This is a genomic window from Neoaquamicrobium sediminum, from assembly GCF_040970315.1.
Lineage (GTDB): Bacteria > Pseudomonadota > Alphaproteobacteria > Rhizobiales > Rhizobiaceae > Aerobium > Aerobium sediminum.
Window position 1 is genome coordinate 842,014 of the sequence record NZ_JAZHFV010000001.1, and the last position, 55,532, is coordinate 897,545.

At 66.6% G+C, this 55,532-nt stretch carries 57 protein-coding genes, 1 other RNA gene and 1 pseudogene (2 of these 59 only partly in view); 29 read left to right on the forward strand and 30 right to left on the reverse strand.

Annotated features, from left to right (window positions below):
* Both V1479_RS04215 and V1479_RS04220 read right to left on the reverse strand, forming a co-directional pair.
* A protein-coding gene (locus V1479_RS04215) for a GNAT family N-acetyltransferase (RefSeq protein WP_368801790.1) crosses the window boundary here: on the reverse strand, positions 1-148 show its 5' portion. Its footprint begins 563 nt before the window's first position; 148 of the gene's 711 nt are visible here — the first part of the coding sequence; it begins with the start codon at positions 146-148; its stop codon lies beyond the left edge, outside the window.
* 82 nt (positions 149-230) lie between these two features.
* Positions 231-941 carry a hypothetical protein gene (locus V1479_RS04220; RefSeq protein ID WP_368801791.1) on the reverse strand — a complete coding sequence of 237 codons (711 nt, stop codon included), beginning with the start codon at positions 939-941 and terminating at the stop codon, positions 231-233.
* 340 nt (positions 942-1,281) lie between these two features.
* Here V1479_RS04220 and V1479_RS04225 point away from each other — a divergent pair, with 340 nt between their 5' ends.
* The gene (locus V1479_RS04225) at positions 1,282-1,569 is read left to right on the forward strand and encodes a GIY-YIG nuclease family protein (RefSeq protein WP_368801792.1); all 288 of its coding nucleotides are present in this window, start codon (positions 1,282-1,284) and stop codon (positions 1,567-1,569) included.
* Between the two features lie 320 nt (positions 1,570-1,889).
* Here V1479_RS04225 and nudC read toward each other — a convergent pair whose 3' ends face one another.
* Entirely contained in the window at positions 1,890-2,831 is a 942-nt protein-coding gene (gene nudC / locus V1479_RS04230; protein ID WP_368801793.1) for an NAD(+) diphosphatase, read from the reverse strand.
* A gap of 15 nt (positions 2,832-2,846) precedes the next feature.
* Entirely contained in the window at positions 2,847-3,269 is a 423-nt protein-coding gene (locus V1479_RS04235; protein ID WP_368801794.1) for an HIT family protein, read from the reverse strand.
* A gap of 142 nt (positions 3,270-3,411) precedes the next feature.
* Between V1479_RS04235 and V1479_RS04240 the strand changes: the two genes are divergently transcribed.
* From V1479_RS04240 to V1479_RS04265, 6 genes and pseudogenes are all read left to right on the forward strand, one after another.
* Positions 3,412-3,747 (forward strand): ArsR/SmtB family transcription factor, encoded by a 336-nt coding sequence (locus V1479_RS04240; RefSeq protein ID WP_368801795.1) that lies wholly within the window; start codon positions 3,412-3,414, stop codon positions 3,745-3,747.
* Entirely contained in the window at positions 3,744-4,205 is a 462-nt protein-coding gene (locus V1479_RS04245) for an SRPBCC family protein (protein WP_368801796.1), read from the forward strand. Before V1479_RS04240 ends, V1479_RS04245 begins: the two co-directional genes overlap by 4 nt.
* Before the next feature lie 286 nt (positions 4,206-4,491).
* An RNA gene (ffs, locus tag V1479_RS04250) (signal recognition particle sRNA small type) lies at positions 4,492-4,589 on the forward strand.
* 124 nt (positions 4,590-4,713) lie between these two features.
* Positions 4,714-6,549: a DNA polymerase III subunit gamma/tau gene (locus V1479_RS04255; RefSeq protein ID WP_368801797.1), complete on the forward strand. Its 1,836-nt coding sequence runs from the start codon at positions 4,714-4,716 to the stop codon at positions 6,547-6,549.
* A gap of 18 nt (positions 6,550-6,567) precedes the next feature.
* Positions 6,568-6,891: a YbaB/EbfC family nucleoid-associated protein gene (locus V1479_RS04260; protein WP_368801798.1), complete on the forward strand. Its 324-nt coding sequence runs from the start codon at positions 6,568-6,570 to the stop codon at positions 6,889-6,891.
* Positions 6,892-7,199: 308 nt separating this feature from the next.
* Positions 7,200-7,559, forward strand: a pseudogene (locus V1479_RS04265) (cell wall hydrolase); the annotation flags it as partial.
* Between the two features lie 156 nt (positions 7,560-7,715).
* Here V1479_RS04265 and V1479_RS04270 read toward each other — a convergent pair.
* The gene (locus V1479_RS04270) at positions 7,716-8,225 is read right to left on the reverse strand and encodes a GNAT family N-acetyltransferase (protein ID WP_368801799.1); all 510 of its coding nucleotides are present in this window, start codon (positions 8,223-8,225) and stop codon (positions 7,716-7,718) included.
* Between the two features lie 276 nt (positions 8,226-8,501).
* Between V1479_RS04270 and recR the strand changes: the two genes are divergently transcribed.
* The 10 genes from recR to V1479_RS04320 all read left to right on the forward strand — a co-directional run bounded on the left by recR (position 8,502) and on the right by V1479_RS04320 (position 18,401).
* Positions 8,502-9,107 carry a recombination mediator RecR gene (recR, locus tag V1479_RS04275; RefSeq protein ID WP_368801800.1) on the forward strand — a complete coding sequence of 202 codons (606 nt, stop codon included), beginning with the start codon at positions 8,502-8,504 and terminating at the stop codon, positions 9,105-9,107.
* A gap of 241 nt (positions 9,108-9,348) precedes the next feature.
* Positions 9,349-10,548 (forward strand): lytic murein transglycosylase, encoded by a 1,200-nt coding sequence (locus tag V1479_RS04280; RefSeq protein WP_368801801.1) that lies wholly within the window; start codon positions 9,349-9,351, stop codon positions 10,546-10,548.
* 104 nt (positions 10,549-10,652) lie between these two features.
* Positions 10,653-11,216 carry a Kazal-type serine protease inhibitor domain-containing protein gene (locus tag V1479_RS04285; protein ID WP_368801802.1) on the forward strand — a complete coding sequence of 188 codons (564 nt, stop codon included), beginning with the start codon at positions 10,653-10,655 and terminating at the stop codon, positions 11,214-11,216.
* A 134-nt stretch (positions 11,217-11,350) separates the two neighbouring features.
* Positions 11,351-11,734, forward strand: coding sequence for a DUF6481 family protein (locus V1479_RS04290; protein WP_368801803.1), 384 nt, complete (start codon positions 11,351-11,353; stop codon positions 11,732-11,734).
* Positions 11,735-11,880: 146 nt separating this feature from the next.
* A complete protein-coding gene (locus tag V1479_RS04295; protein ID WP_368801804.1) occupies positions 11,881-12,909 on the forward strand; it encodes an ABC transporter substrate-binding protein in 1,029 nt (342 codons plus the stop codon).
* Between the two features lie 316 nt (positions 12,910-13,225).
* A complete protein-coding gene (locus tag V1479_RS04300; RefSeq protein WP_368801992.1) occupies positions 13,226-14,050 on the forward strand; it encodes an ABC transporter permease in 825 nt (274 codons plus the stop codon).
* Entirely contained in the window at positions 14,047-14,838 is a 792-nt protein-coding gene (locus tag V1479_RS04305; RefSeq protein WP_368801993.1) for an ABC transporter permease, read from the forward strand. The genes V1479_RS04300 and V1479_RS04305 overlap by 4 nt, the downstream gene beginning before the upstream one ends.
* Positions 14,839-14,847: 9 nt before the next feature.
* The gene (locus V1479_RS04310; protein ID WP_368801805.1) at positions 14,848-15,909 is read left to right on the forward strand and encodes an ABC transporter ATP-binding protein; all 1,062 of its coding nucleotides are present in this window, start codon (positions 14,848-14,850) and stop codon (positions 15,907-15,909) included.
* 240 nt (positions 15,910-16,149) lie between these two features.
* Complete coding sequence (locus V1479_RS04315) at positions 16,150-17,481, forward strand: amidohydrolase family protein (RefSeq protein WP_368801806.1); 1,332 nt, start codon at positions 16,150-16,152, stop codon at positions 17,479-17,481.
* Positions 17,481-18,401: a nucleoside hydrolase gene (locus V1479_RS04320; RefSeq protein ID WP_368801807.1), complete on the forward strand. Its 921-nt coding sequence runs from the start codon at positions 17,481-17,483 to the stop codon at positions 18,399-18,401. The genes V1479_RS04315 and V1479_RS04320 overlap by 1 nt, the downstream gene beginning before the upstream one ends.
* A gap of 354 nt (positions 18,402-18,755) precedes the next feature.
* Here V1479_RS04320 and V1479_RS04325 read toward each other — a convergent pair whose 3' ends face one another.
* Positions 18,756-19,931 (reverse strand): amidohydrolase, encoded by a 1,176-nt coding sequence (locus tag V1479_RS04325; protein WP_368801808.1) that lies wholly within the window; start codon positions 19,929-19,931, stop codon positions 18,756-18,758.
* A gap of 83 nt (positions 19,932-20,014) precedes the next feature.
* On the opposite strand from V1479_RS04325, the gene V1479_RS04330 reads away from it, so the two are divergent.
* Positions 20,015-20,725: a phosphoribosyltransferase gene (locus V1479_RS04330; protein ID WP_368801809.1), complete on the forward strand. Its 711-nt coding sequence runs from the start codon at positions 20,015-20,017 to the stop codon at positions 20,723-20,725.
* Here the strand turns inward: V1479_RS04330 and V1479_RS04335 are convergent.
* The 5 genes from V1479_RS04335 to V1479_RS04355 all read right to left on the reverse strand — a co-directional run bounded on the left by V1479_RS04335 (position 20,712) and on the right by V1479_RS04355 (position 27,917).
* Positions 20,712-21,917: an efflux RND transporter periplasmic adaptor subunit gene (locus V1479_RS04335; protein WP_368801810.1), complete on the reverse strand. Its 1,206-nt coding sequence runs from the start codon at positions 21,915-21,917 to the stop codon at positions 20,712-20,714. The two genes, V1479_RS04330 and V1479_RS04335, sit on opposite strands and share 14 nt — an antisense overlap.
* Before the next feature lie 3 nt (positions 21,918-21,920).
* The gene (locus tag V1479_RS04340; RefSeq protein WP_368801811.1) at positions 21,921-24,278 is read right to left on the reverse strand and encodes an ABC transporter permease; all 2,358 of its coding nucleotides are present in this window, start codon (positions 24,276-24,278) and stop codon (positions 21,921-21,923) included.
* A 4-nt stretch (positions 24,279-24,282) separates the two neighbouring features.
* Positions 24,283-24,996 (reverse strand): ABC transporter ATP-binding protein, encoded by a 714-nt coding sequence (locus V1479_RS04345; RefSeq protein WP_368801812.1) that lies wholly within the window; start codon positions 24,994-24,996, stop codon positions 24,283-24,285.
* Positions 24,997-25,195: 199 nt separating this feature from the next.
* The gene (locus V1479_RS04350; protein WP_368801994.1) at positions 25,196-26,206 is read right to left on the reverse strand and encodes an LLM class flavin-dependent oxidoreductase; all 1,011 of its coding nucleotides are present in this window, start codon (positions 26,204-26,206) and stop codon (positions 25,196-25,198) included.
* Between the two features lie 649 nt (positions 26,207-26,855).
* Positions 26,856-27,917: an Atu2307/SP_0267 family LLM class monooxygenase gene (locus V1479_RS04355; RefSeq protein WP_368801995.1), complete on the reverse strand. Its 1,062-nt coding sequence runs from the start codon at positions 27,915-27,917 to the stop codon at positions 26,856-26,858.
* A 155-nt stretch (positions 27,918-28,072) separates the two neighbouring features.
* On the opposite strand from V1479_RS04355, the gene V1479_RS04360 reads away from it, so the two are divergent.
* Both V1479_RS04360 and V1479_RS04365 read left to right on the forward strand, forming a co-directional pair.
* A complete protein-coding gene (locus V1479_RS04360) occupies positions 28,073-28,747 on the forward strand; it encodes a DUF1028 domain-containing protein (RefSeq protein WP_368801813.1) in 675 nt (224 codons plus the stop codon).
* Entirely contained in the window at positions 28,740-29,612 is an 873-nt protein-coding gene (locus V1479_RS04365) for an N-formylglutamate amidohydrolase (protein ID WP_368801814.1), read from the forward strand. Before V1479_RS04360 ends, V1479_RS04365 begins: the two co-directional genes overlap by 8 nt.
* Before the next feature lie 205 nt (positions 29,613-29,817).
* Here the strand turns inward: V1479_RS04365 and V1479_RS04370 are convergent, their stop codons facing one another.
* Complete coding sequence (locus V1479_RS04370) at positions 29,818-30,300, reverse strand: CAP domain-containing protein (protein WP_368801815.1); 483 nt, start codon at positions 30,298-30,300, stop codon at positions 29,818-29,820.
* Between the two features lie 62 nt (positions 30,301-30,362).
* Positions 30,363-31,643: a DNA recombination protein RmuC gene (locus V1479_RS04375; protein ID WP_438620484.1), complete on the reverse strand. Its 1,281-nt coding sequence runs from the start codon at positions 31,641-31,643 to the stop codon at positions 30,363-30,365.
* 68 nt (positions 31,644-31,711) lie between these two features.
* On the opposite strand from V1479_RS04375, the gene def reads away from it, so the two are divergent.
* Genes def through truA form a run of 4 tightly spaced genes read left to right on the forward strand, consistent with a single transcriptional unit; the run spans position 31,712 to position 34,447 of the window.
* Positions 31,712-32,239, forward strand: a complete 528-nt coding sequence (gene def / locus V1479_RS04380) for a peptide deformylase (RefSeq protein WP_368801816.1) — start codon at positions 31,712-31,714, stop codon at positions 32,237-32,239.
* 29 nt (positions 32,240-32,268) lie between these two features.
* Complete coding sequence (fmt, locus tag V1479_RS04385; protein WP_368801817.1) at positions 32,269-33,204, forward strand: methionyl-tRNA formyltransferase; 936 nt, start codon at positions 32,269-32,271, stop codon at positions 33,202-33,204.
* A complete protein-coding gene (locus V1479_RS04390) occupies positions 33,201-33,701 on the forward strand; it encodes a GNAT family N-acetyltransferase (RefSeq protein WP_368801818.1) in 501 nt (166 codons plus the stop codon). Before fmt ends, V1479_RS04390 begins: the two co-directional genes overlap by 4 nt.
* A 2-nt stretch (positions 33,702-33,703) precedes the next feature.
* Positions 33,704-34,447, forward strand: coding sequence for a tRNA pseudouridine(38-40) synthase TruA (gene truA / locus V1479_RS04395; protein ID WP_368801819.1), 744 nt, complete (start codon positions 33,704-33,706; stop codon positions 34,445-34,447).
* Here truA and V1479_RS04400 read toward each other — a convergent pair.
* A complete protein-coding gene (locus tag V1479_RS04400) occupies positions 34,428-34,991 on the reverse strand; it encodes an Lrp/AsnC family transcriptional regulator (protein ID WP_368801820.1) in 564 nt (187 codons plus the stop codon). The two genes, truA and V1479_RS04400, sit on opposite strands and share 20 nt — an antisense overlap.
* A gap of 48 nt (positions 34,992-35,039) precedes the next feature.
* Between V1479_RS04400 and V1479_RS04405 the strand changes: the two genes are divergently transcribed.
* Entirely contained in the window at positions 35,040-36,212 is a 1,173-nt protein-coding gene (locus V1479_RS04405; protein ID WP_368801821.1) for an MFS transporter, read from the forward strand.
* Positions 36,213-36,512: 300 nt separating this feature from the next.
* On the opposite strand, the gene V1479_RS04410 is transcribed toward V1479_RS04405, so the two are convergent.
* Both V1479_RS04410 and dapE read right to left on the reverse strand, forming a co-directional pair.
* On the reverse strand, positions 36,513-37,067 hold the full coding sequence (locus tag V1479_RS04410; protein WP_368801822.1) for a transporter: 555 nt from the start codon (positions 37,065-37,067) through the stop codon (positions 36,513-36,515).
* Between the two features lie 49 nt (positions 37,068-37,116).
* Positions 37,117-38,304 (reverse strand): succinyl-diaminopimelate desuccinylase, encoded by a 1,188-nt coding sequence (gene dapE, locus V1479_RS04415; protein ID WP_368801823.1) that lies wholly within the window; start codon positions 38,302-38,304, stop codon positions 37,117-37,119.
* 148 nt (positions 38,305-38,452) lie between these two features.
* On the opposite strand from dapE, the gene V1479_RS04420 reads away from it, so the two are divergent.
* Positions 38,453-39,478, forward strand: coding sequence for a 2-dehydropantoate 2-reductase (locus V1479_RS04420; RefSeq protein WP_368801824.1), 1,026 nt, complete (start codon positions 38,453-38,455; stop codon positions 39,476-39,478).
* Between the two features lie 10 nt (positions 39,479-39,488).
* Here the strand turns inward: V1479_RS04420 and V1479_RS04425 are convergent, their stop codons facing one another.
* Both V1479_RS04425 and dapD read right to left on the reverse strand, forming a co-directional pair.
* Positions 39,489-39,857: a DUF805 domain-containing protein gene (locus tag V1479_RS04425; protein WP_173187859.1), complete on the reverse strand. Its 369-nt coding sequence runs from the start codon at positions 39,855-39,857 to the stop codon at positions 39,489-39,491.
* 58 nt (positions 39,858-39,915) lie between these two features.
* Positions 39,916-40,770: a 2,3,4,5-tetrahydropyridine-2,6-dicarboxylate N-succinyltransferase gene (gene dapD / locus V1479_RS04430; RefSeq protein ID WP_368801825.1), complete on the reverse strand. Its 855-nt coding sequence runs from the start codon at positions 40,768-40,770 to the stop codon at positions 39,916-39,918.
* Between the two features lie 152 nt (positions 40,771-40,922).
* Here dapD and V1479_RS04435 point away from each other — a divergent pair, with 152 nt between their 5' ends.
* The 3 genes from V1479_RS04435 (at position 40,923) to V1479_RS04445 (ending at position 43,296) form a co-directional block, all read left to right on the forward strand.
* A complete protein-coding gene (locus V1479_RS04435) occupies positions 40,923-41,765 on the forward strand; it encodes an LOG family protein (protein ID WP_368801826.1) in 843 nt (280 codons plus the stop codon).
* A gap of 97 nt (positions 41,766-41,862) precedes the next feature.
* On the forward strand, positions 41,863-42,267 hold the full coding sequence (locus V1479_RS04440) for a DUF2946 family protein (RefSeq protein WP_368801827.1): 405 nt from the start codon (positions 41,863-41,865) through the stop codon (positions 42,265-42,267).
* 57 nt (positions 42,268-42,324) lie between these two features.
* Positions 42,325-43,296, forward strand: coding sequence for a DUF1775 domain-containing protein (locus V1479_RS04445; protein ID WP_438620485.1), 972 nt, complete (start codon positions 42,325-42,327; stop codon positions 43,294-43,296).
* A 77-nt stretch (positions 43,297-43,373) separates the two neighbouring features.
* Here V1479_RS04445 and V1479_RS04450 read toward each other — a convergent pair whose 3' ends face one another.
* The 12 genes from V1479_RS04450 to V1479_RS04505 form a co-directional block, all read right to left on the reverse strand.
* Positions 43,374-44,459 (reverse strand): ABC transporter ATP-binding protein, encoded by a 1,086-nt coding sequence (locus V1479_RS04450; RefSeq protein WP_368801828.1) that lies wholly within the window; start codon positions 44,457-44,459, stop codon positions 43,374-43,376.
* Between the two features lie 11 nt (positions 44,460-44,470).
* Positions 44,471-45,298 (reverse strand): carbohydrate ABC transporter permease, encoded by an 828-nt coding sequence (locus tag V1479_RS04455; RefSeq protein ID WP_173187849.1) that lies wholly within the window; start codon positions 45,296-45,298, stop codon positions 44,471-44,473.
* Complete coding sequence (locus V1479_RS04460) at positions 45,295-46,167, reverse strand: carbohydrate ABC transporter permease (RefSeq protein ID WP_368801829.1); 873 nt, start codon at positions 46,165-46,167, stop codon at positions 45,295-45,297. The genes V1479_RS04455 and V1479_RS04460 overlap by 4 nt, the downstream gene beginning before the upstream one ends.
* 21 nt (positions 46,168-46,188) lie before the next feature.
* On the reverse strand, positions 46,189-47,466 hold the full coding sequence (locus V1479_RS04465; RefSeq protein WP_173187845.1) for an ABC transporter substrate-binding protein: 1,278 nt from the start codon (positions 47,464-47,466) through the stop codon (positions 46,189-46,191).
* 44 nt (positions 47,467-47,510) lie between these two features.
* Positions 47,511-48,239 (reverse strand): SIS domain-containing protein, encoded by a 729-nt coding sequence (locus V1479_RS04470; protein WP_368801830.1) that lies wholly within the window; start codon positions 48,237-48,239, stop codon positions 47,511-47,513.
* The gene (locus tag V1479_RS04475) at positions 48,236-48,970 is read right to left on the reverse strand and encodes a GntR family transcriptional regulator (RefSeq protein ID WP_173187841.1); all 735 of its coding nucleotides are present in this window, start codon (positions 48,968-48,970) and stop codon (positions 48,236-48,238) included. Before V1479_RS04475 ends, V1479_RS04470 begins: the two co-directional genes overlap by 4 nt.
* 126 nt (positions 48,971-49,096) lie before the next feature.
* Entirely contained in the window at positions 49,097-50,590 is a 1,494-nt protein-coding gene (locus V1479_RS04480) for an FGGY-family carbohydrate kinase (RefSeq protein ID WP_368801831.1), read from the reverse strand.
* Positions 50,591-50,774: 184 nt separating this feature from the next.
* Positions 50,775-51,692 carry a peptidoglycan DD-metalloendopeptidase family protein gene (locus V1479_RS04485; RefSeq protein WP_368801832.1) on the reverse strand — a complete coding sequence of 306 codons (918 nt, stop codon included), beginning with the start codon at positions 51,690-51,692 and terminating at the stop codon, positions 50,775-50,777.
* Entirely contained in the window at positions 51,692-52,318 is a 627-nt protein-coding gene (locus V1479_RS04490) for an FMN-binding negative transcriptional regulator (protein WP_368801833.1), read from the reverse strand. Before V1479_RS04490 ends, V1479_RS04485 begins: the two co-directional genes overlap by 1 nt.
* A gap of 5 nt (positions 52,319-52,323) precedes the next feature.
* Positions 52,324-53,760: an amidase gene (locus V1479_RS04495; protein WP_368801834.1), complete on the reverse strand. Its 1,437-nt coding sequence runs from the start codon at positions 53,758-53,760 to the stop codon at positions 52,324-52,326.
* A gap of 20 nt (positions 53,761-53,780) precedes the next feature.
* Entirely contained in the window at positions 53,781-55,340 is a 1,560-nt protein-coding gene (locus tag V1479_RS04500; protein ID WP_368801835.1) for an ABC transporter substrate-binding protein, read from the reverse strand.
* Between the two features lie 32 nt (positions 55,341-55,372).
* Positions 55,373-55,532 carry the 3' portion of an alpha/beta hydrolase gene (locus tag V1479_RS04505; protein WP_368801836.1) on the reverse strand. It continues 710 nt past the right edge of the window, so the window shows 160 of its 870 coding nt (coding positions 711-870); the start codon falls outside the window, past its right edge — the gene reads right to left on this strand; the stop codon is at positions 55,373-55,375.

The following is a 55,532-nucleotide window of genomic DNA, read 5'->3' on the forward strand; positions in this document are numbered from 1 at the left end:
CCGCGAGGTCGCGGCGAAGCCCGTAGCGCACGGTGCGCGCGACGAGGGTCGGCTTCAGGCGACCACGGATGCGCTGCCCGAGATGATCGAGCGTATGGAGAATGTCGGTCGATTTGCCGTTCAGTGATTTGGCGGTGTCCATGCTCATGACGGTTCCTCCGGGGATCGTTTTTTTGCCCCTGTCGACGCGAAGCAACTTCCGTGCCGTCCCGTTGCGGGACGGGCGGACATCAGAGTTCCCAGCGACGGCGCGGGTCTTCGTCGGGAAAGACATCGAAGCGGTCGTCGACGAGCAGCCCGAACAGGCGAAAGCGGCGCGTGTGCAGCAGATGCGGCTCGAAACCGATGCGCCGCGCGCTCTTGAGGGACGGCCGGTTTCGGGTGCCGACGAAGCCGTGCATGTAGCGCAGACCGGCGATCGCCGCCTCGCGGGCCACCATTTCGGTCACCACAGGCATGACCCCGACACCACGATAGGGGCGCGGCGCGTAGTGCCCTTCTATGAGAATGTCGTCGGGGCAGAGATGCGGGAAGCCACCGATGCGGCGCACGAGCGCGTTGTCTGAATGCCAGAACCGCCACAACGCCGCGCACAGCCTGCCATTGCGCTCGTCCACGCCGACGATGCCGTTGGCGATGCCCGCCTTGTCGATGAACATGCGCCGCCAAACGACCTCTTGCCGGTCTTTCGGAGACAGCGCGGTCGCATCGTCGGGGAACAATATGTCCACGTCGGCGTGCGTCATGGGCCGCAGCGCGATCGGAACCCGCGTGGGGAGCATATCGCGCGGCACCGTAAGATCGCGCCTGATGCCGTAGCGCTCGATGCGGGTGAGCAGTGTCGGCTTGAACCGGCCTCGGGCGCGCTCGCGAAGCACGGCCAGATGCTGCCAGGGACGCGGTGAGGTTGCCGTGTCGCCGACGGTGGTTTGCATGCTCATGGCGATCTCCCCGAATTCTCACCCTTGGCAACCGGGTTGCAAGGATCGTGCCGTCCCAAAGGGAGACAGGAGATTAAGGTTGGGCCACGACCTCCCCGCCGTCATCCGGTAAGCCGAAGCGAAGTGCAGGCTATCCGGAAGTCATGGGCGGTGTGGCCGGTCGGCGGGTGCTTGCGGCTGCGGTTGCGCGTGTCGGGGCGAGAAGCGGGCCGTGCTTGACGATTTGCGGACCAATGGGTCCCGGCTCTCCCTCGCAAGCTCGGTCGGCCGGGATGACGGTGGAGAGGCACGGCGCCAAATCCTACTTGCCGGAAGAACAGGTTTCTGGTGCCATCCCAAGATGGAGGGCTATGTCTACATTCTTGCATCGCGAAAGCATGGAACGCTCTACACCGGCGTGACGGCTGACCTCGAACGTCGCATCTGGGAGCATCGCGAGGGGCTGATGCAGGGCTTTACCCGCAAATACAGTGTCGATCGGCTGGTCTGGTATCGCGACTATGATGACATCCGCGATGCGATCGACGACGAGAAGCGCATCAAGAAATGGCGCCGCAAATGGAAGCTGGACCTGGTCGAGGCGATGAACCCGGACTGGAACGATCTTTATGAGCCGTTGAACGGCTGAAGCGCCGCTGAACGGCTAAAGTGCTGCTACCTCTCCGCCGTCATCCCGGCCAAGGGAGCGCAGCGACCGCAGAGCCGGGACCCATTGAGCAGCGCGGCCGGGCGGCGGATTCTCGCCGGCAGCGATGACCCGCGTCACATCCTGAACGGAGCCGTGCCACACGATTTTTCGGCCAATAGGTACCGGCTCTCCCTAGCAAGCTCGGTCGGCCGGGATGACGCTTTCGGGAACGTGTTGCGACAATCACTAACGCAGAAGACGCAATCGCGGCCTTCCCATTTTCATAGGTGCTTCCCACCAATCGCCGGTTTCCCGGAAGGCTAACCGTGTTCGGCCCAGGCGCGGATGAGGTGGTTGGCGATGGCGCCGTCGGGCGGGACGCCGAGGCCGTCGGGATGGGTGCCGGCGATCATGGTCAGCACCTCGTCGCGTGCGAACCAGCGGCAATCCTCGAGTTCCTTGCCATCGAACGCGATGTCGTCATTCAGCGCCTCGCCGAAGCAGCCGATCATCAGCGAATGCGGAAACGGCCATGGCTGGCTGGCGTGGTAGGCAACGCGGCCGAGGCGGATGCCCGATTCCTCCAGCGTCTCGCGGCGGACCGCGTTCTCGATGGTTTCGCCGGGCTCGATGAAGCCGGCGAGGCAGGAATACATGCCGGGCGCGAAATGCGGGCTGCGGCCAAGCAGACACATGTCCTGCCTGACCGTCAGCATGATGGCGACGGGATCGGTGCGCGGGAAATGCTCGGCCCCGCAGGCGGCGCATGAGCGTTTGTAGCCGCCGATGCGCGCCTGCGTTTCCGCGCCGCAGCGGCCGCAGAAGCGGTGATTGCGATTCCACGCAAGAAGGGCGGCCCCCTGCGCCAGCTCGCCAAGCATGTCGGGGCCGATCAGGCCCTGCACATAGACCGAGCGATGGTCGATGGCCTTGATGCGTTCGGGCAGGTCGTCGGGCTCGACCGCGCCAGGCGCCATGACCACGGGGCCGGCCTCCGACAGGCCCAGAAGCACGCCGTCGTCGAGTTTGGCGCCCATGTCCCGCGCTTCGGCCAGGGCGAAATACGGATCGAAGCCGGAACCGTTCAGCTTGAGATAGAGCCGGCCGCCGCGCGTCTGCATGATGCGCAGGCGCGGATCGGCGAGCGCAACCTCCAGCGCTTCGTCAGTGCGGTTTTCCGACTGGCGGTCGATCCGGTTGCCCGCAAAGCCAACAAACTGGCTCGGCTCGCGCTCGGGCGCTGAAAACAGAAAAAAGCTCATTGGGGAGACGAAGTCCTATGGCGAGAGCGCCGATCTTATCGTGTCGACGAAGCGGTGCAAATCTTCGCGGCGGTAGGGCTCGCGGTCTCCGAATCCCCAGACCGGACCGGGCCAGGCGGGATCGCCTTCGTTGCGCGCGATGAGATGCACGTGGAGCTGCGGCACGAGGTTGCCGAGCGCGCCCATGTTGATTTTCTGACAGCCGGTCACGCGCTTGAGCGCCTGGCTGACCATGTTGATCTCGAAGGTGAGCATTGTCTGGTCGAGCGGCGTGAGTTCGTGCAACTCGATGACGCCTGGACGCTGCGGCACCAGCATCAGCCATGGCCAGCGGCGGTCGTCCATCAGCCGCAATTCGCACAGACCCAGCCACATCAGCGGACAGGTATCGCGCTCTATGCGCGGATCGAGTTCGAATCCGGCCGGCACGGCGGGCATGGCGTTTCCTCTTTTGTCGTTCCTGCGAAGGCTAGAGGCGCGGTCCCCCGGCTGCAAGCGAATCGTGCCGGCTTGGCCGTCCTGCGGAAAGAATGTTCGCGGGGTGTTGACTTAATATACACGATAATGCATATACACAGTCATGCAATTAGATGCTTTCCAGACACTCGCCGACCCCACCCGCCGCCGCATCGTCGAAGCGCTGCTTGGCGGCGAACGGCAGGTCAACGACATCGTCGAGGATGCGGGGGTCCACCAATCCGGCGTCTCGCGACATCTGAAAATCCTGAACGAAGCAGGCTTCGTGGTGATGCGGCCGGACGGGCAGCGCCGGCTCTATTCGTTGAAGCCGGAGCCGTTTCGCGAACTCGACCAGTGGCTGGCGCAGTATCGCAGCCTGTGGGAGGCGCGGCTCGATCGCTTCGCCGCCGCACTCGAAATTCGGCAAAAAGCCACAAGGAAGGAACCGGAAACATGAACGACAGGGCAAACATCGTCATCGAACGCACCTATGCGGCTGAGCCCGAGGAATTGTGGGGCCTGTGGACGACGAAGGCCGGTTTCGAATCGTGGTGGGGTCCGCAGGGGTTCCGCTCCGATGTCCACAAGATCGAGGCGCGCCAGGACGGCGCACTCCACTACGACATGGTGGAAGAGGCAAAGCTGGACAGGCCGCCTTCCCATGGGATCAGAGGCACCTTCAGCGAGTTCAAGCCGCACGAACGCCTCGTGCTCACCCAGATCATCGATTTTCTGCCGGGCGTGGAGCCCTACAACAGCACTATCGTCGTGGAGTTCTTTCCCGCCGGCGAGGGGCATGTCCGCATGGTCGTGACACTGTGGCCGATGCACGACACCGAGACCTCCGCCATGCAGAAGGAAGGTTTCCTGAGCCAGCTCTCCAAGCTCGACGAGCGTTATGGCTGGACGGGTTAGGCCGCGCGGCGGGCGAGGCATCATGACCGGAACGGCTGCGTTCGCTTGATGCTGCCGCGTGACGACAGGGCTCCGGACTCGGGTGAACGGAGGGAGCCTTCATCCCCTCATTCTCGGGCTTGTCCCGAGAATCTGCCGGGTTTGGTGGGTTTGCTGCCCGGGTGCGGCCACGGTCTAAAGATGTGGAATCTCCGTTCCGCGCAGATTCTCGCGACAAGCCCGAGAATGACGGGCCGTGACAACGCTCCCCTTGCATTCGCGGCGCGAATTGCCGATATGGGGATCGGGAGGTTGGTGGTGGACGAGCCACTCGCCAACCGGGTCAGGTCCGGAAGGAAGCAGCCCTAACGAGCCACGGCACGGGTCATCGTGCCAGCCTCCCACCCTTCCCCCATCCATCGGGCCCCATCCACAGGAGACCATGGAACGGAGCGGTTGACGCCGCCGGTTCGCGGGGGCGAAACTCGATACTTCGGTGCCGCCGCCGCAGGGAGCTGGTTCAAGCGTCATGGAGACAAGCGGAACAGACGGGACGAAAAGACCCGCCGCATACCGCGTGCTGGCGCGGAAATACCGGCCGCGCGACTTCACCGCGCTCATCGGCCAGGAGCCGATGGTGCGCACGCTCACCAACGCCTTCTCGACCGGCCGAATCGCACAAGCCTGGATGCTCACCGGCGTTCGCGGCGTCGGCAAGACGACGACGGCGCGCATTCTCGCGCGCGCGCTCAACTACAAGACCGACGCGATCGACCAGCCGTCGGTGGACCTGACGGTGCCTGGCGTTCACTGCGAGGCGATCATGGAAGGCCGCCATGTCGACGTGATCGAGATGGATGCGGCTTCCCACACCGGCATCGACGACATCCGCGACATCATCGAGCAGGTGCGCTACGCGCCGGTTTCCGCGCGCTACAAGGTCTACATCATCGACGAGGTCCACATGCTGTCGAACCAGGCCTTCAACGGCCTGCTGAAGACGCTGGAGGAGCCGCCGCCGCATGTGAAGTTCATCTTCGCCACCACCGAAATCCGCAAGGTCCCGATCACCATCCTGTCGCGCTGCCAGCGCTTCGACCTGCGCCGCATCGACGCCGCGTTGATCAAGCAGGACCTGGCGCGGATCGGCGGGCTGGAAGGCGTGGAGGCGGAGGACGATGCGCTGGCGATGATCGCGCGCGCGGCCGAGGGCTCGATGCGCGACGCGCAGTCGATCTTCGACCAGGCGATCGCGCATTCCTCCGGCAAAGTGACGGCCGAGACCGTGCGCGACATGCTGGGGCTGGCCGACCGTGCCCGCATCATTGACCTGTTCGAGACGCTGATGAAGGGCGACGTCGCGGCGGCGCTCGGCGAGTTCCGCGCGCAATACGACGCCGGCGCCGACCCGGCGACGGTTCTGACCGAACTGGCGGAATTCAACCATCTCGTCACGCGCATGCGCTTCGTGCCGGCAGCCGGCGACGATCCTTCGCTGTCGCAGGACGAGCGTACCCGCGGGCTGGACTTTTCCACGTCGCTGTCGGTGCGCGTCTTGTCGCGCACCTGGCAGATGCTGCTCAAGGGCATTTCGGAAGTGCAGACGGCGAACCGGCCGATCAACGCCGCCGAGATGGTGCTGATCCGCATCGCCCATGCGGCGACGCTGCCGACGCTGGACGAGGCGCTGAAGGCGATCGAAAGCGGCGCCGCGGCCGCGCCCGCAGGAGCCCCGCGCGGCAATGGCGGCGCGCCCGCGCCATCATCGTCGGGGCCTGCCGCCTCCGCCGTGGGGCAGCAATATATGCCGGCGTCCAGCAATGGCGGCGGGCAGGCGATGCGGCTGGTCTCCTCGCAGCCGGCTGCCGAAAGCGCGCCTGTCTTCGAGGCGCCTCAGGCTGCCCCCGAGCCCGAAGCCGAGCCGCAGGCGCGCATCAGGTCGCTGGCCGACATTGCAGCGCTTGCTGATGCGAACCGCGACAAGCTCTTCGAGATCAACCTCAAGAAATATGTACGGCCTGTGAGCATCCAGGACGGCCATATCGAGGTGGCCCTCACGCAGGATGCACCGAAGAGCCTGCTGAACGATCTGTCCGTGCGCCTCAAGGAATGGACGGGCCGGCGGTGGCTGATAACGACGTCCAAAGAGCCGGGCGGGCAGACGCTGTCGGAAATCGCGACGGCCAGGCGCGATGCCCAATTCACGGACGCGCGCAACGATCCGGCTGTGGCCGCAATCCTGTCGCGCTTTCCCGGCGCCAAGGTGATCGACGTGCGCATTCCCGACGCGCCGGAAGACAATGACGACGAAACGGCGGAGCCGATGCCGGACCCCGGCGTTGGTGACGAAGACGACGAACTCTAGAATAGCGCGGAGACCACGATGAAAGACCTTCTCGGCATGATGAGCAAGGCGAAGGAGATGCAGGCCAAGTTCCAGGCCATGCAGGAAGAGATCGCCAACATCGAGGCCAGCGGCCAGGCCGGCGGCGGGCTGGTGCAGGTCACGCTTTCCGGCAAGTTCGAGATGCGCTCGCTGAAGATCGACCCCTCTCTGTTCAAGGAAGACGACGTCGAGGTACTGGAGGACCTGATACTCGCCGCGCACAACGACGCCAAGTCCAAGGTCGAGGCGGTGATGCAGGAAAAGTCGCGCGAGCTCACCGCCGGCCTGCCGATCCCGCCCGGCATGAAACTGCCTTTTTAGCCGAGGCGGGATGGCTTCCTGCGGAGCGTGGCGGGGGCGCATTCGGGTCGCAATAGGCCCAAATGAGGCGCCGGTAACCATTTTGCCACGCTTTTGCCCGATTGGTCCGGCTCTGATGGACGCTCCGAAGTGGCGGGGACCGTTCGGAGAGGGTCAGTTTCGTGTACCAGAAATCCCGTAGGCTGCGGCTCGCGCCTGTGTGCGTCGTCGCGTTTTCATCCATCCTTTCTGCCTGTTCGCAAAGCGTCGAAGCGCTCGACAGCGTGACGACCTCGTCGCTTCAGGCGAAGCCGCTGGCGTATTCGATGAAGGACAAGGAGTGCCTGACGCGCGCGATGTTCTTCGAATCGCACCGGTCGAGCCGCGAAGGCATGGTCGCGGTTGGCACGGTCGTGATGAACCGGCTCGATTCGGGCAAATATGCCGATACGGTCTGCGGCGTGGTGGGCCAGAAGAACCAGTTCGCGCCGGGCGTTCTCAGCCGCAAGATGAATTCCAAGGCACTGCCGGATGTGCAGGCGGCCGCCGAAGCCGTGCTCAAGGGCGAACGGCATCCCGCCGTGAAGAAGGCCCAGTTCTTCCATCAGGCGGGCCTGAAATTCCCCTACAAGAACATGCACTACGTGCTGGAAGCCGGCGGCAACGCCTTCTACGAGAAGCGCAGCCGCAGGAGTACCCAGGTCGCCGAGGTCGAAAAGCCGGCCGAGACGGTGGTGACGGACACGACGATGATGTCCTACAGCGTCGAGCCGCAGGCCGCCGACGCGATCGGCGCCATGCTTGCGGACCAGACGCGGCCGTTGGCTGCGGAGTAACGCGCTCCTCTAGGGCAGGGCGCGTTCCATTTCGACCGCGGGCAGCATTACGCCGGTGCCCATCTCGACCTCGATCGGGCCGATGCGCCGGAAGCCGGCGGCGGCATAGAACGGCTCGGCCGGCAGCGTCGACTGGCTCTTCATGGTCTTGATGCCTGCGCTCGCTGCCTCGCGCAGGCAGTGCTGCAGCAGCGCTTGCGCCACGCCCTTGCGCAGATGGGCGGGGTGCGTGGCGAAATGGCGGATATGTGCGATCCCGTCGACCACCTCGCCGCTGCCCGGCTTCTGCCTCGTCCAGCCACCGCAGCCGGCCGCCTCGCCATCGATCTCCGCGACGAAATAAGTGCCGCTGGCGAGCAGCACCGGGTTGGCCTTCGACATCGCAGGCAGGGCGGCCGCGATCCGCTCCGGCTCGTAGGAGCCGTCGTCCAGCCCCGCATAGGATGCGGCGATGAGCCGCCCGAGCATGTCGAGGTCGTCCGGGGTGGCGACGCGGATGGTGATTTCGGCGCGAGGCATAGGGGGCTCCGTGTTCAGGTGCGTCCTTCGAGGCTCCCCTTCGACAAGCTCAGGATCGCACCTCAGGATGAGGACCTTTGTGCGTCACGCTGGCAAGCTCCTGGGCTCGAGGATCGTTCTGTCGACGTAAATCGAGGCCACTACATTGTAGGGCAAGTCAAACTACCGTCCTCATCCCGAGGTGCGAGCGCAGCGAGCCTCGAAGGACGCATCAATTTAATGCGCCGTGCCATTCCTGCGCTACCCAATTTCGCCGTTCCCCGCTAAACCGGCGTCATGTCGAAACGAATCGCAGGCCCGGAGATCGAACGCCTGATCCAGCTTCTGGCCAAGGTGCCGGGGCTGGGGCCGCGTTCGGCGCGCCGCGCCGCGCTGCACCTCATCAAGAAGAAGGAACAGCTCCTCGTCCCGCTGGCCGCCTCCATGGGCGAGGCGGTCGAGAAGGTGCGGGTGTGCTCGACCTGCGGGAATGTCGATACAAGCGACCCTTGCACGATCTGCACCGATCCGCGCCGCGACGGCGCGACGATCATCGTGGTGGAGGACGTGGCGGATCTGTGGGCGCTGGAACGCGCCTCGGCGATGAACGTGCGCTACCACGTGCTGGGCGGCACGCTGTCGCCGCTCGACGGGGTGCGGCCGGAGGATTTGAACATCCGCTCGCTGATCGCGCGCGTGGCCGAAGACGGGGTGCAGGAGGTGATCCTCGCCGTCAACGCCACTGTCGAGGGCCAGACCACCGCCCACTACATCACCGACCAGCTCTCCGGCATGGAGGTGAAGGTGACGCGGCTCGCCCACGGTGTGCCGGTGGGCGGCGAGCTCGACTATCTCGACGAGGGAACGCTTGCCGCTGCGCTGCGGTCGCGGACGGCGTTTTGAGGATTTCGCTAACAAGGAGCACGTGATGAGAGGTTTCACCCTACGTCGCCCCCCTCTGTCCTGCCGGACATCTCCCCCACGCGGGGGGAGATCAGCCTCCGTCTTGGCTTTTGCCAATCGCTGGCGTTGCAGAAGGAACGGTGAGCGTGAAGCTTCCGATCTCCCCCCTTGTGGGGGAGATGGCTGGCAAGCCAGAGGGGGGCGACGTAGGGCGCCTCTGCTCGCAGGCGTCCTGCTTTTCATGTCGTTCCTTGCGGCACTTCCGGCATCCGCGCAAAACGTGACGTCGCAGTTCCAGACATGGCTGCAGAACGATCTGTGGCCCGATGCGCGCGCCCGCGGCGTGTCGCAGGAGACTTTCAACGCGGCGTTCGGGGGCGTGAGCCCGAACCTCAAGCTGCCGGACCTCGTGATGCCCGGGCAGTCGTCGCAGACGCCGAAGGTGCAGCATCAGGCCGAGTTCGGTGCGCCGGGCAATTATTTCGCCGAGAACATCGTCTCGGGCGTGACCGGCGGCGGGCGCAGCCGCGCCGGACAGCTTGGCCAGGCGCTCGGGGCCATCGAGGGACGCTTCGGCGTTCCGTCCGGCATATTGCTGGCGATCTGGGGACGCGAATCCGGCTTCGGCAACGCCAACATCCCGCACAATGCTTTCGAGGTGCTGGGCACCAAGGCGTTCATGGCGACGCGCAAGGACATGTTCCGCGAGGAGGTGCTGGCCGCGCTCGAAATGGTCCAGCGCGGCCATGTTTCCGTGGCGGCGATGAAGTCGTCCTGGGCCGGCGCGCTGGGGCAGCCGCAGTTCCTGCCGACCTCCTACCTGAAATACGCCGTCGATGCCGATGGAAACGGTCGCGCCGACATATGGGGCTCACAGGTCGATACGCTCGCCTCGATCGCCAACTATCTGGCGAGCCACGGCTGGGTGAAGGGCCGCGACTGGGGCTTCGAGGTCACCGTGCCGGAAAGCGTGTCCTGCGCGCTGGAAGGTCCCGACCGGGGCAAGCGGATTTCCGACTGGGCGGCGATGGGTGTCACACGCGTCAGCGGGCGGCCGTTTCCCGACCATGAGGCGCGGCAGGAGGGTTTCCTGCTGATGCCGGCCGGACGCTCGGGGCCGGCCTTCATCGTCACACCCAATTTTTATGTGCTGAAGGACTATAACGAGAGCGATCTCTATGCGCTGTTCGTCGGACACGCGGCTGATCGCATCACCTATGGCGACCGGCGTTTCGCGGGGTCCTGGGGGCAGGTGGCGAAGCTCTATCGCTCCGACATCGCCGCCATGCAGCGCGGACTGGAGCGTCTCGGCTACGATGTCGGCGGCGCCGACGGGCTGCCCGGTTTCCGCACGCGCCGCTCGATCGGCGAGTGGCAGGCGAGGAACGGGCGGGCGCCGACCTGCTTTCCCGATGCCGAGCTGGTGCGGGCTCTCGGCTGATCGGCGGGCTCGCGCGATATGCGGGCTTGCAATTTGCCCGCATATGGGGATCGAATGCGGTACTGACGCATTGTGATGATCGAGGGACATCTGGAGGACCGGGAATGCGTTTCCTTTCAATTGCGAAGATTGCGGCCGGGCTGGCCGTCGTTGCCACCGTGCTGGCAGCCTGTGTCGTGGTGGAGGAGGGTCCCGGACCGGGACCGGGTCCACGCCCGCCGCGTCCTGACAGGCCGCCGGAGATGTGTACCCGCGAATACGCGCCCGTCTGCGGCGAGCGTCGCGGTCAGCGTGAAACCTTCTCGAACGCCTGTCTGGCGCGGTCGGACGGCTATCGTGTCGTCTATGGCGGCGAATGCCGTCGCGAGCGCCCGCCGCAGCGGCCTCCGGAAGTCGGCTGCACGATGCAGTTCGACCCGGTCTGCGCCGTGCGCGGCCGTGAGCGCCGCACCTTCGGCAATGCCTGCTCGGCCCAGGTCGAGGGCTATCGCGTGGTCAGCCAGGGCGAATGCCGTGGCGGCGGAGGCGGTGGCGGCCGCGAAGAGCGGGCCTGCACGCGTGAATACGCACCTGTCTGCGGCTCCCGCCGTGGCGAGCGCCGCACCTTCGGCAATGCCTGCGAGGCGGAGAACGCTCGCTACCGCGTCGAGCGTCCCGGCCCCTGCTAAGGCACTGGCCTGACCGAAAAACACCTGAGGCCCTCTCCGTTTTGTGCGGAGAGGGCCTTTTTCATCTTGAATTGCGGCCGGAGAGCCATCAATAAGGCCCCTCGAAGAAAACCCCGCAACCGAGAAGGCGAAGAGTGGCAATTTACAAGGAACAGGGTTTCGCGGAACGCAGACAGGCTGCGATGGACGCGCGCAAGGCGCTGCTGGAAAAGGCGAAGGCCCAGATGCCGTCTGCCGACGACCCGGCGGTGCAAGCAAGGCGGGCCGAGCGAAAGGCCGCTGCCGAGGCGCGTGCGCAGCGTCAGGCCGAGCGCGAGCGCGAGAAGCGCGAGAAGGCCGAACGTGAAGCCCGCGAGCGCGCCGAGCGCGAGGCGGCAGCGGAAGCCGCGGCAAAAGCCGAGGCCGAAGCCAAGGAAAATGCCGAGAAGGACATGATCTCGCGGCTGCTGGCCGACGAGGCCGAGCGCAAGGCCAAGCGCGACGCGCGCTATGCCGCACGCAAGGCGCGCAAGCGCTAGGCCGGGATTGCCGGCGGCGCCGGTGCCCTTAATTGTGCGCTGCACATTCTTTGGGCTTGCGGGGCTTTGGCGGTCAAAATAAGCTTTTGCTGAACATCGAGTCCGGGATGAACCCGGTACCGACCTATCCAGAAGAGGCGCGAAAAATGACCACTCCCCGTAAGACGATGCTGGCCGCGGCATCCGTGCTTGCCATGACGGCCGGTGCGGCGCAGGCCGAAACCCTGACCATCTCGTGGTGGGGCTTCAACGGCGAGAAACTCGACCAGTACATCGTCCAGCCGTTCCAGGAAAAATGCGGCTGCGAGCTGGTGTTCGAGACCGGCAACAACGCCGACCGCCTCAACAAGGTGAAGATCCGTGGCGGCGCAGGCGTCGACGTCATCTACCTGACCGATTCGTTCTCGCAGCTCGGCGTCGAGGAAGGTCTCTTCCAGAAGATCGACCGCTCGAAGATCCCGAACATCGACGGGCTCTACGAGCTGGCGCAGGACCCGCAGGGCGGCTACGGCCCGGCCTATACGATCGGTCGCGTGGGCATCGTCTACGATTCGGAAAAGGTGAACCCGCCGATCACGAGCTGGGCCGACCTGTGGCGCGAGGACCTTGCCAGCCAGGTGTCGCTGCCGGGCATCACCACCACCGCCGGTCCGATGGTCGTCATGATCGCCGGCGAGAAGGCGGGCACGAACGCCTTCGACGACGCCGACCCGGCCTTTGCCGAGATCGAGAAGATCAAGCCCAACGTGGTGAAGAACTACAACACCGGCTCGGAGATGATAAACCTGTTCTCGACCGGCGAAATCACCGTGTCGCTGGCGCAGGACTTTGCACTGGGCCAGCTCCAGGCCGCCGTGCCGAGCGTGGTGTGGGCCGATCTCGAGGATGGCGCAATCGCGACGCTGAACACGGTCAACATCCCGAAGGGCGCGGCCAATGTCGAGCTGGCGCACGAGTTCATCAACTTCATCCTCGATCCCGAGCTGCAGAAGACGCTGGCGCAGAACGGCGTCGACGCCCCGGTTGCCGCTTCTGTCGAGCTGACGGAGGAGGAAGCCGCGCAGTGGACCTACGGCAAGGAGATGATCGACGGCCTCAAGCGCGTCGACTACTCCAAGATGAACCAGGCCAAGAACGCCTGGGTGGATCGCTGGAACGAGATTTTCGGGATGTGACATCGACGGCTGGCGAGGGGTGTGCCTTGCCAGCCATGGTTTTTTGGTGCGTCCTTCGAGGCTCGCTGCGCTCGCACCCCAGGATGAGGGATGTTGTGCATCGAGCCGACAATGCAGCGGGTTCGACAAACCGCCATCTTCATCTGGAAGTGCCAGCGGATCGAACCCACGGCGTCATGGATTTGACAGACCACCTCCCTCATCCTGAGGTGCGAGCCCACGGGTCTTGCCCTTGGCAAGCCCGAGGACAGGCTCCGCGAGCCTCGAAGGACGCACCCATGACATACGCGATGACGCGAAGGGAAAGACCGCAGTGCTGAAACGCTTCGCCGGATGGACGCTTTCCGCGCCGGCCACGACCCTCGTCTTGGTGTTCCTGGTGCTGCCGGTGGCTGCCACCATTACCGCGACCTTCGTCGAGCCCGCCGGCATCATCGCGCCCTATATGGAATTCTTCTCCAGCGGCTTCCGCCGCACCGTTCTTTGGCGCACGCTGGAGATTTCGCTGATCACCACGATCATCTCCGTGGCGGTGGGCTTTCTCACCGCCTATGTGGTCGCCCGCTCGCCGGGTCGCATCAAGAGCCTGCTCATCATCGCGGCCGTCTTCCCGCTGCTGACCGGCGTGGTGGTGCGGTCCTTCGCGTGGCTCATCATCCTCGGGCGCAACGGTATCCTGAACAACTTCCTCATCGGGATGGGCATCACCGACGAGCCGTTCTCCATGCTCTACACGCAGGGCTCGGTGATTGTCGCCATGGTGTATCTCTTCGTGCCGCTGATGGTGCTGACCCTCGTCGGCGTTTTGGAAAACATCCCTGACGACGTTGTGCAGGCGGCAGCCTCGCTGGGCGCCTCGCCGGCCGCGACGTTCCGGCAGGTAATCTTCCCGCTGGCGGTGCCCGGCCTGATCGTCGGCGCGGTGCTGGTCTTCACCGGCTCGTTCACCGCCTATGCGACGCCGCAGCTTCTCGGCGGCGAAAGCCAGATGGTGATGGGCACGCTGATGTACCAGCGCGCCATGGTCGCCTTCGACTGGGTCAGCGCCTCCACTATCGCCGCCATCATGGTGGTGGTGACGGTGGCCGTGGTGCTCTTCATGACGCGGGCCGCCCGCCGTCTCAACCCGATGGCGACCTGATGCCCAACCGTCTTCATCCTGCCCTGATCGGCTTCGCCATCCTCGTCTACCTGTTCCTGATGGGGCCGCTGGTGATCGTCTTCGGCGCGGCACTCTCGGACACGACCTTCCTGACCTTCCCGCCGCAGGGTCTGACGCTGCGCTGGTTCGAGCGCATCTTCGAGATCGGCGCGTTCCGGCGCACCATCGTCACGAGCGTCGAGATCGCATTCCTGGCGACCGCGCTGGCGCTGCTGATCGGCATTCCGGCGGCCTATGCGCTGAACCGCTATCGCATCCAGCTTCCGGCCTGGCTGTCGACGCTGTTCGTGCTGCCGATCCTGGTGCCTGAAATCGTGCTCGGCTTCTCGCTGCTGCGCTCGGTCGCCGTGGGCCAGTCCGCTCCGATCTTCCTGACGCTGCTGATCGGTCACACCCTGATCGTGCTGCCCTATTGCGTGCGGGTCATCTCGGCGAGCCTCGCCTCCTTCGACTTCTCCATCGAGGAAGCGGCGATCAGCCTCGGCAGCCGTCCGATCAAGACCTTCTTCACGATCGTGCTGCCGAACGTGCGCTCCGGCGTGATCGCCGCCTTCATCCTCGCCTTCATCACCTCGATCAACGACGTCTCGGTGTCGCTGTTCCTGACCGGACCCGGCATCTCGACGCTGCCGATCCAGATCCTCGCCCATGTCGAGCAGTTCTTCGATCCCGTCATCGCATCTGTCTCCGTGCTGCTCATGCTTCTGACCGTCGCCGTGATGGCGATTGTCGAGCGCACGCTGGGCCTGACCTTCCTCGCCAAGTAGAAACAGCCAATGACCCATCCCCTCGCCGTCGAACACCTGACCGCCCATTACGGGACGACCAAGGTTCTGGACGACCTCTCACTCAGCGTCGGCGCGGGCGAGCTCGTCTCGCTGCTGGGCGCTTCCGGCTGCGGCAAGACGACGACGCTGCGCCTGATCGCCGGCTTCCTGGAGCCGACGGCAGGCACCATTACGCTGGGCGGCGAAGACCTGACGCGGCTTCCCGCCTACAAGCGCCATATCGGCCTCGTCTTCCAGAACTACGCGCTGTTTCCGCACCTGTCGGTGTTGGACAATGTCGCCTTCGGCCTGAAGCAGCGCGGCATCGCGACGGCCGAGCGCAACAAGCGGGCACGCGCGATGCTGGAGCGCGTCGGCCTCGACCAGCTCGCCGACCGGCTTCCCGGCGCGCTCTCTGGGGGCCAGAAGCAGCGCGTCGCGCTTGCCCGCGCTCTGGTGATCGAGCCGCCGCTGCTGATGTTCGACGAGCCGCTGTCCAACCTCGACGCCAAGCTGCGCGTCGACATGCGCGTGGAAATCCGCCAGCTCCAGCGTGCCAACAACACCACCGCCGTCTACGTGACCCACGATCAGGAGGAGGCATTCTCGATCTCCGACCGGGTGGCGATCATGCATCAGGGCCGCATCATGCAGCTCGATACGCCCGAGGTGCTCTACCAGCGGCCGGCCAACGCGTTCGTGGCGCGCTTCGTCGGCTTCGAGAACCTGATCCCGATGAAGGTCACGGCGCGCGACGGCGACGACGTGACGGCGCAGGCGCCGGGCGGCGTGGCGCTTGCGCTGCCCAAGGCGCGCTTCGGCGACATCCCGGACGATTTCGTGCTTGCGGCGCGCGCCGACGGGCTGGCCGTGACGGCCGATCCCGACGCCAAGGGCCTGCCCGCGACGCTCGGCCTGCGCACCTATCTGGGCCGCGCCTACCAGTACCAGTGCGAGACGGAGGCCGGCCCGCTGATCGCCAACGGCCCGCTGTCCTCGCCGCTGGAGCCCGGCTCGACGGCGCGGTTGGTGCCGGTTCCAGACCAGTGCTGCGTGCTGGGGGTGGAATAGAGACGTGGATATTGTACTGAGCCGTCGCGCTCCTTCGCGCCCCCCTCTGTCCTGCCGGACATCTCCCCCACGAGGGGGGAGATCAGTCGGCCGACCGGCCTTCGCTGACCGCGAGCGTGGCAGAACAAGTGGTGTGCACGAAGCTGTCGATCTCCCCCCTCGTGGGGGAGATGGCTGGCAAGCCAGAGCGGGGCAACGTAGGGCATTGCCTTTGCGATCAGCGATCTGGCGGCGATCCGAATGACCACCATCATAACCAATGCCACGCTGATCCCCTGCACGCCGGACATGCCGGTGATCGAGGGCGGGTTCGTTCATGTCGACGGTGAGCGCATCGTCGCGGCCGGTGCCGGTCCGGCGCCGCGGGTCGAGGGCGCCGAGGTGGTTGACGTCGGCGGCGACATCGTCATGCCCGGCATGGTCAATCCGCATTGCCATATGGCGATGACGCTGTTTCGCGGGCTGGGGGAGGATGTCGACGACCGGCTTTACCGTTACGTGCTGCCGATGGAGCGCAAGTTCGTGACGCCGCAGATGGTGCGCGCGGGAACGGCGCTGGCAGCACTCGAGCTGATCGAGGGCGGCGTCACCACCGTCGCCGACATGTATTACTTCGAGACCGAAGTCGGTCGGGTGGTGGATCAGGCGGGCATTCGCGGCGTGGTCGGCCAGACCATCGCCGATTTCAACCCGCCCGATCACAAGACGATCGACGAGGGCTTCGCGCTGACGGAAGCGCTGGTGGATGAATTCGCCGGCCATCCGCGCGTGACCGCGTCGATCGCGCCGCATGCGCCTTATTCGACCGACATCGCGGTGATTAACCGCGTCGCGCGCTGGGCCGACGATCACCCAGACGTGCCGGTGCAGATCCATCTGGCCGAGATGGATTCGGAGATGGAGTGGTGCGCGAAGAACCACAACATGCGCCCGGTCGAGGTGGTGGAGAAGGCGGGGCTGCTGCGCAAGGGACTGATCTGCGCGCATTGCCTGCATGTCAGCGACAGCGACATCGAGAAGATGGCCCACGCGCAGGTCTGCGTCGCGCACAATGCGCGCTCCAACGCCAAGGCGGGGCGCGGCATCGCGCCGGTGGAGGCGATGCGCGCGGCGGGCATTCCGGTCGGCGTCGCGACGGACGGGCCGATGAGCGGCAACACGCTCGACCTGTTCTCGCAGTTCGCGCCGGTGACGATGTTCCAGAAGCTGCTGGGCCACAGCCGCAGGCCGATGCCGGCGAAGGAAGTGATCCGTATGGCCACCATCGAGGGCGCGAAGGTGCTGGGCATGGATGCCCGCATCGGCTCACTGGAGCCCGGCAAACAGGCCGATCTGATACGCATCGACGTGTCGACGACGCGCATGCAGCCGATCTACGATCACTATGCGACGCTGGTGTTCTCGGCGATGCCGGTGGACGTGCGCGACGTGATGGTGGCGGGTGCGTGGCTGATGCGCGACCGCGACGTGAAGACGCTGGAGCGCCGGAAGGTGATGCGCGACGCGCTGCAGGTCGCAGGTGAATTCAAGGCGGAGATGGCGCGCATCGACGCCGCCGATGGGCAGGCGTGATGACGGATACGACCATCCGCGCCGTGATCGACACCGATCCCGGCATCGACGACGCGGTCGCGATTCTGCATGCGCTGTCGTCGCCCGTCTTCGACATCCTCGGCGTCACGACCGTGGCCGGCAATATCGGCATCGAGACGACCACCCGCAATGCGGGCCGTATCCTGGCGCTGGCCGGGCGCGGCGACATCCCGGTAATCGCGGGCGCGCCGGCGCCGCTGTCACGCAAGGGCTTTGACGTCGCCGACATCCACGGCAATGACGGCCTCGGCGGGGTGCGGTTTCCCGAGCCGGCCGTGCCGCCGCTGTCCGACGCGGTCGAATGGCTGGCGGGCCTGCTGATGCGCGAGCCGGAAGGCGGCATCGACATACTGGCGCTCGGTCCGCTGACAAACATCGCGCGGCTGGTGGGCGAGCACCCGGAAGCGGCGGGGCGCATCCGGCGGCTTATCGCCATGGGAGGCGCCGTGGACGAGCCCGGCAACGTCGGCCCCCGCGCCGAGTTCAACATCGCCGCCGACCCCGAGGCCGCCGACATCGTCTTCCGCGCCGGGCTCGAGACGGTGCTGGTGCCGCTCGACGTGACGCGCAAGGTGCGCGCGACCCGCGCCTATACGGCTGCCTTGCGCGAGACGGGTGTGGCCGCCGCCGCCGCTTCGGCCGACCTGATCGACGCCTATTTCCTGTCGACCTCCGGTGGCGAGAGCCGGCCGCTGCATGATCCTTGCGTCATGCTGTTTGCCGAACGGAAGGACCTGTTCAGGCTGGAGACGCTGCCGATCGCCGTCGACCTCGGCGAGGCGCCCGACGCAGGTGCGCTCGACGTCGACCGGAAAGCCGGCACCGCAATTGCAGTGGCGATGAAGGTCGATAGCGCAAAAGCGCTTGAGCTTCTGGCCGCACGGCTTTCAGGTGGGTAGGTGCGTCCTTCGAGGCTCGCTTTGCTCGCACCTCAGGATGAGGGACGTGGATTGATCGAACCAGCCGCCTGTGGGCTCGATGCCGGGAAGCCCTCACGCTGTGGTGCGAATGTGTTGATCCCGCTGCGTCATGGGCTTGGGTACCGATCTCCCTCGTCCTTCGAGGCTGGGGCTTTGCCCTCGCACCTCAGGATGAGGGACGTGGATTGATCGAGCCAACCCTCGGTGGGCTCGCTGCACCACAGCCCTTACCTAAAGATGCGAATGTGTCGAGCCCGCTGCGCCGTGGGTTCGAGCACCGGCGTCCCTCATCCTGAGGTGCGAGCAAAGCGAGCCTCGAAGGACGCACCACCTTCACCCCGCCTGCAGTTCCTGCTCCACCAGTGTGGTCCAGAAGCGGACGCCGGGCTCGATGGCGGCGTCGTTGAAATCGTAGCGGGTGTTGTGGTGCAGGGCGCCGTCTTGCGCCGGGCCGTTGCCGAGCCAGACATAGGCGCCGGGAACCTGCCCTGAGAAGATGGCGAAATCGTCGCCCGCTGTCGATGGCGGATAGGCGGTCGCCACGTTTGCGGTGCCGAGCGCGGCCTGCGCGGCCGCCAGCGCGCGCTGCGTTGCGTCCGCCTCGTTGATGACGGGCGGCATGCCGCGGCGGTAGTCGTAGGCAGCGCCGATACCGGCAGCCGCAGCTATGCCGGCGGCAATGCTGCCGATCTCCGCTTCGATCAGATCGCGCACCGCGTGGCTGTAGGCGCGCGCCGTGCCGCCGATGCGCACGTCGTCGGGGATGACGTTGAGCGCCTCGAAATCGCCCGCCTGGATGGCGCAAGCGCTGACGACGGCCGCCTCCACCGGATCGACCTTGCGCGAAACGATGGTGTGGATCGCGCTGAGGAACTGGCCGGCGGCGACCGTAGGGTCGAGGCCGAGATGCGGCTTGCCGCCATGGGTGCCAACGCCCTTGAAGGTGACTTCCCAGCGGTCGGACGAGGCGAGCTGGGGGCCGGGCACGACCGCCATCTCGCCGATAGGGATGCCCGGCATGTTGTGCAGGCCGTAGAAACGGTCGATCGAAAAGCGCTCGAACAGGCCGTCGTCGACCATCGCCTGCGCGCCGCCACGGCCTTCCTCCGCCGGCTGGAACACGAAATGCACGGTGCCGGAAAAGGAGCGGCTGTGCGCCAGCTTGCGGGCCGCGCCCAGCAGCATCACCGTGTGGCCGTCATGCCCGCAGGCGTGCATCTTGCCGGGAAATTTTGAGCGATAAGGCCGCTCCTTTGCGGTTTCAGGCATGGCGAGCGCATCCATGTCGGCGCGCAGCGCGATCGTCGTGGTGCCGTTGCCCCGCTTGAGCGTGCCGACCACGCCGGTCTTGCCGATGCCTTCCTCGACCGCGATGCCGCAATCGGCAAGGAAGGTCTTGACGATGGCGCTGGTGCGCTCTTCCTCGAAGCCGAGCTCCGGATGGGCGTGCAGGTCGCGGCGCAGCGCAACCAGTTCTTCGAGGTCCTGCGGGTCGAGGAAATCGCTCATCTCTGGACACGTCCCGTGATGCGGTTAGAAGGTGGTGCTCGCCTTTGCAGGTCGCCCTTTTTATTCCGGAAAGCAAGTCGCCGATGCTCGCTCCACACCAGTTCTGGCAGGAAATCCACGCGCCGGGCACCTTTGCCGACGGCATCGCGGAAGGGTTCGCCGATCTTTATCCGGCTACGCTGCCGGACGGGCGGCAGGTGTCGCTGCCGATCCGGATTCTACCCGGCGGGACCGAACGCGCCGTCGCCTCGCTGATCGTCAACCAGGCAAGCTTCGCCGTCGAGGATGCGCTGGCCGAAGCGATGACGGAGGCGGCGCGGCACTATCATCCGGCGGTGGTGGTCGGCGTGCCAACGCTGGGTCTGCCGCTGGCAGCCAACGTGGCGCGGCGGCTTGGCCACCCGCGCATGGTCGCGCTCGGTACCTCGCGCAAGTTCTGGTACGATGAGGCGCTGTCCGAGCCGCTGCGCTCTATCACCAGTCCCGGCGGTGAGAAGCGCATCTATGTCGACCCGCGCATGCTGCCGGTGCTGGAGGGGCGACCCTTCGTGCTGATGGACGACGTGGTGAGCACCGGGGCATCGCTGGTTTCGGTCCTGCGGCTTCTGCAGCGCGCCGGGCTGCGGCCCGCTGCGGCGATCTTCGCGATGCTGCAGGGCGAACGCTGGCGCGATGCGCTCGCCGAAGCCGGCATGGGCGACCTGCCCATCCATGGCGCGACGGCGACGCCGCTGCTGGCGCGCGGGCCGGACGGGCGATGGCGTCCGCAGGGCGGCGACGTCAGCGCCGCGTGATCTCTACGCCGTCGGTGATCCTGTCGCTGGGGTGCATGATGACCTGTTCGCCTTCCGAAAGGCCGGACAGGGCGACGGCGTTGCGGGCGTCGCGTGCCCCGACCTCGACCGTGCGCAGCGCTGCCTTGTTTTCCGCGCCCGCGACAAAGACCGCCCAGTCAGCGCCTTGCCGGAAGAGCGCGCCAAGCGGCACCAGCAGCGCGTCCTCGTGGCGCTCGATGGTGATCCGCGACGTCACCCGGTAGCCGTGGCCGAGCCCCGGGCGATCCTCCGGCGGGGCGAGAAGGTCGAGGATCGTGCGCACCCGCTGTTCCTCGATGCCGAGCGCGGAGACCTTTGTGAAGCCGGTCGGCTCGACGCGGCGCACCCGCGCCTCCAGCGGCGGCCCGCCCCAGCCTTCGATCCGGGCGTCGGCCTCGGGCGGCACGCGCACGGCATCCGCCGACAGAAGCTCGGCCACCACTTCCAGTTCGGTCGGGTCACCGATCTCGACGAGCGGCGTGCCGGCGGCCACCACCGCCTCGCTCTCATGGTGGATGGTCAGGATTTCGCCATTCACCGGCGACTCGACGGTGATGCAGCAGCCGCCATTGCCGTTGCTGGTGACACTTTCGGGGTCGTCCAGCCGCGCCTGTGCGCTTTCGCGTTCGCGCCGGCGCATCTCGACGCTCGCGGCGGCACTGGCAAGCCGGGCCTCTGCCTGGGTGACGGCTCCCCGCGCCTCCTGCAGCGAGCGATCGGAGACGATGCTGCGGCGGCTGAGTTCCTCGTTGCGGGCAGCTTCCGCCCTTGCCAGCTCCAGCGCGGTTTCCGCCTCGCGGTACTGGGCTTCGGCAAGCCGCACCGCCGCGCCGGCCGCCGCAAGGGCGGCTTGCGCCTCGCGTCGCGAACGGGTGTCGAGCAGAGCCGGCGCGGCCGGGCGAACCACGCCGACGATGGTTTCGCCAGCGACTACCTGGTCGCCGACATGGCCCGGCGTACGCTGCACCGTGCCGGCCACGGGTGCCGACACCGTGTAGACGTCGCGGATGCGCGTGCGTGCGTCATCGCTGACGGTCACCTCCAGCGTGCCGCGCTCGACCGCGGCCATGTCGACCGCCACCGGCTGCGCACGGAACGCCCACCACGCCGCCGCTCCTGCCAGCACCAGGCCGGCCACGATCCAGGCAGATTTTCGAAGCGGAATCGCCATCGGTCACTCTCTCGTCTTCAGGACTTCTATCAGGTCGAGCCGGTCGATGCGCCGGCGCACGATCAGCGCCGACAGCGCCGAGGCCACCAGCACCACAACGCTCGCCCAGGCATAGGTGGAGCGCTCGATCACCAGCGGCAGGCGGAACATCTCGGTGGCCAGCCCCTCGGCGGTCGAATAGGCCATGCCGTAACCGAGCAGCCAGCCGAGCGGCAGGGCGGCGAGCGTCAGAATCGCGAATTCGCCGAGCAGGATCCACGACACCTCGGCGCGGGTGAAGCCAAGCACCCGCAGGCTCGCAAGCTCGCGCCCCTGCTCGGAGAGCTGGATGCGCGCGCCGTTGTAGACGACGCCGAAGGCGATGATGCCGGCAAGCCCGACATAGATGGTCACCATCATGGTGAGGTTTTCGGCCATGGTCTCGCGGAACTTGGCCACCGAGGCGCGCTGCAGGGCGATGGAGTTCACCATCGGCAGGTTCTTCACCGCCTCGTAGAGCGCTGCGATCTGCGAGCCGTCGGTGGTGACGTGCACGGCCGAGATGGACGGCCCCTCGCGCATCAGCCGGTTGAGCGCTTCGAGCTCCATGAAGGCGCCGAGGCCGATATAGCTTTCGACGATGGCCGAGACGGGTAGCTGCACGGTCTCGCGGTGCTCCTCCATCAGCTCGATCTCGATCGTCTCGCCGCGGCCGATTTTCAGGATATTGGCGAGCGCCGTGGTCAGCACGACGCCCTCGCGCGGCATGGTCACCTCCTGACGGTCGACGTCGAGCAGGCGCGACAGGTTCGAGCCGGCCGGCTTGCCGGTGATCGAGAGGCGGCGTTCGAGATGGCCGTTGCGGAACCGCGCCGCCACCATCCGCGCCGGCTCGGCCGCCATCACACCGGGCAGGCGCTCGACCTCGTAGAGCGCGTCGGCAGGCAGCTTGTGTACGAAGCTGATCGTCGCATGCTGCCGCTCGGCGCTGAAGAAGGTGACGTCGATCATCTCCTCGACCGCGTCGAGAGAGAACAGCGATCCGACCAGAACGGCGACCGACAGTGCGATGCCGAAGCTGGTGAAAAGCGAGCGCAGCGGCCGGCGCACGATGTTTCGCCCGATCATCACCGTGGTCTGCGGCAGCAGCGATATGAAGGGCAAGCCGCCGCCGAAGAGCCGGCGATAGCGCGCAGGCGCAGGCGGGCGCATCGCAACGGCGGGCGGCAGGGCGGCCGCCGCGCGCACCGAGCGCAACGCGCCCAGCGATGCGGCCGCCACCGAAACCGTGATGGCGATGACATAGACGTCGAGGCTGAGCCGGAAGATCAGGAACGGGAAGTGGAAGAAGTCGCCATAGAGGCGGGTAAGGCCGCGCCCGAGATACGTGCCGGCGGCGATGCCGATGGCGACGCCGATCAGCGCGATGACGATGACCAGCTTCATGTAGTGCCAGGCGACGCCGACGCCGGTGTAGCCGACGGCCTTCATGAGGCCGATCTGCTCGCGCTCCAGCGCGATCAGGCGCGACAGGATCATGTTGACGAGGAAGCCGGCGACCAGCAGGAAGATCGGCGGCAGCACGTAGCTCATCGCCTGAAGCTGCGTCAGTTCCGCGTCGAGGAAGGCGTGGCTCTGCTGGTCGTCCCGGTCATGCGCGCCGCGCCCGCCAAAGGGTTCGAGTAGCCGGTCGATCTCGTCGATCACCGGCTCGGGCGGCTGCCCGCGCAGGAGCTTGACGGAAACCGCGTTGAACGCGCCGTCGAGGTCGAACGCGGCGGCGAGCGCCGTCTGAGACATCCACACCACGCCCAGCCGCCGGTCGTCCGGCATCAGGTCTGGCACGACGTAGATGAACTCGGGCGACAGTGCGACGCCGACGATGGTGAGCGCGCGTTTGCGGCCGTTGATGATCGCACTCAGCGTGTCGCCGGGCTCGAAACCGTGGGCCTTGGCGAAGGGCTCGTTGACGACGATCTCGGCCGGATGGCCCGGCGAGGGCAGGCGGCCCAACCGCATATAAAGCTGGTTCAGCAGCTGCTCGCCATCGTCGGGCACCGAGACCAGCATGCCGCTGGCCGGTTCCAGCATGCCCTCTATGTCGAGCACCGCGTTCTCGCGGATGCGGGTCTCGACGCTCGCGACGCCGGGGATGGCGGCGATCTCATCGGCGAGCCGTTCCGGGGCGCGGGTGGCGGTGGCGAAGATGTCGGCGAAGGCGTTGCGCTCGTAATAGGCTTCGCGGGTCTCGAACAGCGAACGCTGGGCGCCGACTGCCAGCACCAGCGTCATCACGCCGGCGGCCATGACCAGCGCGATCGCCGCGACCTGCGCCCACAGCCGGACGAGATCGCGCATCAGCTTGCGGTCGAGCACACCCATGGGGTCACCACGCGATCGAGGCCGGCGCCTCGCGCTTCTCGTTCTCTTCGATCCGCGCGACGGTGCCGTCGGCGAAGTGGATCACCCTGTCCGCCATGCGGCCCACAGCCATGTTGTGGGTGATGACCAGCACCGTGGTGCTGAGGTCGCGGTTAACCTGCGCCAGCGCTTCCAGCACCCGGATGCCGGTCTTCGAATCGAGCGCGCCGGTCGGCTCGTCGCACAGAAGCACTTCGGGCTTCTTGGCGATGGCGCGGCCGATGGCGACGCGCTGCTGCTCACCGCCGGAAAGCTGCGCGGGGAAATGGTCGTGTCGGTCGCGCGGCAGGCCTGCGATCTCCAGCGCCTCGCCGGGGTCCATCGGATCACGTGCGATCTCGGTGACGAGCGAGACGTTTTCGCGCGCCGTCAGGCTGGGCACGAGATTGTAGAACTGGAAGACGAAGCCGACATGGTCGCGGCGGTATTTCGTCAGCTCACGGTCGCCGAAACCGGTGATCTCCTCGTCGCGGAAGAAGACCTTGCCGTCGGTGACGGTGTCGAGCCCGCCGAGAATGTTGACCAGTGTCGACTTTCCGCTGCCGGACGGGCCGAGCAGCACGATGAACTCGCCGGCCCCGATCTCAATGTCGACGCCGCGCAGCGCCCGCACCTCGACCTCCCCGGTGCGGTAGACCTTGGTCACCCCCTCGACGGTGTAGATCGGCCCGGCGTTCACACGGCCTCCCTCATTCGCGAACGAATGATCTCTAGAGCAGCGGGCGTTCTGGAGAACGCAGTTCCGCTGCTCCAGACTGATTCTCTTAGCCGCATTTCTGCGACGCCAGACGATTCTGTCTGGCTGCAAAATGCTTTAGCCCAAAATCAGCCCGGCCCGTTGATACACGTCAAAGGTGCATGTTGACAGCCCCGGCTGCCTATTCGGCGGCCTCGGCGCGGTCCAGCTCGTCGCGGGCGGCCGCCAGGATGTCGAACGAGCGCACCCGTGCCGTGTGGTCGAAGATCTGGGCCGTGACCATCAGCTCGTCGGCGCCGGTGCGCGCGACGAAGGCCCTGAGCCCGTCGCGCACGGTCTCGCGCGAACCGACGATGGCGCAGGAAAGCGCGTGGTCGAGCATCGCCTTGGCTGACGGGTCAAGATTTTCGGCAAAGCCGGGAACGGGAGGCGGCAGCTTGCCGGCGCGGCCCGTGCGCAAATTGACGAAGGCCTGCTGCAGCGAGGTGAAGAGCAGCCGCGCTTCCTCGTCGGTGTCGGCGGCGAATACGTTGAGGCCGAGCATCGCGTAAGGCTTGTCAAGATGCTCCGAAGGCTCGAAACGCGTGCGATAGACTTCCAGCGCATGCTCCATCTCGGCCGGCGCGAAATGCGAGGCGAAGGCGTAGGGCAGGCCGAGCATGGCGGCGAGCTGCGCGCCGTAGAGGCTGGAGCCGAGCATCCAGACCGGCACGTTGAGGCCGGCGCCCGGCACGGCGCGCACGCGCTGGCCGGGTTCCTCCGGCTTGAAGTAGTGGATCAGTTCGACAACGTCGTTGGGAAAGGTGTCGACGCCGCCGCCCATGTTGCGCCGAAGCGCATGCGCGGTGAGCTGGTCGGTGCCGGGCGCGCGGCCGAGCCCGAGATCGACGCGGCCGGGATGGAGTGCTGCCAGCGTGCCGAAGGCCTCCGCCACCATCAGCGGCGAATGGTTGGGCAGCATGATGCCGCCGGCCCCGACCCGGATGGTAGAGGTGCCGGCCGCGACATGGCCGATCACCACGGCGGTTGCCGCACTGGCGATGCCAGGCATGTTGTGGTGCTCGGCCAGCCAGTAGCGATTGTAGCCAAGGCGCTCGGCATGGCGGGCGAGATCGAGCGTGTTGGCGAGCGACTGCGAAACGTCGCTGCCCTCAGGCACGGGCGAAAGGTCGAGTACGGAGAGCGGTATCATCGGTCGGATATAGGATGTCCGCACGCGTTCACCAACCGTCTGCCGCTTGTGCCAGGGGCAGCGATTTGCGGAAACGTCCATGAAGGCGTCATCCCGACCGAGCGGAGCGAGAGCCGGGACCCATTGGTCGGGACATCGTGGAGCGCGGCCCGGTGCTTGTCCTGACGCATGAAAGCGCCCGCCGTGCATCTGCGCGGCGCTACCTGCGGAGACCGGCCGCGCCTCTCAATGGGTCCCGGGTCTGCCCTCACTCCGCTCGGTTGCCCGGGATGACGGCGGGAAGGTTGCGGGTGTACCTTCAGCGTTGGCGATTGGCGGGTGACACCGCCGTCGGCGATTTGCGGGACACTTCCATGAAGGCGTCATCCCGGCCGAGCGGAGCGAGAGCCGGGACCTATTGGTCGGGACATCGTGGAGCACGGCCCGGTGCTTACCTTGGCGCAAGAAAGCGCCCGCCGTGCATCTGCGCGGCGCTACCTGCGGAGACCGGCCGCGCCTCTCAATGGGTCCCGGGTCTGCCCTCGCTACGCTCAGTTGCCCGGGATGACGGCGGTAGGGTCGCGGGTGTACCTTCAGCGTTGGCGACTGGCGGGTGACACCTTCATCGGCGATTTGCGGGACACTTCCATGAAGGCGGGAACCTAAGGCCCTATGCCTCCGCTGCGGCTGTTTTCTTCGCCGCCACGGCCTTCTTCACCTCTGGCGCGACCTTCGTGCCGAACAGTTCGATGGCCTTCATGAGCTTCGCATGGTCCATGACGCCGATCGCCATCTGGATGACGAAGCGGTCGAAGCCGAAGATCTCGTGGTTGGCGAGGATCTTGTCGGTGACTTCCGCCGGGCTGCCGGCGAAGTTCGCGCCGCGCGGGGCCGCGGAGGCGGCGAACTGGTCCTTGCCCGTCGGGCCCCAGCCACGCTCGCGCCCGATCCGGTTCATCACGTCGGTGTGCGCCGGAAAGGCTGTGTCTATGGCCTCCTGCGTCGTTTCGGCAACGAAACCATGCACGTTGATGGAGGTCTTCAAAGTTGCCGGGTCACGTCCGAACTTGGCTGCCGCCTCGCGGTAGAGCTTGAACAGCGGCGCGAAACGGTGCGGCTCGCCGCCGATGATGGCGAGTGCCAGCGGCAGGCCGAGCATCGCCGCGCGGCCGACCGATTGCGGCGTGCCGCCGACGGCGATCCACAGTGGCAGCTTCTCCTGCAGCGGGCGCGGATAGACGCCGCGATTGTCGACCTTCGGCGTGTGCTGGCCACCCGGCCACGAGAAGATTTCGCCGTCGTTCAGCTTGATGAGCATCTCGAGCTTTTCGGCGAACAGCGTGTCGTAGTCCTCGAGCGCGTAGCCGAACAGCGGGAAGGATTCGATGAAGGAGCCGCGGCCCGCCATGATCTCGGCGCGGCCCTCGCTCAGATTATCAAGGGTTGCGAACTGCTGGAACACGCGGATCGGATCGTCGGACGACAGCACGGAAACCGCGCTCGACAGGCGGATATTCTTCGTGCGCGTGGCGGCGGCCGCAAGCGCGACGGCGGGCGAGGAGACCGCATAGTCGGGGCGGTGGTGTTCGCCCAGCCCGAAGAAGTCGAGGCCGAGCTGGTCGGCAAGCTCGATCTCCTCGACGAGATTGCGCAGCCGTTCCGCCGGCCCGACCTTTACGCCGGTGACAGGGTCAGTGCCGACATCGGCGAACGTGTAGAGGCCGAGTTCCATCATGAAGTCTCCCGAATTGTCTCCGACAGATAGGCTGCCGATCCGCCGCGCGCAAAGCGGTTTGCTGTGAACAGTCCATCCTCCGGCGCGCGACGGGGGAACCGGGGACGCCGCCCGTCGTTCCCCTGACGTGGTTTTCCAGCCAGAGGCGCTTCATGACCTTTTCCATCGTCGCCCGCTGCCCGCGAACGGGCGAGTTCGGCATTGCCGCCATCACCGCGCTTCCGGCCGTCGGCAAGCTTCTGACGCACGCCGCGCCCGGCGCAGGCGCGATCGCCACACAGGCGCGGCTGAATCCGTATCTCGGCATCGACGGCATAAGGCTGCTGCAGAGCGGCATGTGGGCCGATGAGGTGATCGAGGCTTTGCGTCAGCATGATCCGCGTATGGATCGGCGGCAGCTCGGCGTAATCGACCGCGACGGCCGCGCCGCGATTTGGACCGGCGAGGGCTGCAAGCCTTGGGCCGGCGGGCAGGCGCATCGCGATTTCTGCGTGCAGGGAAACCGGCTCGAAGGGCCGCAGGTAATCGAGGCGGCAGTGCGCGCCTTCGGCGAGAAGCCGAACACGCCGCTGGTGGAGCGGCTGATCCGTGCGCTTGCTGCGGGCATGGCCGAAGGCGGAGACCGGAAGGAGGAGCGCTCCTCGACAGTCTATGTGGTGGCCAGCGAGGAATATCCGCTTTGGGACATTCGCGTGGACGACCACGACGACCCGGTGGGCGAGCTGATGCGGCTGCATTCGGTCTTCGCGGAGAAGCTGCTGCCACATATCCGGCGCATGGCGACACGCGCCAACCCGGCCGGCATCTTCGAGGACGGCGATGTCTAGGCAGGGCGAACCCGAAGACCTGCCGCAGGCGGTATCGGTGCGGCGGCCGGACGGCGAAGAACTGCCGCTGCTCTACGATTCGCCGCATAGTGGCCGGGTCTATCCCGAGGATTTCCTGCCGGCGGCCGAGATGCGACTACTGCTGGGCGGCGAGGACCGGTTCGTCGACGACCTCGTCATTGATGCGCCGAGCCATGGCGCGACGCTCATCAAAGCGCTGTTTGCCAGAACCTATATCGATCCCAACCGCACCGCCGACGATCTCGATCCACATCTTCTGCCGGAAGACTGGGCGGAGGAGACCGCGCCTTCGGTCAGTTCGGAGCGTGGCGTCGGGCTGATCTTCCGCCTGATCGGCGACGCGGTGCCGATCTACGACCGGCTTCTGAGCGCGGACGAGATACGGCGGCGCATCGATGCCTACTGGCGGCCCTATCACGCGGCGCTGGAAGACGAGATGGCGCGGCTGACGGAACGATTCGGCGAAGTGCTGCACATCAACTGGCATTCGATGCAGCCGGTCGGCAATGCGCTGGCGCCAGACCCCGGCCGAACGCGTCCGGACTTCGTGCTGGGCGACCTCGACGGCACGTCCTGCGATCCGGCGCTCACACGCTTCGTGGCGGACCACCTGTCGGCGCTCGGCTACAGTGTCGGGCTCAACGATCCGTACAAGGGCGCGCTGATCGTGGAGCGCTACGGGAAGCCGGAAGAGGGGCGGCACACGCTGCAGATCGAGATCAACCGCGCCCTATACATGGACCACGGCACGCTGGACCGCACCGGCGGGTTCGCCGAACTCAAGGACGACCTGTCGACGTTTACGGACGAACTCGCCGGCTTCGCCCGCGCGCGGCTTGGCTGAGCGGTGCTGTCGCTTCAGCTTTTCACAGAAAAGCCTCCTCCACCGCCTCCGGCGGTCCCCCTCCCCCGCTTCGCAGGGGAGGAACCGAGGTCGCGGACGGCCGCAGCGTCTGATCCTCCCTTGTTTACGGGGAGGGGGACCATGCGAAGCATGGTGGAGGAGGCGTTCCGCTGCTCCAGCTTCGTTTCCTTAGCTGCAAAATGCTCTATTTGCCGAGCACGAGCGTCCAGTAGCGCCGGTCGTCATCGGTGCCCGCATAGGCGAGGCCGAAGCGGGTGAAGCGCTTGTCGAGCATGTTGCGGCGGTGGCCGGAGGACGCCATCCACATCTGGAACAGCCGCGCCATCTCCATGCGCCCGTGGGCGAGGTTCTCGGCCGCCGGCGCGGCGACGCCGTCCGCCTTCATCCGGGTGGCGAAATCGCGCCGCCAGCCGGTGTCGTGCGCCATGCGGCCCGATTGCGCCATGTAGCCGGACTGGCGCAATGCCGCTTTCTCCAGTGTCGGATCGGGTCTCAGCGCCGGCAGGCCGGCAGCACTACGAATCTCGGCCAGATAGGCCTGCCCGGAGCGTGACGCCCCGGCCGAAGCGCCGGGCGTGGTTCCCGTCTGGCAGCCGGCGACCAGTAGCGCGCCTGCCAGCATGACGGTCGCGCCGGCGGCGCTGACTGCTCTTGCGATGCGGTTCATGGATGCCCTTCGAATTTGCGACGGTGGGCTTCTTCAAACAGGATCGTGGCAGGATGCAGGCATCATTCGCCGTCTTCGACCACATGCAGCCGCAACTGCCCGGTGCGCGAAGAGGCCGTGCGCGGCGCGGGCTCGTCCGCCTCCGGCGCGCCGCCCTCGATGCCGAACTCCAGCGCCTCGATCTTGGCACCACGGCGCGTGACCTTGTCGACCGAGGTGAGAATCGTCTCGACGTCGCGGCTCGCCTGCGAGAAATGGGTCTGCAGCTTGCGCACGCGCTCGTCGAGGCGGCCGACATCTTCCATCAGCCGCACCACCTCGTGCTGGATAAGGTGTGCCTGCTCGCGCATGCGCGCATCCTTGAGCACGGCCTGGATCACCTGGATCGACAGCATCAGCAGCGACGGCGAGACGATGACCACGCGGGCGCGGTGCGCCTTCTGCACGACCGCCTCGAAGTTCTCGTGGATCTCGGCGAAGATCGATTCGGACGGCACGAACATGAAGGCCGTGTCCTGCGTCTCGCCCGGGATCAGGTATTTGTCCGCGATGGCGCGGATGTGGACCTCCACGTCGCGGCGAAAGGCCTGCGCGGCGACCTTCTGCGCGTCCGCGCCTTCGCTCTCGGCCGCCGCCCGGATCGCATTCCACGATTCCAGCGGGAACTTGGCGTCGATGACGAGGTCGGGCGCGCCGTTGGGCATGCGCACGAGGCAATCGGGGCGGTTGTTGTTCGACAGCGTCGCCTGGAACTCGTAGGCGCCGTGCGGCAGGCCATCGGCGACGATCGCCTCCATGCGGCTCTGACCGAACGCGCCGCGCGTCTGCTTGTTGGACAGGATCTGCTGGAGCTGCACGACTTGGCCCGCCAGCGACTGGATGTTGGACTGCGCCGTGTCGATCACCGCCAACCGCTCCTGCAGCTTCGCCAAGTTCTCATGCGTCGACTTCGTCTGCTCGGTGATCGAATGGCCGAGCCGCGCGCTCATCCCGTCGAGCCGTTCGCCGATCGATTTCGTCAGTTCCGCCTGCCGGCTGCCGAACACCTCGGCGATGGTGCCCATGCGGCCCTGCATCTCGGCCTGCGCGCGGGCGATCTCGGCCATGCGGGCTTCCGCCTCGCGGGCACGTTGCGAGGCTTCGGCTGCCGCCTCGGCGCGGGAGCGAGCGGAGCGCAGCAGGGCGAGCGTGAGGAAAAGGACCAGCAGCAGCGCCAGCGCCACCGAGCCCGCAAGGGCCTGGCCCAGCGTGATCGTGGTCGCGCCGAGGCGGGCGACGGGGAGCGAAAGCAGTGCGGCCGGATCATCCATCCCTTCAGGATAGACGATTCGATCGGTCCGCATAAGACCAAAACGTGAACATTGTTTCCAAAGCCGTTGACGCTTCTGGGGTTACCGATTACCTGACGGGCATGATCAGACCTCTTGTCATCCTTCCCGATCCCGTCCTGCGCCAGGTTTCCGAGCCGGTGGAGCGGGTCGACGACGCGCTGCGGCGCTTTGCCGACGACATGCTCGAGACGATGTACGACGCGCCCGGCATCGGGCTGGCGGCGATCCAGATCGGCGAACCACGCCGTATGCTGGTGATCGATCTCGCCAAGGAGGACGAACCGAAGGCGCCGCATATCTTCATCAACCCGGAAATCGTCGCCAGCGGCGACGGCATTTCGGTCTATGAGGAAGGGTGCCTGTCGATCCCGGACTATTATGCCGAGGTCGAGCGGCCGGACACGGTGACGGTGAAATATCTCGACCGCGACGGCAAGGAACAGGTCATCGAGGCCGACGGCCTGATGGCGACCTGCCTGCAGCACGAGATCGACCATCTGAACGGCGTCCTGTTCATCGACCACATCTCCAAGCTCAAGCGCGACATGGTGGTGCGCAGGTTCAAGAAGCTGGCGCGCGACAAACCCCTCAGCCGGATGGCCGGCTAGCCCCGCGCCGGCGAGCCGGAGGCCGCACCATGTCCCTACGCGTCATCTTCATGGGAACGCCCGAGTTTTCGGCCGCGACGCTGCGCGCGATCGCCGAGGCCGGGCACGAGATCGTCGCCGTCTATAGCCAGCCGCCGCGCCCTGCGGGCCGGCGCGGACTGGAACTGACGAAATCGCCGGTGCATCTGCTTGCCGAGGAGCTGGGCGTCGAGGTGCGCACGCCCAAGTCGCTGAAGGGCGAGGACGAGCAGCAGGCGTTCCGCGATCTGGAAGCCGACGTCGCCGTCGTTGTCGCTTACGGGCTGCTGCTGCCGAAGCCGATCCTCGACGGCACCCGTCTGGGAGCGTTCAACGGCCATGCGTCGCTGCTGCCGCGCTGGCGCGGCGCGGCTCCGATCCAGCGCGCGATCATGGCCGGCGACAGCGAGACCGGCATGATGGTGATGAAGATGGACGAGGGGCTCGATACCGGCCCTGTGGCCTTGACGGAACGCGTCGCCATCGGTCCCGACATGACCGCTGGCGAACTGCACGACGCACTGATGGCAACGGGTGCCGCGCTGATGGTGCGGGCGCTGGCCGATCTCGAAGCCGGATCGCTGTCGCTCGAGCCGCAGCCGGAAGAAGGCGCGACCTACGCAAAGAAGATCGCCAAGGAGGAGGCGCGCATCGACTGGTCGCGCGGCGCGGCGGAGGTGCACAATCACATTCGCGGGCTGTCGCCGTTTCCCGGCGCGTGGTGCGAGATGACGGCCGGAGGCAAGGCGGAACGCGTGAAGCTGCTGCGCTCGACAATGGCCGAGGGCGAGGGGCCTGCCGGGCGCATCCTCGACGATCGGTTGACCGTAGCCTGCGGCAACGGCGCGGTGCGGCTGACGGAGCTGCAGCGGGCAGGCGGAAAGCCGATGGCGGCGGGCGAGTTCCTGCGCGGCGCCAAGATCGGCGAGGGAGACGAACTGTCATGAACGGCATTACCATCCGTGAGGCGGCCGAGCGGGATCGCGGCGCGATCCGCGCGGTTGAGGAAGCCGCCTTCGGGCAGGATGGCGAGGCACGGCTGGTCGAGCTGCTGGTCGGCGCCAGCGACGATGTGCTCGAACTGGTCGCGGAACGGAACGGCGAACTTGTCGGCCATGTCTTGTTCTCGCGGCTGATGGTGGAGACACGCAACCGCAGCTTCGCGGCTGTCGCGCTCGCGCCGCTGGCGGTTTCGCCCGCCGCGCAGGGACAAGGCACCGGCGCGGCGCTTGTGGAAGAGGCGCACCGTCGCCTGCGCGTCGCGGGCGAGACGCTGAGCGTCGTGCTGGGCGATCTGGCCTATTACGGACGTTTCGGCTATGCGCACGAGCGGGCCGCAGGCTTCGAGAGCGACTATCAGGGCGAGGCGCTGCAGGCGATTTCGTGGGGCGAGGCGCCGGCCAGCGGCAGGCTGGTCTACGCGCCGGCGTTCCAGGAACTCTGACGATGCCGCGCTACCGGCTCGACATCGAATATGACGGACGGGCCTATGCCGGCTGGCAGCGGCAGGCCGACCTTGCCACGGTTCAGGAAGCGATCGAGACGGCCATCCTCGGCTTTTGCGGCCAGACGGTGACGATCCGCGGCGCCGGGCGCACCGATGCCGGCGTGCATGCGACGGGGCAGGTGGTCCATGTCGATCTCGACAGGGAATGGGACGCCGACAAGGTGCAGGGCGCGCTCAACGCGCATCTGACGATGGCGGGCGAGGCCGTCGCGGTGCTGGCGGCGGCGCGCGTGGCGGACGATTTCGATGCGCGGTTCTCGGCGACCGCCCGGCACTATCTCTACGTCATCCTCAATCGCCGCGCGCCGGCCGCGCTGATGCGCGGCAATGTCTGGCACGTGCCGCGCTTGCTGGACGCGGACGCAATGCACACGGCCGCGCAACGGCTTCTGGGCAAGCACGACTTCACCACCTTCCGCTCCGTGCAGTGCCAGTCGGCAAGCCCTGTCAAGACGCTCGACCGGCTCGACGTGTCACGCGACGGCGACCTGATCGAGGTTCGCGCGTCGGCGCGCTCGTTCCTGCACAACCAGGTGCGCTCGATGGTCGGCTCTTTGAAGAAGGTGGGCGAGGGCGGCTGGAGCGCGGACGACCTCGAAGCGGCACTGAAGGCCGCCGACCGTGCCCGCTGCGGGCAGGTCGCGCCGCCCGACGGGCTCTATCTCACCCGGGTCGATTATTGAACGCATCGACGCCGGCCTGCGCGTTCTTCACCAGAGCCGGCCATTCGGCGGTGACGCCGGGCTGCACAGGACGTTCCAGATAGGTGGACAGCACCACATAGCTGCGGGTCGCCTTGACGCCGGGCGTGTCGTAGAGGCGCGCAAGCAGGCCTTCGAGCGCATGCGTGCTTTCCGTGCGGACCTTGAGCAGCATGCAGGTGTCGCCGGCAACAGAGTGGATCTCCTCCACCTCGGGGTGCTCCTCGATCGCGAGCAGCACCGGCGTCTTGCCCCAACCGGTGGTGTCGACATGCACGAAGGCAAGCATCGGCTTGCCGCTCGCCTCGGGATCGATCAGCGCGGCGACCTTGCGGATCGCGCCGGAGCGGCGCAGGCGCTTCACGCGCTCGTGCGCGGCGGGTGGCGAAAGGCCGACGCGCTCCCCCAGATCCGCGTAACTGATGGTCGCATCCTCGGCCAGAACGCCTAACAGCTTTCGGTCCATATCGTCGAGGGCGCGGCCGCTGGCGCGTTTACGCCGAATGCCATCTGTATTTTCGTTCATCTCGTGATTTAACCTTGATGCCGAACTTCATTCTGCAATCATGAAGGAATGACGAACATCGATCAACAGGCTATCGTGACCGCCCCGGCAAGGATGCCGATCCCGCCCTTCGCGTTCGTGCTGACCGCTTGCATCGGCGTGATCGGCTCGAACTCGCTGGCACTCGGCCCGATCGCGCCCGAGGTCGCCCGCGCACTGGGAACCAGCGTTCCGGCGGTGATGACGGCTTCAGCCGCTTTCGGCCTCGGCACGGCGGCCAGCGCGGTTTTTCTCGGCCGGCTCATCGACCGCCACGGCGCGCGGCGCATGCTGCTGGCGGCGTTGCTGCTGCTTGGCGCAGGTCTCGGCGGCAGCGCGCTGGCGCCGGCGCTTGCGGCACTCGTCGCCGCGCAGTTCGTCGTCGGCATCGCCGCAGGTGTCGCGCTGCCGGCAATCTATACGCTGGCGGCGGAGGTCGCGCCGGCAGGGCGCGAAAGCCAGACCATCGGCGTCGTGCTCACCGGCTGGACGCTCAGCATGGTCGCCGGCGTCTCGCTTTCGGCGGTGCTGGCCGATCTGGCGGGCTGGCGGCTGGTCTATGCGGTGGTGGCAGCGACGGCCTTCGCCGCGGCGCTGAGCGTTGCAGGTTCTGCGGCTGGGACGGCCGCGGCCGGCGCAAGCGTGTCGCAGTCGCCTTTTGCGGCGCTGCGCGTGCGCGGCGTGGCACCGTTGCTGGCTGCCTGTGCGGCTTTCATGACCTCGTTCTACGGCGTTTACGGCTATATCGGCGACCACCTGCACGGGGAACTGGGCCTGCCGCTCAGCGCCAACGGTCTCGTCGCGCTCAGCTACGGGCTCGGTTTCGGCGGTGCCGCACTGCTCGACCGCCTCATCGACAGGGTCGGCCCCGGCCTGCTGCTGCCGCTGATCTTCCTGGGTGTCGCGGCGGTCTTTGCCGTCATGGCTGTGGCGAGCGTTTCCTATGCGGCGATGCTGGCGGTGGTTTTAGCCTGGGGGCTGATCAACCATTTCGGGCTCAATGTGCTGATCATGCGGCTGACGGCGCTCGACCCTTCGCGACGCGGCGCGATCATGGGGCTCAACAGCGGCGTGACCTATCTGGCGCTGTTTGTCGGCACGATCGGCTTTGGTCCGGTCTATGCGGCGTTCGGTTTCGCCGTATTGCCGGTGCTGGCCGTCGCGCTGATGCTTGTGGCCGCCGCATTCGCCGCGCGGCGCTAGGTCGTTTCAGGCTTTTCCAGAAACGCCCCCTCCACCACTTCGTGGTCCCCCTCCCCCGTAAACGGAGGAGGATCCAAGGTTGCGGACGGCCGCAACGCTGGTTCCTCCCCTGCGAAGCGGGGGAGGGGGACCACGAAGTGGTGGAGGGGGCGTTCCGTTGCTCATTGCGGGTCAGACAAATTCCGAAATGCAATAGAGAAACGGGCGGGCGTTCTGACGAATGCTGCTCCGCCGCTCCAGCTTGCCTTTCTCCGCCGCATTTGTCCTGCTCCAGACGATCCGGTCGGCCCGCAAAATGCCCTAGCTTGGCATCGGGGCGCCGATGCCGAGCAGGTCCTGCAGCGCGAACAGGGTCAGGACCGACGCCATGAACATGCCGGCGAAGACGCCTGTCGCCACGCCCGGCCCCTTGTCTATTGCCGCATCGGTCAAGCGCCACAGGAGCACCATGCTGGCAAGGAAGATGCCGAGCGACAGGGCGGTCGCCGCCTCGCCGAGCCCCGGCGCGACCAGCCGCAGCAGCGAGGCGGGCAGCATGAACCAGGCAAAAAGCGCCGAGCCCCAGTTGGTGGCGACGACATAGGCGACGAAGCGGTCGCGGATGCCGACATAGCCGGAGATGGCGGCGAGCGCCGCGATCGGCAGAACCCACGAACCGATGTCGACGACGGCTAGCCGCAGCACCAGCAGCACGCGGCCGACGAAGCGGGCTTCCGGCACGGCCAGTTCATTGGCGAGCGGCACCCAGCCAACCAGCAGCACCGGCAGCGCGATGAGGATTGCGAAGAACGAGTTCCAGAAGCCGTCGACGGAGAGGTCGAGCATGCGCACGGCGTCACGCTTCCCCGTCATCATGCGCCAGGCGCCGAGGAGGTGTCTCTGGATGTCCTCGGCGGGCGGCATGTCAGGCGAACCAGTCTTCCAGGAAACGCTGGTAGACGCGTGTTAGCGTCTCCAGATCGGAGAGTGCCACGCGTTCGTCGACCATGTGCATGGTCTGCCCGACGAGGCCGAACTCGACCACAGGGCAATGATCCTTGATGAAGCGGGCGTCCGACGTGCCGCCGGACGTCGACAGCACCGGCTTGCGGCCTGTGACCGCCTCGACGGACGCGCTTAAGCCGGCCGTCAGCTTCTCGTCGCGGGTGAGGAAGACCGGGCTCGGCCGATCACGCCAGATCAGCTCGAAATTGATCTTCTCCCCACGGCCGGGCCGCAGCTTCCTGCGCGCGGCTGCGCGGTCGAGCCGGTTATGGATTTCCGCCTGCAGCGTCTCCGCCGTCCAGGTGTCGTTGAAGCGGATGTTGAACGACGCCTTCGCGCGCGCCGGGATGACGTTGGTGGCCGGATTGCCGACATCGATGGTTGTCACTTCCAGATTGGTCGGCTGGAAATTGTCGGTGCCTTCGTCGAAGGCCGGCGACAGGAGCGCATCGACCAGCATGACGATGCCCGGCACCGGATTGTCGGCAAGGTGCGGATAGGCGGCGTGGCCCTGCCGGCCGTGAACGACGATGTCGCCGGAGATGGAGCCGCGACGGCCGATCTTGATCATGTCGCCGAGCGCCTCCGGGTTGGTCGGCTCGCCGACGATCGCCGCGTCCCAGCTCTCGCCGCGCTTTGCCGCCCAGTCGAGCAGCTTGACGGTGCCGTTGATGGACGGGCCTTCCTCGTCGCCGGTGATCAGCAGCGACACGCTGCCCTTCGGCGCGCCGTGCGCCTTGATATGACGGGCGACTGCCGCGACGAAACAGGCGATGCCGCCCTTCATGTCGACCGCGCCGCGCCCGAACATCCAGCCATCGGCGACTTCCGCTGCGAAGGGCGGGTGCGTCCAGTCGGCCTCGTCACCCACGGGCACGACATCGGTATGGCCGGCGAACATCAGATGCGGGCCGTTGCCGGAAAGCCGTCCGTAGAGGTTCTCGACGTCCGGGGTGCCGGCCTCGGAGAAGGTCGGCCGGTCGATGGCGAAACCCATCGGCGCAAGCATCGCCTGCAGGGCCGAAAGCGCGCCGCCCTCGGCGGGCGTGACGGACGGACAACGGATGAGCGCGGCGAGGTTCGCCGCCGGATCAACAGGCAGGTTCATGTGTGCGATGGATAGACCAAGCCGCCGAAGCTGTCACGTGGAGCGTGACGCAGTCGACGGCGAAAAACATAGGGCCAGAGGGTGCGTCCTTCGCCATTGACCAGCCCGTGTTTGAATGTCTCCATCCGGGTTCGCGCGGAGGACTGGCATGATCGGTGTCGACACGAAGATCGCGGTTGCGGGAGCGGGAAGCATCGGCTGCCATGCCGGGGGCTGCCTCGCGCTTGCGGGACGCAGGGTCAGCTTGCTCTGTCGGCCGGCGCTCGCCGATGCCGTGGAAAAGCGGGGGCTGCGGATCGTCGATCTGGGCGGAGGCGCTCGCGACGTGCCGGCACGTGCGATCGGGGCCGAAAGCGATCCTGCGGTGGCATTGGCCGATGCCGGTGTCGTGCTCGTGACGGTGAAGAGCCGCGACACGGCGGCGATGGCCGAACTGGTCGCCCGCCACGCACGGGCCGACGCGGTGGTCGTCAGCCTGCAGAACGGCGTCAGGAACGCCGATGCGTTGCGCCGGGCTTTGCCGGCAACGATGACCGTCGTCACCGGCATGGTGCCGTTCAACGTGGTGCGCGGCGAGACGGCGGAAGGCGCGCCAATGTTCCATCGCGCCAGCAGCGGATCCACGCTTCTGGCAGCGGGTGTGCCGGGCCTGCGCGATTTGCTTAACGTCGCCGGCTTTCCGGTCGCGGAACATGGCGACATCGACGCCGTGTTGTGGGGCAAGCTGGTGATGAACCTCAACAACGCCTTCAACGCGCTGTCGGGCCTGCCCTTGGCCGAGCAGCTTGGCGACCGCCGCTGGCGGCGGCCGTTTGCCGATCAGGTGAGCGAGGCGCTGGACGTGTTGCGCGCGGCGGGCATCCGGCCCCGCGCGGCAGCCGGACCGCCCCCGGCTCTGATTCCCTCGATCCTGCGGCTGCCCGACTGGCTGTTCCGCATACTGGCCCGACGCATGCTGTCGATCGATCCGCAGGCGCGATCCTCGATGTGGGAGGATCTGCAGCGCGGGCGGCCGACGGAAATCGACGAGTTTCAGGGCGTCATCGTCGAGATAGCCGAAAGACACGGCCGGACAGCACCGTTGTCGACGCGCATCATGAAACTGGTGCGGGATGCGGAAAAGGCCGGCGCGGGATCGCCGGCGCTCACGCCCGAAGATATGGCGGGCGCCTAGCGCCTGCCTGCTACTTCGGCCGGTTGGTCGCCTGGCCGTACTGGTTGGCGCCGGGCGTGCCTGGCATCAGGCACAAGCCTACGAAGACGATGAAGTTGAGCAACGGCACGAACAGCAGGGCGGCGAACAGGCCGGGCTTGTCGAGGTCGTGCAAGCGCTTGGCGCCGAGCGCGGCCTGCGCCCACAGCGAGGCGATCATGACCGCGCTGAGAAGCGTCTCCCAGAACGCGCCGCCGCTGCCGCTCTCTTGCGCCAGCGTCAGCCGGTAGACCATGAAGACGACGAGGATCATCATCAGCAGGCCGGCCAGAAAATAGGCGGCGCGGCTGATCCGGCCGGAAAAGCCGAAGAAGAGCCATAACATCTGGTTCGCAGGCACGGTGGCGGTCTCCGCAGGATCGCGTTCTAGGTCAGGATGAACCGGGGTGCAGCGCCGATCAATCCCGCAGCAGCTCGTTGATGGAGGTCTTGGAGCGCGTCTTCTCGTCGACGCGCTTGACGATCACGGCGCAGTAGAGGCTGGGGCCCCAGTTCTCGCCAGGCACGTTCTTGCCGGGCATGGTGCCGGCGACGACGACGGAGTAGGGCGGCACCTCGCCGTAGAACACCTTGCCGGTGTCGCGGTCGACGATCTTGGTCGACTTGCCGATGAAGACGCCCATGCCGAGCACCGAGCCTTCGCGCACGATGCAGCCTTCGACCACTTCCGAGCGCGCGCCGATGAAGCAGTTGTCCTCGATGATGGTCGGGCCTGCCTGCATCGGCTCCAGCACGCCGCCGATGCCGACGCCGCCCGAAAGATGCACGTTCTTGCCGATCTGGGCGCAGGAGCCGACGGTGGCCCATGTGTCGACCATGGTGCCTTCGCCGACATAGGCGCCGAGATTGACGAAGGACGGCATCAGCACGGCGCCCGGCGCCACATAGGCCGAGCGGCGCACGATGCAGTTGGGCACGGCGCGGAAGCCGGCCTTCTCGAATTCGTTCGGGGACCAGCCGTCGAACTTGGAGGGCACCTTGTCCCACCAGACCGCCTCGCCGGGGCCGCCCTTGACGATCTCCATCGGGTTGAGCCGGAACGAGAGGAGCACGGCCTTCTTCAGCCACTGGTTGACCGTCCATGTGCCGTCAGCCGCCCGTTCGGCGACGCGGGCCTGGCCCTTGTCGAGCAGCTCGAGCGCAGCCTCCACCGCATCGCGTACTTCGCCGCGCGTGCCGGTGTTGACGCCGTCGCGCTCGTCGAATGCCTTCTCGACAGTCTTCTCGAGGGCTGCCAGATCCGGCTTGGTCATGAAATGCTCCATTACGCGCTGTTAAGGGGTAGACAATAGGCTGGACGTAACGAGGTGGCCCTCGAATTGGCGCGGAAACTATGTCATGCGCGATGGGGGGTCAATGACGGGGCGCGCCGCTGCGCGGCGCATAGAGACAGATTGGAATTTTCATGAATCCGGAGGACAAATCCGGCTGGACGCCGTTGCCGCATTCGGACGAGGACCTCGAGCGCGCGAAGGCCGTGCCGGACACCCCGCAGACCCGTGCGCCGGCCTACAGGCTGGCATGGGACGACGAGGAGTTCATGACACGGCGCGAGTTGCGCGCCGTGCGTCTGCAGCTCGAACTGCTGAAGCCCGAGATGATGCTCGCCGAGCGGGGCATCCGCTCGACCGTGGTGCTGTTCGGCGGCGCGCGCATCCCGGAGCCGGGCGGCGAGGCATGGGCAGCCAAGAACGAGACCCAGCGCAAGAACCTCGAGGCGAACGCCCGCTACTATGAGGAAGCGCGGACCTTTGCGCGGCTGTGTTCGGAGCATTCCGCCAAGACCTATTACCGCGAGTTCGTCGTGGTGACGGGCGGCGGGCCGGGCGTGATGGAAGCCGGCAATCGTGGCGCAGCAGACTGCGGCGCGCCCTCGATAGGCCTCAACATCGTGCTGCCGCACGAGCAGGCGCCGAACCTCTATGTCACGCCGGAACTGTGCTTCAACTTCCACTATTTCGCGGTCCGCAAGATGCATTTCATCATGCGCGCCAAGGCGGTGGCGGTGTTTCCAGGTGGCTTCGGCACGATGGACGAGTTCTTCGAGACGCTGACGCTGATCCAGACCGGCCGCATGGAGCGCGTTCCGGTGATCCTGTTCGGCAAGGAGTTCTGGTCGAAGGCCGTCGATCTCGACTATCTGGCCGAACAGGGCACCATCTCGCCCGGCGACCAGCACCTGATCGACGCGGTCGACACCGCCGAGGAAGCCTGGGACATCGTCAAGGAATTCTACGAGATCGCTTGAGGGGTAGCGGTTCGCGCAGGGGGCGCTCAACCTTGGCGCGCCATGTCGCAGGGCGACCCGCTGGCGGGATTGCGGCAACTGCGCTAAGGGCATGGGCATGAACATGGCTCGCCGCCCGACATGGTTTGCGACGCTGCGGCGCGACCGCGGTCTGTTCGCGCTGATCGGCTGCCTGATCCTGCTCCTGAACGTGCTGCAACCCGTCACGGCGGCAAAGGCTGCCGAGAACGGCCTGTGGGTGATCTGCACGGTCTATGGCGCGGAAAAGCCGCTGGACGGCTCCGACCTGCCGACGCCGCTGCAGGAGAAATGCCCGATCTGCCTGTTCGGCCACGGCGGCCACAATGCGCCGATCTACAGGGCGCTGCCAGCCGCCGAGCCGGCATTCCCGACGCCGTTGGCGCTGTCGTTCGTCCAGACCTTCGTTGAAGCAGACGAAAATTTCGTTCCGCGACCGGACGATCCGCCGCCGGCGATCCGCGGCCCGCCCCTTTCCGCCTGAAGTCGAGCCGGCCTCGAACAGGGGCCTTTGATACTTCAGACGCTGAAAGGAATAACCATGCGTCATCTCATGCTTCAATTCGCTGCGGCCAGCGCGCTGACGGCGTTCTCCGTTGCCACCGCCTACGCCCATGCCTCGCTGGAAACGGCGAATGCCGCGCCCGGCAGCTACAAGGCCGTCGTCCGCATCCCGCATGGCTGCGAGGGGCAGGCCACCCACACGGTGCGCGTCGAGGTCCCGGAAGGCTATGTCGGTGTCAAGCCGATGCCCAAGGCGGGCTGGACGCTGGCCGTCGATAGCGGTGACTATCAGAAGAGCTACAACCTGCACGGCCGCGAGGTTTCGTCCGGCACCAAGGCAGTCACCTGGTCCGGCGGTTCACTGGAAGACGGCCACTATGACGAATTCGTGCTGTCGGGTTCGCTGGCCGGCGTCGAGGAAGGGCAGAAACTGTTCTTCGTGACGACGCAGACATGCGCCGACGGCGAGGTGAAGTGGGACGAAATCCCGGCCGTAGGGCAGGACCTGCATTCGCTTGCGCATCCCGCACCGGGCTTGACGATCCTTGCCGCCGAAGGTGGCGGGCATGGCCATGCCGGTCATGGCGGCGGCGAGCAGGCCGTTGTTGCCGGTGACCTCGAGATCACCGCCGCCTGGGCGCGCGCGATGCTGCCCGGTCAGCCTGCCGGCGGCGGATACCTGACCATCGCCAACAAGGGCGACGAGGCCGACCGGCTCGTGGGCGCCAGCGCGTCGGCCGCCGGCCGCGTCGAGATCCACACCATGGAAGTCGTCGACGACGTGATGGTGATGCGCCCGGTCGACGGCGAACTGGAGATTCCGGCCGGCGAGACGGTCGAGCTCAAGCCGGGCGGCCTGCACATCATGTTCCTCGACGTGTCGGACCCGTTTCGCGAAGGCGGCACAGTTGCCATCACGCTCGAATTCGAGAAGGCGGGTTCGGTGGATGTCGAACTGCCGGTGCGCTCCGCACGGGGCGGCGATGGCGGGGGCCACCACAAGCATTGACGTGGCAGCGTGAAGGGCGCTGCCCACACGTGACCTTGCGAAGAAGCGAGGCGGCCAGTCGGCCGCCTCTTTTTTGTTTAGATGCGCTGCCCCGCATCGTCGAACAGGAAGCAGGCTTCCGGGTCGATGCCGACCGTGACGCTCTCGCCGACGCGCACGCCGCTCGCGCCCTTGAGCTGGGCAATGATCGTCGCGTCGTCGCCGGGCGCGGTATAGAGATAGGAAATCGCGCCGAGGCGCTCGATGGCGTTGCAGGTAAGCGTGACCCGGAACGGCCCTTCAGCCCCTTCACTGAGATGCTCGGGGCGGATGCCGAGCGTCACGGTCGCCGGTGCCTTTGCCAGCATTGCGCGCGGCCGCACCGGCAGGCCCGAGAGGCCGAGCTCCGGCACATCGACGAGCAGCGCGCCGTCCTTGATGCCGGAGACGGAGGCGTCGATGAAATTCATGCGCGGCGAGCCGATGAAGCCGGCGACGAAACGATTGTCGGGGTCGGAATAGAGCGTCATCGGGCTGCCGATCTGCTCGACCAGACCCGCGCGCAGCACCACGATCTTGTCGGCCAGAGTCATCGCTTCGACCTGGTCGTGGGTCACGTAGACCATGGTCGCGCCGAGGTCCTTGTGCAGCTTGGCGATCTCCAGCCGCATCTTCACGCGCAATTCGGCGTCGAGGTTGGAAAGCGGCTCGTCGAACAGGAAGATGTCCGGGTTGCGCACGATGGCGCGGCCGATGGCGACGCGCTGGCGCTGGCCGCCCGACAGCTGGCGCGGCTTGCGGTCGAGATAGTCGGTCAGATGCAGCATTTCGGCCGCCTGCCGCACCAGCTTCTGGCGCTCGGCCTTGGCCATGCCGGCCATTTCGAGGCCGAAACCCATGTTCTCCGCCACGCTCATATGCGGATAGAGCGCGTAGGTCTGGAACACCATGGCGATGCCGCGCTTGGCGGGGTCGGTGGTTGTCACGTCGCGGACGCCGATGCTGATCGTGCCGCTGTCGGAACGTTCCAGCCCCGCGATCATGCGCAGCAGCGTCGACTTTCCGCAGCCGGAAGGCCCGACGAAGACGACGAACTCACCGCTGTGTGCCGCGAGCGAGACGCCGCGGATGACTTCGGTGGCACCGAAGGATTTGTGAAGATTGCTGAGCGCCAGTTCCGCCATGCCGGGATTCCCTATTTGACCGCGCCTTCGGTGAGGCCGCTGACGAAGCCGCGCCCGATCAGCGCGAAGATCGCCACGACCGGAACGATCGCGACGGTCGCGCCCGCGAGCAGCAGGCCCCAGTCGATCTGATATTGCCCGATGATGCCGGAGAAGCCGACCGGCAGGGTCCGTTTCGCGTCGGAGAGGATGAGGACCGAGGCGAAGACGTATTCCGTCCATGCCGTCACGAAAGCGTAGATGCCGACGGATGCGATGCCCGGAGCGATGAGCGGGATCATGATGCGCCGCAGGATCGTCAGCGTCGGCGCGCCGTCCATCACTGCAGCCTCCTCGATTTCCTTGGGTACGCCGGCGAGGAACGAGCGCAGCATCCAGATCGAGAACGGCAGCGCGAAGGCGACGTTGACGATGACGAGCGCCGGCAGCCGGTCGACCAGCCCGACCTTGGCGAACAGCCCGAACAGTGGGATCAGCACCACGATGGACGGGAACGCGTAGGCGAGCAGGATCGTGCGATAGAGGATGCCGCGCCCTGGAAAGACGAGGCGGAAGAAGGCGTAAGCGGCGGGTATCGCCAGAAGCAGCGTCAGCACCGTCGAGGATGCCGCCACGATGAGGCTGTTGACCAGATAGACCGGATAGTCCGACGCCTCGAACAGCTTCTGGTAGTGCTGCAGCGTGAAGCTTTGCGGGATCATCGTCGGGCTGCGCGCGATGATCTCCTGCGGGATTTTGAACGATCCCGACACCACCCACCAGAACGGCAGGCCCACCAGCACCACGAAGAAGGCGACGACGGCGACGAGCGCGGCATTGAGGCCGAGCGAGCGGTTCATCGGTCGTCTCCCCGGTCGAGCGCGCGGGTGGCGACGACGGCGAAGGCCATCAGGAGCAGCGTGGCGAGCACCGAGACGGTTGCGGCTTCAGAGAGGCGATAGCCCTTGAACGCGGTCTCGTAGATGAGCACCGGCAGCGTCCGCGAGCCGCCAGCCGGCCCGCCGCTGGTCAAGAGCCATATGATGTCGAAGACGTTGAAGGAAAGCAGCGTGCCGATGACGGCGAGAACGCCCAGCGTCGGCGCCAGCAGCGGCCAGGTGATGCGCTTGAAGCGCTGCCAGGCGTTGGCACCGTCGATGCGCGCGGCCTCGTAGAGGTCGTCGGGAATGCGGGTCAGTCCGGCCAGCATCATAAGCGCGATGAACGGGAACCAGCGCCAGGAATTGATAAAGACGAGCGTCGCCATCGCCGTCCACGGCGTGGCGAAGAAGCCGACCGGGCGCTCGACGATGCCGGCCTGGATCAACAGCGGATTGATCATGCCGCCGGAGGTGGAAAACAGCCAGCGCCAGATGACCACGACCACGACCGTGGGCACGATCCAGGTAAGGATGACCCATGTCCGGGCGACGCGCACGCCTGGGAACTTCTCATTAAGCACCAGCGCCACGGCCAGCGCGAGAACCGTCTGCAGGACGGCGTTGGCGACGACCCAGACGACGCTGAGCCATGCCGCGTTCCAGAAGGACGGGTTGGAAAGCACACGGCTGTAATTGTCCAGCCCGACAAAGGCTCCGGGCGCGCCGATGACGCGCACGTCCTGCAGGGATAGCTGGACAGCCTGGACCAGCGGCCACCCGAGGGTGGCCGCCAGGAAAAGAAGGGCCGGTGCGACCAGAACGAAGGCCAGGGCTCTTGTCTGCTGCATCCGGCTGTCTCCGTCAGCGCCTTACTGGGCGACTTCCTGCATCCGAGCCTGGCCCGCGGTCACGGCTTCGGCTGCGGACTGGCCAGACACCACAATCGACTGCAGGGTCTCGGCGATGATGTTCTGCGCCGAGATCGCAGCGATCGAGGGGAAGGTGCGGCCGCTCGTGAACCCGAACAGCCGGCCGTTCTGTGCATTGTCGATGACGGTCTCGATCTGCTCGCGATACTTTTCGACCATCGGATCGGCCCAGAAGGTCTCCGCCTCGGCGCCGTCTGCCGTCACCGGCATGAACAGGCCCGGCTCCATGTTGAGGAAGCGGCCATAGTTCTCGGGCTCGAGCAGGAAGGAAACGAACTTCTTCGACGCCTCCATCTTCGCCTCGTCCTTGGACAGGAGCATCACGGCGTTGGCGTAGGAGATGGTGTTGTGCTCGCCGCCGTCCTTGGACGGGATGGCCGCGACGCCGAGGTCGGCCGCGTCACCCTCGGCCTGCGTGTCGTAGGTGGCGATGACGGAGAACTGCATCACCATCGCGCAGGCCTTCGACGAGAAGCAGGCTTCCGCCTCGCCCCATGTCCAGGAGGTGGAGTCGGCCGGCGAGAACGTGTTGAGATCGGCATAGAACTCGTAGGCGCCGACGGTCTCCGGATTATCGAAGCGCAGCGTGCCATCCTCGTTGTAGATCTCGGTCGCGCCGCCATTGACCATGACGGAATAGACGGTCTGGTCGGTGTAGAGCTGCTTGTTGGCAGGCAGGCCCATGCCCGAGACGCCGTCGACCGACAGCTTCTCGGCCGCAGCGCGCCACTCTTCCCATGTCGTCGGGGCTTCGATGCCTGCTTCTTCAAGCACGCTCTTCCGGTACCAGAGGTTCATGGCCATGTTGTAGAGCGGTACGGCCCATACGCCGCCGTCATAGGAATAGGCCTCGACGGTGGAATCGACGAAATCATGCTTCGCGTCGAGTTCCTTGACGAAGTCCTCGACCGAGGTCAGCGCGCCGATGTCCTTGAGGATCGGCGTGAAATCCGGAATGGCGAACAGCATGTCCGGGCCCTGTCCGGCGGCGAGTGCGGCCGGCGCCTTGGCATAGACCTCGCCCCAGTTCTGCGGCTCCTGCTTGACCACAATGTCGGGGTTGGCGGCGTTGAAGGCGTCGATCAGCTCCTGCACGCGCGCGACGCGGTGCGGCGGCTGCTCCATGTGCCAGAGCGTCACTTCGACAGGCTCCTGCGCGAGTGCCGCGACAGGCATCAGCATGGTTGTGGCGAGCGCCAGCTTCAGTATCGATTTCATCTCGTGTTCCCTTTCCTCACTCCACTTGAGCCCCGGACATTGTTTCAAAGGTGCGGGTTTCGGGGCCGAAACCGCGCCACCAGTTGCTCGTTGTTCTCCCTGGCGCCCGGCATGTTCGCGCTCAGATAGATCGGTGCGTTGCCGTCGCCGACCAGACAGGCAGCCACGCCCGCCATGATCGCGTTGATGATCGCGACACCGATGGCGGTGGAAACCGGGCCGACCTTGAGCTCGCTGCCTTCCACGCCGATCACCGCGTCTCCGGGCGGGGCGCCGTTGTCGAGCACGATGTCGGCAAGGTCCGCCAGCCGCTCGCGGCCTTTCGCCGCCGCGCTGGAATAGTCGACCGAGGTGATCGCGATCACCGTCGCGCCGCGCGCCTTGCCGATGCGGGCGGCTTCCAGTGGCGCGGCGTTGACGCCGGAATTGGACGACACGAACAGCACGTCATCGGGGCCGATGGGGTAGCGGTCCATGATGGGACCGACCACGCCCTCCATACGCTCATAGGCGGTGCCTGCGACCGCACCCTCGTGCAGCATGGTGGGGCCGGCGAGGATCGGCACGGTCAGCGCCAGCCCGCCGGCGCGAAAATGCACTTCCTCGGCGAGCATGTGGGAGTGGCCGGTGCCGAAGACGTAGACGAGCCCGTCGCGCCGCGCTGTCTCCACGATCGCATCCACCGCCTGCGCCATCGGCTCGGCGAGCGTGGCCTTCAGCGCCGTCAGCCGGGCGATCAGATCGGAGAAATACGCGTCCTGTATGGTGTTCATGCCTGCGTTCGGGCTCCCAGTGAGAGGTCGACTTTCATGACGAAGAAATCGCCGCGATAGGTGGAGCGCACGAACTCGAACGGGCTGCCGTCCTGATCGCGGGTCAGACGCGTGAGGTCGAGCACCGGGGCGCCGGGGTCGGTGTGCAGCGTGCGGGCGATGTTGGCGTCGGCGAGCCCGGCCATCAGCGTCTGCTCGGCCAGTGTCGGCACGATGCCGTATTCGTCCGTCAGCGTCGCGTAGAGCGAGGTGGTGCGGAAGTCGGCGCGCTCCAGCAGGTGCGGGGCGCGGCTGGCGATGATTTCGGTGGTTTCCAGTGCGACCGGCATGCCGTCGACGAAACGCACGCGGGTGAGGCAGTGGACCATGCCTGTGGCGGGCAGCGAAAGGGCGCGTGCCGTCTGCTCGTCGGCGCGCCGCGTGATCGAGGAGACAATGATGGACGAGGCCTGCCGGCCCTGACGGGTGATCTCCTCGGTAAAGCCGCTCAGCGTTTCCAGCCGCTGCTCGATCTGCCGGCTGGAGACGAAGGTGCCTTGCCCGGTACGTGTTTCAACCAGCCCCTTGCCGATGAGATGGCGCAGAGCCTGGCGCGCCGTCATGCGGCTGACGCCCAGCCGTTCTGACAGCGCGCGCTCGGAATCGATCTTTTCCTCCGCCTTGAGCACGCCGGACGCGATCTCGGCCTCGAGATCGGCGGCGATCCTCAAATAGAGCGGTGCATTGTCCATCACGCGTCCCCAGCGGCTGGTATAGTCCAGCTCTGTAGTGGTATATACCACTCACTTTGACGCGCAGGACCTACGGAGTCAAGAGGCTCCGCAGGGCGTTAAGTTAGGCCGCTCAGGCGCAGGCGATCAGCCGAGAAGCCTGTCGCGGGCCGCGATGTAACGGGCGAAGGCCGGCTCCAGTGCGGCCGTGCCCTGCGGGTCGGGGACGTAGGTGCGGCCGCGGCCGGCAATTGCGGCAGACGCAACATTGATCGTCTCGAACGCGCCGTCGGCAGTGGCCGCCAGAAGGGCCGCACCCCGCGCGCCGAACTGCGAGCCTTCCGGCACCTCGACCGGCTGTCCGATGAGGTCGCAGATCATCTGCACCCAGTCGGGGTTCTGCGCGCCGCCGCCGGTGAGCAGCACGCGGTCGCCGTCGAAGGCGAGCAGGTCGAACAGGTCGCGCATGGCAAAGGCCACGCCTTCGAGCACCGCGCGGAACAGGCAGGCACGGTCATGCCGGGGCGACAGGCCGGAGAACTGCGCCCGTGCAGCGTGATCGACCTTGGGCGCGATGATGCCGCTTTCCGACAGGTAGGGCAGGTAGACGAGGCCGTGCGCGCCCGCGGGAACCGCGCGGATCATCTCCGTCATCATGGCGAACCGCTCCGGCCTGGAAGCGAGGTCGGGCGCGAGCGCGTTGAACGCCCAGTCGAGATTAAGCGTGCCGGCGACATTGACCATGGCGCGATACCAGCGCTCGCCCGGCAGCGTGAACAGAAGGCCGATGTCGGCCGGCTCGAATATTGGCCGGTCGTGGGCGACCCCGACCATGCAGGTGGTGCCGAGCACCGCCGTCGCAGTTCCAGCGGCCAGCCCGCCGGCACCGATGACGGTGGCGGCGACGTCGCCCGCGCCAACGGCGACCGGCAGGCCCACGGGCAGGCCGATGGCTTGTGCTGCCTCGCTCGTGAGACCGCCGACGAAGCTCTCCGATTCGGCAACGGGCGGCAGCAGGTCGGCCGCGTTCTCGACACCGAACAGCGCGATCATCGCGTCGCTACGGGTGCGGGCCGTCGCCGATCCGGGCAGCACCGACGCTTCGGTGCGGTCGGTCGCGATCGTTCCGGTCAGGCGAAAGCGCAGAAAATCCTTGTAACCAAGCACATGGCGCGTGCGCGCCAGCGTTGCCGGTTCGTGGCGGGCAAGCCATGCAAGCAGCGGCAGCGTGCAGCCCTGCTGCATCACCGAGCCGGACGATGCGAAGATGCGGCTCATGAACTGCGGGTCGCGGGCGACACGATCGCCGATGAGCGCCTGCGCGCGGCTGTCCTCCCACGTAATGCCGTGACGCACGGCCTGACCGTCCGCATCGATGAGCCAGGCTCCGACCATCGCCGCAGACAGGCCTATGCCACGGATACGCGACGCGTCGACGCCGCTCTCGCGCACGACGCGACCCAGCACGTCGAGCGCGGCTTTCCATGCCTCGGCGGGATCGAGCTCGCTCCAGCCGGGATGCGGCCGCAGCACGGTCGTACGGTGCTGGGCCTCGGCGAGCTGGTTGCCGGCGAGATCGAAGATCGCGGCCTTGGTCAGCGAGGTGCCGGCATCGAGGCCGATATAAAGATGGTCGCTCACATTGTCTCCGCGAGAAGGGTGTTTCACAAACGGGAGCGAGGACGCGACAATCTTCGTCGTCCGTCGCACGGGTTTCCTGCCGCGAGCGCCGACAAAAGGCAGCCGGCGCCGACATGGTCGGGACCGGTCCAATACCAATCCCGAACCAAATGACAAGCCGCCTGTGCGGTCAACAGATCGGGAGTCAGCCGAAGATCAGCGGTGTCGGGTCGGGGAAGAGGTCGCCCCAGATGTCCAGGAAGGCGCCTTCGCCGACACCCGGCATCATGGTGAAATCGGGGTATTTCTCGGCGCTGAGTTGCAGGTGGAGATGCGGCAGCCACCAGCCGTTTTCCTCGAAGTCGCCCATCTCGCAGAAGGCGGTGCCCGCGGCGATCCGGTCGCCCGGCTTCCAGCGCCGTGCGGACGCAAAGCTCAGATGCCCCCACAGCGACCAGAATTTCCCGTCGTCGAACGCGTGTTCGAGGACGAGCACGCCGCCATAGTCGAGCCGCACGTCGACAATACGCGCTTCGACCACTACGCCGTCCAGCGGAAGGACGAGCTGCGTGCCGGCATCGGCGAAGAGGTCGAGGCCGAGATGATGGTCGCGCCGGACGGCGGGATCGAAGACGGATATGTAGTTGTCGGTGCTGTAGACCGTGCGGTATTCGTGCCAGGTGCCGATGCCGAGGCGTGCGCCCTCTCGCGCCATATAGGCATCATAGAGGCGCTGGGCCGTCTTCCGATCCTGCGCGGCCGAGGCCGCGGCGATGTCGGAGACCGAACCGCCGAGCTCCAGCTCGACGGAAGGCATGTCGCGCACCGACGGCGCGATGATGCCATGCCATTCCCCGGCGTTGGCTGCGATCCATTGGCGCAGCGCCGCCCCACCGGGAACCGGCTCCAGCCCGGCGCCTTGCCGCAGCAGTGCCCGCGCGACCACCGGGTCCATGCGCGCCACGCGCGCCTGCAGCGATGTCCCTTTCGTCAGATCCGCCAGCCGGGCGCGCACGTCATTCGCTGGCGCAGACAGGTCGATTTCGCCGGCCAACAGCGGGCCGAGCGCGGGCAGCGACATGTCTCTTTCGCGCAGAAGGGTCTCGATCGCGTCAGGCTTCATTACTCGTTTTCCTTTGGGCGGTAGCGCGCCATCCTGTCGGCCAGATCGTTTCGGCCCGCTTCGCGCAACCGCGCCTCGGCGGCCAGCATGTCGCGGGCGCGCTCGTCCTGGCCGAGCTTGAAGCGCACCTCGCTGCGTTCGATGGGCAGTTCGTAGCCGACGATGTTGGGCAGGCGCCGCTCCAGCCCGCCCGGCCCGAGCTCGCCCATCGACCAGGCATCCCGCCGCCCACGCTCCATATGGGTGACGAGCTGGCTGAGATGGCGCGCGGTGGCGGCTTCCGGGATGATTTCCGGTCGGCCGTGGAAATGCGCGACCATGAAATTCCAGGTCGGTGCGCTGTCGCGGTGCGGGGCGGCCGGATACCAAGACGACGAGATGTAGCTGCCGCCGTCCATCAGGATCGCGATGCTGGGCAGTCCCTGTCGCAGGAAGCGTACGTGGTCGTTGGCGAGTGCCACATGCGAGACGAGCCGGTTGCGCGCGCGGTCGGCCATGAAGACCGGATGCGAGATGGCGACGCCCTCGTCGTGGGCGGTGACCAGCGTGCCGAGCACGACGCGGTCGACGAGGTCGAACAGTTCGGCCGGGTCGTGCGGCTGGAAATGGGGCTTCGTGTAGAGCATCGGTCTTACGCGTGAATGGGGGGACGGCGACCGGCCCACGGCCAGTTGCGTTCGATCTCGCCGGCAAGGGCGAAGAGCAGGCCCTCGCCGCCGAGCGGGCCCATGAACTGGATGCCGATAGGCAGGCCGTCCGCGCTCTGCGCCATCGGCGCGCTCATGGCCGGTATGCCGGCAGCATTGGCGGGGTGGGTGAAGGCGGTGACGTCCATCAGAAGGTCGACGAAGCCGCGCCAGTCCGCGCTGCGCACGTCGAGCGTGCCGAGCGGCAAAGGCAGGTTCGGCATCACCGGCGCCATGATGACGTCGACCTCGGCGAACAGCCGGCCAAAAGCGCGGGCCGTCGCGTTGGCCGTGTTTCGGGCGCGGAGCACGTCAGCGGCGGCAAGGTCGCGGCCGAACGCTGCGAGCCCGAGATTGACGGGCTCGAAATTGTCGTCGTCGGCGGGCTTGCCGAAGGCGGCGGCGACGTCGTCCACCTCGATGGCAGTGTAGGTCGCGATCAGCTTCGTCAGCGCATCCTTCAACGCGCCGGCATCGTGGGCGAATCTCACCGGCATAATCGTGTGACCGAGGCCCCGCAACCGCTCCGCCGCTTCGTCCAGCGCATCGGCGATCTCCGGTTCCGGCTGCATTTGCAGGCCCGATTGCGTGACGAGCCCGATGCGGAGCCGGCGCGGACTGCTTCCCGCAGCGGCCAGATACGAGCCTTCCTTGGCGGGCGCGGAATAGAGCGCACCCGGCTCCGGCGCATCGGTCAGATCGAGGAGCAGCGCCGAGTCACGCACGCTGCGGGTCAGCGCATGGTGGCTGACGAGGCCGCCCCAGTTCTCGCTGGAGACCGGCCCGCAGGGCACGCGGCCGCGCGACGGCCGGAAGCCGAACAGCCCGGCGCAGGACGCCGGTATCCTGATCGAGCCGGCGCCGTCATTGGCGTAGGCCGTGGGCACCATGCCGGCAGCGACGGCGGCCGCCGCCCCGCCGGACGATCCACCGATGCTGCGCTGCGTGTTCCACGGGTTGAGCGCCGGCCCGTGCAGGGAGGATTCGGTTGCGACGTTGCAGGAAAATTCCGGCAGGTTGGTCTTGCCGACCACCACCAGACCCGCCGCGCGGTAGCGGGTAACGATCTCGTGGTCGCTGTCGGAGACGTTGCCGGCCGCAGCCCGGCAGCCGAAGGACATCGGCGCGCCGGCGTAGGAGGGGCAGTCGTCCTTCAGCAGGGTCGGGACGCCGCGCAGCGGCGCGTCCTGCGGCAGGCGGCTTAGCTGCTCGCGCGCCTCGTCCTCCATGCGCAGGATGACGGCGTTGAGCAGGGGATTGGCCCGGTCGATCGCAGCGAAGGCCTCGCCGACGGCTTCGTCCGGGCTCAGCACCCCCGCCCGAATGGCTTCGGAAAGGCCGATCGCGTCGCTTGTTGCATAGTCGAATTCGGAAGCACGCATATCGGCCAGTCCTTCGCAGTCTACTCGGCGTCCTTGGTCACCGCCCAGAAGCGGTGGGAGCCGCCGAGCCAGCCGGAATAGCCCTTCACGGACGACGACAGCGCGGTGACGTTGGACAGATTGAACAGGCCGAGGATCGGCACCTGCTTGCCCATCTCGCGGTTCAGCTCGGAGAAGACCGCCTTGCGTTCGGCAGGCTCCTGCAGGGTCTGGACCTTTTCAAGCAGCTCCTCTGCCTTCGGATCGTCCCACATGCGGGTGGGCTCGACCGACTTGTCGCCGATGAAGGACTGGAAGCTCAGGAGCGGATCGAGACGGGCCGAGTAGGCGAAGACGGCCAGTTCGTAATTGCCGGCGCGGTACTGCTCGAGCTGCGTCGCCCAGTCGCGCACATCGAGATTGACGTTGATGCCGGCCGAAGAGAGCATCGCCTGCACGATCGTCGCGACCTGCACGCGGTTCTGGCGATTGGCGACGAGGATGGAAAGCGGTTCGCCATTGTAGCCGGCTTCGGCCGCCAAAGCGCGCGCCTTTTCCACGTCGTAGGCCGGCCAGGCGGCGGCGGAGTCGTCGTAATAGTAGGTGCCTTCGGCGATGACCGACGGGTTCGGGCGATAGAACTCGCCGCCAAGCGCTTCGGAAAGCTGCTTGAGGTCGATGGCATGTGCGATCGCCTGACGCATGCGGACGTCTTCCAGCGCCGGCGCGGCGGTCTGGATCTGCAGCGTCATCATCGCCGGTGTCGGCTGAATGTCTACGGTGATGTCGCGGGCGCGCAGCGTCTCGACCAGCGTCGGCTCGACCTCGTCGATGACGTCGATCTCGCCGGACTGCAGGCCGTTGGCCCGCGTGCTGGCATCGGGCACCGTCATGAAGCGGATGCGCTCGACGCTGGCCTTCTTGTTGCCGACATTGCCGTCGGGCTCGCCCGGCAGCGCGGCATAGTCGTCGAAGCGCACGATGTCGAGATAGCGGCCGCTTTCCAGCGTATCGAAGCTGTAGGGGCCGGTGCCGACCGGTTTGACGAAGGCGCCGCTCTCGTCGACCGAGGAGGGGCTGAGGATCCACGGCGTGCACTGCACGGTCGCCATGGTGATGAGAAAGTTGGAGGTCGGCTCGGCGAAGGTGAAGCGAACGGTCGTGTCGTCAACCGCCTCGACCGTCTCCAGCTTCGGACCGATGCCGCCATTGTAGCGGGCCGCGCACTGGAAGGCCGTTTCGGGGTCCAGATAGCGTTCGAAGTTCCAGACCACATCCTGCGCCGTCAGCGTCTTACCGTCGTGGAACGGCACGCCCTCGCGCAGGCGGAAATCGTAGACCTTGCCGCCCTCGCTGACCGACCATTCCTCGGCCAGCATCGGCTTGATGGACAGATCGTCGGAGAAGCCGACGAGGCCCTCGACGACGTGTAGCATCACCATGTCCGAATTGGCGTCGCGGTTGACGCCCGGATTGGTGCTGGCGATGTCGGAGTGGATCGCCACGCGCAGCGTGTCCGCATCTTGCGCGGCCAGCGGCGCAGTCGAGACCACAAGGCTCGCGGCGAGCGATGTCAGGAAGGATATTCCGAAAGGTTTCATGCTCAGGCTCCCATTGTTTGTGATTGCGCCACTCAGCGGGCTGCGGTGACGATGCTGGTGAAGAAGTCTTCGGCCGGATCGACCATCTCGAACGGCGAGTGCGCGACGCCTGGAACGATGTCGCGGCGCACGGCGATGCCATGGGCCTCGAAGGAATCGGCAAGTGCGGCGATGCGCTCCAGCCGGTTGGCG

Bases quoted from the DNA above. Each gene is read 5' to 3' on its own strand.
- V1479_RS04220 (WP_368801791.1), bottom strand. From the start codon at position 941: ATGAGCATGCAAACCACCGTCGGCGACACGGCAACCTCACCGCGTCCC.
- V1479_RS04225 (WP_368801792.1), top strand. From the start codon at position 1,282: ATGGAGGGCTATGTCTACATTCTTGCATCGCGAAAGCATGGAACGCTC.
- nudC (WP_368801793.1), bottom strand. From the start codon at position 2,831: ATGAGCTTTTTTCTGTTTTCAGCGCCCGAGCGCGAGCCGAGCCAGTTT.
- V1479_RS04235 (WP_368801794.1), bottom strand. From the start codon at position 3,269: ATGCCCGCCGTGCCGGCCGGATTCGAACTCGATCCGCGCATAGAGCGC.
- V1479_RS04240 (WP_368801795.1), top strand. From the start codon at position 3,412: ATGCAATTAGATGCTTTCCAGACACTCGCCGACCCCACCCGCCGCCGC.
- V1479_RS04245 (WP_368801796.1), top strand. From the start codon at position 3,744: ATGAACGACAGGGCAAACATCGTCATCGAACGCACCTATGCGGCTGAG.
- V1479_RS04255 (WP_368801797.1), top strand. From the start codon at position 4,714: ATGGAGACAAGCGGAACAGACGGGACGAAAAGACCCGCCGCATACCGC.
- V1479_RS04260 (WP_368801798.1), top strand. From the start codon at position 6,568: ATGAAAGACCTTCTCGGCATGATGAGCAAGGCGAAGGAGATGCAGGCC.
- V1479_RS04270 (WP_368801799.1), bottom strand. From the start codon at position 8,225: ATGCCTCGCGCCGAAATCACCATCCGCGTCGCCACCCCGGACGACCTC.
- recR (WP_368801800.1), top strand. From the start codon at position 8,502: ATGTCGAAACGAATCGCAGGCCCGGAGATCGAACGCCTGATCCAGCTT.
- V1479_RS04280 (WP_368801801.1), top strand. From the start codon at position 9,349: ATGTCGTTCCTTGCGGCACTTCCGGCATCCGCGCAAAACGTGACGTCG.
- V1479_RS04285 (WP_368801802.1), top strand. From the start codon at position 10,653: ATGCGTTTCCTTTCAATTGCGAAGATTGCGGCCGGGCTGGCCGTCGTT.
- V1479_RS04295 (WP_368801804.1), top strand. From the start codon at position 11,881: ATGACCACTCCCCGTAAGACGATGCTGGCCGCGGCATCCGTGCTTGCC.
- V1479_RS04310 (WP_368801805.1), top strand. From the start codon at position 14,848: ATGACCCATCCCCTCGCCGTCGAACACCTGACCGCCCATTACGGGACG.
- V1479_RS04315 (WP_368801806.1), top strand. From the start codon at position 16,150: ATGACCACCATCATAACCAATGCCACGCTGATCCCCTGCACGCCGGAC.
- V1479_RS04320 (WP_368801807.1), top strand. From the start codon at position 17,481: ATGACGGATACGACCATCCGCGCCGTGATCGACACCGATCCCGGCATC.
- V1479_RS04325 (WP_368801808.1), bottom strand. From the start codon at position 19,931: ATGAGCGATTTCCTCGACCCGCAGGACCTCGAAGAACTGGTTGCGCTG.
- V1479_RS04330 (WP_368801809.1), top strand. From the start codon at position 20,015: ATGCTCGCTCCACACCAGTTCTGGCAGGAAATCCACGCGCCGGGCACC.
- V1479_RS04335 (WP_368801810.1), bottom strand. From the start codon at position 21,917: ATGGCGATTCCGCTTCGAAAATCTGCCTGGATCGTGGCCGGCCTGGTG.
- V1479_RS04340 (WP_368801811.1), bottom strand. From the start codon at position 24,278: ATGGGTGTGCTCGACCGCAAGCTGATGCGCGATCTCGTCCGGCTGTGG.
- V1479_RS04350 (WP_368801994.1), bottom strand. From the start codon at position 26,206: ATGATACCGCTCTCCGTACTCGACCTTTCGCCCGTGCCTGAGGGCAGC.
- V1479_RS04355 (WP_368801995.1), bottom strand. From the start codon at position 27,917: ATGGAACTCGGCCTCTACACGTTCGCCGATGTCGGCACTGACCCTGTC.
- V1479_RS04360 (WP_368801813.1), top strand. From the start codon at position 28,073: ATGACCTTTTCCATCGTCGCCCGCTGCCCGCGAACGGGCGAGTTCGGC.
- V1479_RS04365 (WP_368801814.1), top strand. From the start codon at position 28,740: ATGTCTAGGCAGGGCGAACCCGAAGACCTGCCGCAGGCGGTATCGGTG.
- V1479_RS04370 (WP_368801815.1), bottom strand. From the start codon at position 30,300: ATGAACCGCATCGCAAGAGCAGTCAGCGCCGCCGGCGCGACCGTCATG.
- V1479_RS04375 (WP_438620484.1), bottom strand. From the start codon at position 31,643: ATGCGGACCGATCGAATCGTCTATCCTGAAGGGATGGATGATCCGGCC.
- def (WP_368801816.1), top strand. From the start codon at position 31,712: ATGATCAGACCTCTTGTCATCCTTCCCGATCCCGTCCTGCGCCAGGTT.
- fmt (WP_368801817.1), top strand. From the start codon at position 32,269: ATGTCCCTACGCGTCATCTTCATGGGAACGCCCGAGTTTTCGGCCGCG.
- V1479_RS04390 (WP_368801818.1), top strand. From the start codon at position 33,201: ATGAACGGCATTACCATCCGTGAGGCGGCCGAGCGGGATCGCGGCGCG.
- truA (WP_368801819.1), top strand. From the start codon at position 33,704: ATGCCGCGCTACCGGCTCGACATCGAATATGACGGACGGGCCTATGCC.
- V1479_RS04400 (WP_368801820.1), bottom strand. From the start codon at position 34,991: ATGAACGAAAATACAGATGGCATTCGGCGTAAACGCGCCAGCGGCCGC.
- V1479_RS04405 (WP_368801821.1), top strand. From the start codon at position 35,040: ATGACGAACATCGATCAACAGGCTATCGTGACCGCCCCGGCAAGGATG.
- V1479_RS04410 (WP_368801822.1), bottom strand. From the start codon at position 37,067: ATGATGACGGGGAAGCGTGACGCCGTGCGCATGCTCGACCTCTCCGTC.
- dapE (WP_368801823.1), bottom strand. From the start codon at position 38,304: ATGAACCTGCCTGTTGATCCGGCGGCGAACCTCGCCGCGCTCATCCGT.
- V1479_RS04420 (WP_368801824.1), top strand. From the start codon at position 38,453: ATGATCGGTGTCGACACGAAGATCGCGGTTGCGGGAGCGGGAAGCATC.
- dapD (WP_368801825.1), bottom strand. From the start codon at position 40,770: ATGACCAAGCCGGATCTGGCAGCCCTCGAGAAGACTGTCGAGAAGGCA.
- V1479_RS04435 (WP_368801826.1), top strand. From the start codon at position 40,923: ATGAATCCGGAGGACAAATCCGGCTGGACGCCGTTGCCGCATTCGGAC.
- V1479_RS04440 (WP_368801827.1), top strand. From the start codon at position 41,863: ATGAACATGGCTCGCCGCCCGACATGGTTTGCGACGCTGCGGCGCGAC.
- V1479_RS04445 (WP_438620485.1), top strand. From the start codon at position 42,325: ATGCGTCATCTCATGCTTCAATTCGCTGCGGCCAGCGCGCTGACGGCG.
- V1479_RS04450 (WP_368801828.1), bottom strand. From the start codon at position 44,459: ATGGCGGAACTGGCGCTCAGCAATCTTCACAAATCCTTCGGTGCCACC.
- V1479_RS04455 (WP_173187849.1), bottom strand. From the start codon at position 45,298: ATGAACCGCTCGCTCGGCCTCAATGCCGCGCTCGTCGCCGTCGTCGCC.
- V1479_RS04460 (WP_368801829.1), bottom strand. From the start codon at position 46,167: ATGCAGCAGACAAGAGCCCTGGCCTTCGTTCTGGTCGCACCGGCCCTT.
- V1479_RS04465 (WP_173187845.1), bottom strand. From the start codon at position 47,466: ATGAAATCGATACTGAAGCTGGCGCTCGCCACAACCATGCTGATGCCT.
- V1479_RS04470 (WP_368801830.1), bottom strand. From the start codon at position 48,239: ATGAACACCATACAGGACGCGTATTTCTCCGATCTGATCGCCCGGCTG.
- V1479_RS04475 (WP_173187841.1), bottom strand. From the start codon at position 48,970: ATGGACAATGCACCGCTCTATTTGAGGATCGCCGCCGATCTCGAGGCC.
- V1479_RS04485 (WP_368801832.1), bottom strand. From the start codon at position 51,692: ATGAAGCCTGACGCGATCGAGACCCTTCTGCGCGAAAGAGACATGTCG.
- V1479_RS04490 (WP_368801833.1), bottom strand. From the start codon at position 52,318: ATGCTCTACACGAAGCCCCATTTCCAGCCGCACGACCCGGCCGAACTG.
- V1479_RS04495 (WP_368801834.1), bottom strand. From the start codon at position 53,760: ATGCGTGCTTCCGAATTCGACTATGCAACAAGCGACGCGATCGGCCTT.
- V1479_RS04500 (WP_368801835.1), bottom strand. From the start codon at position 55,340: ATGAAACCTTTCGGAATATCCTTCCTGACATCGCTCGCCGCGAGCCTT.